Source organism: Embleya sp. NBC_00896 (assembly GCF_045207785.1).
Classification (GTDB): Bacteria; Actinomycetota; Actinomycetes; order Streptomycetales; family Streptomycetaceae; genus Embleya.
Window position 1 is genome coordinate 6,701,129 of sequence record NZ_CP108776.1, and the last position, 56,871, is coordinate 6,757,999.

At 69.3% G+C, this 56,871-nt stretch carries 53 protein-coding genes and 8 pseudogenes (2 of these 61 only partly in view); 30 read left to right on the forward strand and 31 right to left on the reverse strand.

Annotated elements, in window-relative coordinates:
• Positions 1-521, reverse strand: the 5' portion of a protein-coding gene (locus tag OG928_RS29870; protein ID WP_406289462.1) for a hydrogenase maturation protease. It extends 121 nt beyond the left edge of the window; the window shows 521 of its 642 coding nt (coding positions 1-521); it begins with the start codon at positions 519-521; its stop codon lies off the left edge, out of view.
• 1,007 nt (positions 522-1,528) lie between these two features.
• Here OG928_RS29870 and OG928_RS29875 point away from each other — a divergent pair.
• From OG928_RS29875 to OG928_RS29885, 3 genes are all read left to right on the forward strand, one after another.
• A complete protein-coding gene (locus OG928_RS29875) occupies positions 1,529-2,950 on the forward strand; it encodes a PQQ-binding-like beta-propeller repeat protein (RefSeq protein ID WP_406289464.1) in 1,422 nt (473 codons plus the stop codon).
• A 139-nt stretch (positions 2,951-3,089) separates the two neighbouring features.
• Positions 3,090-3,281, forward strand: coding sequence for a hypothetical protein (locus OG928_RS29880; protein WP_406289466.1), 192 nt, complete (start codon positions 3,090-3,092; stop codon positions 3,279-3,281).
• Positions 3,282-3,445: 164 nt separating this feature from the next.
• Entirely contained in the window at positions 3,446-4,114 is a 669-nt protein-coding gene (locus OG928_RS29885) for a serine/threonine-protein kinase (RefSeq protein WP_406289469.1), read from the forward strand.
• Positions 4,115-4,325: 211 nt separating this feature from the next.
• Here the strand turns inward: OG928_RS29885 and OG928_RS29890 are convergent.
• The 13 genes and pseudogenes from OG928_RS29890 to OG928_RS29950 all read right to left on the reverse strand — a co-directional run.
• Positions 4,326-4,858 (reverse strand): annotated as a pseudogene (locus tag OG928_RS29890) (MerR family transcriptional regulator); the annotation flags it as partial.
• Between the two features lie 315 nt (positions 4,859-5,173).
• Positions 5,174-6,550, reverse strand: a complete 1,377-nt coding sequence (locus tag OG928_RS29895) for a carotenoid oxygenase family protein (protein ID WP_406289471.1) — start codon at positions 6,548-6,550, stop codon at positions 5,174-5,176.
• A gap of 71 nt (positions 6,551-6,621) precedes the next feature.
• A complete protein-coding gene (locus OG928_RS29900; protein WP_406289473.1) occupies positions 6,622-7,125 on the reverse strand; it encodes an SRPBCC family protein in 504 nt (167 codons plus the stop codon).
• A 61-nt stretch (positions 7,126-7,186) separates the two neighbouring features.
• Positions 7,187-8,638, reverse strand: coding sequence for an MFS transporter (locus tag OG928_RS29905; RefSeq protein ID WP_406289476.1), 1,452 nt, complete (start codon positions 8,636-8,638; stop codon positions 7,187-7,189).
• A 107-nt stretch (positions 8,639-8,745) separates the two neighbouring features.
• Positions 8,746-9,261 carry an SRPBCC family protein gene (locus tag OG928_RS29910; protein WP_406289478.1) on the reverse strand — a complete coding sequence of 172 codons (516 nt, stop codon included), beginning with the start codon at positions 9,259-9,261 and terminating at the stop codon, positions 8,746-8,748.
• A gap of 139 nt (positions 9,262-9,400) precedes the next feature.
• Positions 9,401-9,967 (reverse strand): TetR/AcrR family transcriptional regulator, encoded by a 567-nt coding sequence (locus tag OG928_RS29915; protein ID WP_406289480.1) that lies wholly within the window; start codon positions 9,965-9,967, stop codon positions 9,401-9,403.
• Positions 9,968-10,018: 51 nt separating this feature from the next.
• Positions 10,019-10,243 (reverse strand): annotated as a pseudogene (locus OG928_RS29920) (RidA family protein); the annotation flags it as partial.
• A 7-nt stretch (positions 10,244-10,250) separates the two neighbouring features.
• The gene (locus OG928_RS29925; protein WP_406289483.1) at positions 10,251-10,970 is read right to left on the reverse strand and encodes a hypothetical protein; all 720 of its coding nucleotides are present in this window, start codon (positions 10,968-10,970) and stop codon (positions 10,251-10,253) included.
• Between the two features lie 254 nt (positions 10,971-11,224).
• Positions 11,225-11,404, reverse strand: a pseudogene (locus tag OG928_RS29930) (hypothetical protein); the annotation flags it as partial.
• A gap of 447 nt (positions 11,405-11,851) precedes the next feature.
• Positions 11,852-13,135 (reverse strand): replication-associated recombination protein A, encoded by a 1,284-nt coding sequence (locus tag OG928_RS29935; protein WP_406291290.1) that lies wholly within the window; start codon positions 13,133-13,135, stop codon positions 11,852-11,854.
• A 143-nt stretch (positions 13,136-13,278) separates the two neighbouring features.
• Positions 13,279-13,650, reverse strand: a complete 372-nt coding sequence (locus OG928_RS29940) for a DUF4186 domain-containing protein (protein ID WP_406291291.1) — start codon at positions 13,648-13,650, stop codon at positions 13,279-13,281.
• Positions 13,650-14,126: a DUF488 family protein gene (locus OG928_RS29945; protein WP_406291292.1), complete on the reverse strand. Its 477-nt coding sequence runs from the start codon at positions 14,124-14,126 to the stop codon at positions 13,650-13,652. Before OG928_RS29945 ends, OG928_RS29940 begins: the two co-directional genes overlap by 1 nt.
• Positions 14,127-14,207: 81 nt before the next feature.
• Positions 14,208-14,603 (reverse strand): RidA family protein, encoded by a 396-nt coding sequence (locus tag OG928_RS29950; RefSeq protein WP_406289485.1) that lies wholly within the window; start codon positions 14,601-14,603, stop codon positions 14,208-14,210.
• A 131-nt stretch (positions 14,604-14,734) separates the two neighbouring features.
• On the opposite strand from OG928_RS29950, the gene OG928_RS29955 reads away from it, so the two are divergent.
• Positions 14,735-15,706 (forward strand): helix-turn-helix transcriptional regulator, encoded by a 972-nt coding sequence (locus OG928_RS29955; protein WP_406291293.1) that lies wholly within the window; start codon positions 14,735-14,737, stop codon positions 15,704-15,706.
• 197 nt (positions 15,707-15,903) lie between these two features.
• Here the strand turns inward: OG928_RS29955 and OG928_RS29960 are convergent, their stop codons facing one another.
• The 4 genes from OG928_RS29960 to OG928_RS29975 form a co-directional block, all read right to left on the reverse strand.
• Positions 15,904-16,434 carry an RICIN domain-containing protein gene (locus OG928_RS29960; RefSeq protein ID WP_406289488.1) on the reverse strand — a complete coding sequence of 177 codons (531 nt, stop codon included), beginning with the start codon at positions 16,432-16,434 and terminating at the stop codon, positions 15,904-15,906.
• Between the two features lie 301 nt (positions 16,435-16,735).
• Positions 16,736-16,888: a hypothetical protein gene (locus OG928_RS29965; protein ID WP_406289490.1), complete on the reverse strand. Its 153-nt coding sequence runs from the start codon at positions 16,886-16,888 to the stop codon at positions 16,736-16,738.
• Positions 16,889-17,813: 925 nt separating this feature from the next.
• Positions 17,814-18,476, reverse strand: coding sequence for a response regulator (locus tag OG928_RS29970; RefSeq protein ID WP_406289493.1), 663 nt, complete (start codon positions 18,474-18,476; stop codon positions 17,814-17,816).
• Positions 18,451-19,620, reverse strand: coding sequence for a sensor histidine kinase (locus tag OG928_RS29975; protein ID WP_406291294.1), 1,170 nt, complete (start codon positions 19,618-19,620; stop codon positions 18,451-18,453). Before OG928_RS29975 ends, OG928_RS29970 begins: the two co-directional genes overlap by 26 nt.
• 178 nt (positions 19,621-19,798) lie before the next feature.
• On the opposite strand from OG928_RS29975, the gene OG928_RS29980 reads away from it, so the two are divergent.
• Complete coding sequence (locus OG928_RS29980; protein WP_406289496.1) at positions 19,799-22,069, forward strand: MMPL family transporter; 2,271 nt, start codon at positions 19,799-19,801, stop codon at positions 22,067-22,069.
• Positions 22,070-22,136: 67 nt separating this feature from the next.
• Here OG928_RS29980 and OG928_RS29985 read toward each other — a convergent pair.
• The 7 genes and pseudogenes from OG928_RS29985 to kdpF form a co-directional block, all read right to left on the reverse strand.
• Positions 22,137-22,262 (reverse strand): annotated as a pseudogene (locus tag OG928_RS29985) (IS5/IS1182 family transposase); the annotation flags it as partial.
• Between the two features lie 107 nt (positions 22,263-22,369).
• Positions 22,370-23,546: pseudogene (locus OG928_RS29990) on the reverse strand (reverse transcriptase/maturase family protein).
• A gap of 530 nt (positions 23,547-24,076) precedes the next feature.
• Positions 24,077-24,783: pseudogene (locus OG928_RS29995) on the reverse strand (transposase); the annotation flags it as partial.
• 181 nt (positions 24,784-24,964) lie between these two features.
• Complete coding sequence (locus OG928_RS30000) at positions 24,965-25,714, reverse strand: potassium-transporting ATPase subunit C (protein ID WP_406289499.1); 750 nt, start codon at positions 25,712-25,714, stop codon at positions 24,965-24,967.
• A 4-nt stretch (positions 25,715-25,718) separates the two neighbouring features.
• The gene (gene kdpB, locus OG928_RS30005; RefSeq protein ID WP_406289502.1) at positions 25,719-27,845 is read right to left on the reverse strand and encodes a potassium-transporting ATPase subunit KdpB; all 2,127 of its coding nucleotides are present in this window, start codon (positions 27,843-27,845) and stop codon (positions 25,719-25,721) included.
• A gap of 82 nt (positions 27,846-27,927) precedes the next feature.
• Entirely contained in the window at positions 27,928-29,592 is a 1,665-nt protein-coding gene (gene kdpA / locus OG928_RS30010) for a potassium-transporting ATPase subunit KdpA (RefSeq protein ID WP_406289504.1), read from the reverse strand.
• On the reverse strand, positions 29,592-29,681 hold the full coding sequence (gene kdpF / locus OG928_RS30015) for a K(+)-transporting ATPase subunit F (RefSeq protein WP_406289506.1): 90 nt from the start codon (positions 29,679-29,681) through the stop codon (positions 29,592-29,594). The genes kdpA and kdpF overlap by 1 nt, the downstream gene beginning before the upstream one ends.
• Before the next feature lie 484 nt (positions 29,682-30,165).
• On the opposite strand from kdpF, the gene OG928_RS30020 reads away from it, so the two are divergent.
• Positions 30,166-30,903 (forward strand): DUF4118 domain-containing protein, encoded by a 738-nt coding sequence (locus OG928_RS30020; protein ID WP_406289509.1) that lies wholly within the window; start codon positions 30,166-30,168, stop codon positions 30,901-30,903.
• 87 nt (positions 30,904-30,990) lie between these two features.
• Positions 30,991-31,206, forward strand: coding sequence for a cold shock domain-containing protein (locus OG928_RS30025; protein ID WP_406289511.1), 216 nt, complete (start codon positions 30,991-30,993; stop codon positions 31,204-31,206).
• A gap of 76 nt (positions 31,207-31,282) precedes the next feature.
• Here the strand turns inward: OG928_RS30025 and OG928_RS30030 are convergent, their stop codons facing one another.
• Positions 31,283-33,907 (reverse strand): DUF4118 domain-containing protein, encoded by a 2,625-nt coding sequence (locus OG928_RS30030; protein ID WP_406289513.1) that lies wholly within the window; start codon positions 33,905-33,907, stop codon positions 31,283-31,285.
• 458 nt (positions 33,908-34,365) lie between these two features.
• Here OG928_RS30030 and OG928_RS30035 point away from each other — a divergent pair, with 458 nt between their 5' ends.
• Both OG928_RS30035 and OG928_RS30040 read left to right on the forward strand, forming a co-directional pair.
• Complete coding sequence (locus OG928_RS30035; RefSeq protein WP_406291295.1) at positions 34,366-34,701, forward strand: ArsR/SmtB family transcription factor; 336 nt, start codon at positions 34,366-34,368, stop codon at positions 34,699-34,701.
• 1 nt (position 34,702) lies between these two features.
• On the forward strand, positions 34,703-35,413 hold the full coding sequence (locus OG928_RS30040) for a cation transporter (RefSeq protein ID WP_406289514.1): 711 nt from the start codon (positions 34,703-34,705) through the stop codon (positions 35,411-35,413).
• 115 nt (positions 35,414-35,528) lie between these two features.
• On the opposite strand, the pseudogene OG928_RS30045 reads toward OG928_RS30040, so the two are convergent.
• A pseudogene (locus tag OG928_RS30045) lies at positions 35,529-35,681 on the reverse strand (Scr1 family TA system antitoxin-like transcriptional regulator); the annotation flags it as partial.
• A 145-nt stretch (positions 35,682-35,826) separates the two neighbouring features.
• Here OG928_RS30045 and OG928_RS30050 point away from each other — a divergent pair.
• A complete protein-coding gene (locus tag OG928_RS30050) occupies positions 35,827-36,162 on the forward strand; it encodes a hypothetical protein (RefSeq protein WP_406289516.1) in 336 nt (111 codons plus the stop codon).
• A 78-nt stretch (positions 36,163-36,240) separates the two neighbouring features.
• Here the strand turns inward: OG928_RS30050 and OG928_RS30055 are convergent.
• A pseudogene (locus OG928_RS30055) lies at positions 36,241-37,091 on the reverse strand (amino acid transporter); the annotation flags it as partial.
• A gap of 214 nt (positions 37,092-37,305) precedes the next feature.
• On the opposite strand from OG928_RS30055, the gene OG928_RS30060 reads away from it, so the two are divergent.
• From OG928_RS30060 to OG928_RS30080, 5 genes are all read left to right on the forward strand, one after another.
• Entirely contained in the window at positions 37,306-37,632 is a 327-nt protein-coding gene (locus OG928_RS30060) for a PadR family transcriptional regulator (RefSeq protein ID WP_406289519.1), read from the forward strand.
• Positions 37,629-37,985 carry a DUF1048 domain-containing protein gene (locus OG928_RS30065; RefSeq protein ID WP_406289521.1) on the forward strand — a complete coding sequence of 119 codons (357 nt, stop codon included), beginning with the start codon at positions 37,629-37,631 and terminating at the stop codon, positions 37,983-37,985. Before OG928_RS30060 ends, OG928_RS30065 begins: the two co-directional genes overlap by 4 nt.
• Before the next feature lies 1 nt (position 37,986).
• Positions 37,987-38,313 (forward strand): DUF1048 domain-containing protein, encoded by a 327-nt coding sequence (locus OG928_RS30070; protein WP_406289524.1) that lies wholly within the window; start codon positions 37,987-37,989, stop codon positions 38,311-38,313.
• A 324-nt stretch (positions 38,314-38,637) separates the two neighbouring features.
• Entirely contained in the window at positions 38,638-39,624 is a 987-nt protein-coding gene (locus OG928_RS30075; protein WP_406289527.1) for an ATP-binding cassette domain-containing protein, read from the forward strand.
• On the forward strand, positions 39,621-40,412 hold the full coding sequence (locus OG928_RS30080; RefSeq protein ID WP_397674315.1) for an ABC transporter permease: 792 nt from the start codon (positions 39,621-39,623) through the stop codon (positions 40,410-40,412). The genes OG928_RS30075 and OG928_RS30080 overlap by 4 nt, the downstream gene beginning before the upstream one ends.
• 242 nt (positions 40,413-40,654) lie before the next feature.
• Here OG928_RS30080 and OG928_RS30085 read toward each other — a convergent pair whose 3' ends face one another.
• A complete protein-coding gene (locus tag OG928_RS30085; protein WP_406289529.1) occupies positions 40,655-41,083 on the reverse strand; it encodes a hypothetical protein in 429 nt (142 codons plus the stop codon).
• A gap of 705 nt (positions 41,084-41,788) precedes the next feature.
• Here OG928_RS30085 and OG928_RS30090 point away from each other — a divergent pair.
• Complete coding sequence (locus OG928_RS30090; RefSeq protein ID WP_406289532.1) at positions 41,789-42,091, forward strand: SAV_915 family protein; 303 nt, start codon at positions 41,789-41,791, stop codon at positions 42,089-42,091.
• A 40-nt stretch (positions 42,092-42,131) separates the two neighbouring features.
• A complete protein-coding gene (lysA, locus tag OG928_RS30095) occupies positions 42,132-43,466 on the forward strand; it encodes a diaminopimelate decarboxylase (protein WP_406289534.1) in 1,335 nt (444 codons plus the stop codon).
• A gap of 708 nt (positions 43,467-44,174) precedes the next feature.
• On the opposite strand, the gene OG928_RS30100 is transcribed toward lysA, so the two are convergent.
• On the reverse strand, positions 44,175-45,431 hold the full coding sequence (locus tag OG928_RS30100; protein WP_406289537.1) for a type III PLP-dependent enzyme: 1,257 nt from the start codon (positions 45,429-45,431) through the stop codon (positions 44,175-44,177).
• A 14-nt stretch (positions 45,432-45,445) separates the two neighbouring features.
• Positions 45,446-46,210, reverse strand: a complete 765-nt coding sequence (locus tag OG928_RS30105) for a GntR family transcriptional regulator (RefSeq protein ID WP_406289539.1) — start codon at positions 46,208-46,210, stop codon at positions 45,446-45,448.
• A 441-nt stretch (positions 46,211-46,651) separates the two neighbouring features.
• Here OG928_RS30105 and OG928_RS30110 point away from each other — a divergent pair, with 441 nt between their 5' ends.
• From OG928_RS30110 to OG928_RS30170, 13 genes are all read left to right on the forward strand, one after another.
• Positions 46,652-46,972 carry a hypothetical protein gene (locus OG928_RS30110; protein ID WP_406289542.1) on the forward strand — a complete coding sequence of 107 codons (321 nt, stop codon included), beginning with the start codon at positions 46,652-46,654 and terminating at the stop codon, positions 46,970-46,972.
• A 14-nt stretch (positions 46,973-46,986) separates the two neighbouring features.
• Complete coding sequence (locus OG928_RS30115; RefSeq protein ID WP_406291297.1) at positions 46,987-47,250, forward strand: DUF6303 family protein; 264 nt, start codon at positions 46,987-46,989, stop codon at positions 47,248-47,250.
• Complete coding sequence (locus OG928_RS30120; RefSeq protein ID WP_406289545.1) at positions 47,247-48,296, forward strand: DUF2637 domain-containing protein; 1,050 nt, start codon at positions 47,247-47,249, stop codon at positions 48,294-48,296. Before OG928_RS30115 ends, OG928_RS30120 begins: the two co-directional genes overlap by 4 nt.
• Positions 48,293-48,610 carry a hypothetical protein gene (locus tag OG928_RS30125; protein ID WP_406289548.1) on the forward strand — a complete coding sequence of 106 codons (318 nt, stop codon included), beginning with the start codon at positions 48,293-48,295 and terminating at the stop codon, positions 48,608-48,610. Before OG928_RS30120 ends, OG928_RS30125 begins: the two co-directional genes overlap by 4 nt.
• Before the next feature lie 967 nt (positions 48,611-49,577).
• Positions 49,578-50,687: a hypothetical protein gene (locus OG928_RS30130; RefSeq protein WP_406289551.1), complete on the forward strand. Its 1,110-nt coding sequence runs from the start codon at positions 49,578-49,580 to the stop codon at positions 50,685-50,687.
• Between the two features lie 100 nt (positions 50,688-50,787).
• Entirely contained in the window at positions 50,788-52,968 is a 2,181-nt protein-coding gene (locus OG928_RS30135; RefSeq protein WP_406289554.1) for a hypothetical protein, read from the forward strand.
• 334 nt (positions 52,969-53,302) lie between these two features.
• A complete protein-coding gene (locus tag OG928_RS30140) occupies positions 53,303-53,542 on the forward strand; it encodes a hypothetical protein (RefSeq protein WP_406289556.1) in 240 nt (79 codons plus the stop codon).
• Between the two features lie 109 nt (positions 53,543-53,651).
• Positions 53,652-53,987, forward strand: a complete 336-nt coding sequence (locus OG928_RS30145; protein ID WP_406289558.1) for a hypothetical protein — start codon at positions 53,652-53,654, stop codon at positions 53,985-53,987.
• A gap of 108 nt (positions 53,988-54,095) precedes the next feature.
• Entirely contained in the window at positions 54,096-54,560 is a 465-nt protein-coding gene (gene ssb, locus OG928_RS30150) for a single-stranded DNA-binding protein (protein WP_406289560.1), read from the forward strand.
• A gap of 46 nt (positions 54,561-54,606) precedes the next feature.
• Positions 54,607-55,278, forward strand: coding sequence for a hypothetical protein (locus OG928_RS30155; RefSeq protein WP_406289562.1), 672 nt, complete (start codon positions 54,607-54,609; stop codon positions 55,276-55,278).
• A 23-nt stretch (positions 55,279-55,301) separates the two neighbouring features.
• Positions 55,302-55,523 carry a hypothetical protein gene (locus OG928_RS30160; RefSeq protein ID WP_406289564.1) on the forward strand — a complete coding sequence of 74 codons (222 nt, stop codon included), beginning with the start codon at positions 55,302-55,304 and terminating at the stop codon, positions 55,521-55,523.
• A gap of 89 nt (positions 55,524-55,612) precedes the next feature.
• On the forward strand, positions 55,613-56,044 hold the full coding sequence (locus tag OG928_RS30165) for a hypothetical protein (protein ID WP_406289566.1): 432 nt from the start codon (positions 55,613-55,615) through the stop codon (positions 56,042-56,044).
• Positions 56,041-56,871: the 5' portion of a DNA cytosine methyltransferase gene (locus OG928_RS30170; protein WP_406289568.1), read on the forward strand. Its footprint extends 255 nt past the window's final position; 831 of the gene's 1,086 nt are visible here — the first part of the coding sequence; it begins with the start codon at positions 56,041-56,043; its stop codon lies off the right edge, out of view. Before OG928_RS30165 ends, OG928_RS30170 begins: the two co-directional genes overlap by 4 nt.

Consider the following 56,871-nt stretch of genomic DNA (forward strand, 5'->3'; position numbering starts at 1 on the left):
ATCGCGGTCCCCGTGGATGCCTCCTGGGGGGTGCCTGCCGTGCGCAGCGTGATCTCTTGCGCGATCCGCTCGGCGAGTGGTTCCACCACAGCCGCGACCGGCGCCGACAGTCCCGTGCCCAACCCGGTATCGGCTACCTCGACGGCGTAGACGACCAAGTGGCGTGGCAGGTGGCCCAGCATCCGGGAGAGCGCCACGGCCTCGCCGAGTCCGAGGCCGTGAGTGCTCGTGGCGCCGCCCAGATGGGAGAGTTGCTCATCGGTCGCCTCCAGGCGGCGCACGTGCCCGGGACGCGGCGGGCGGCTCGTGGCGGCATCCACCACCAAGGCGAGATCCGCACCCGTCCACAGCGCGATCAGTCGAGCGGGGTCGCCGTCGCACGCGGCGAGTATCATGCCGTCCGGCGGCGGCCGCATCCCGGCTCGTTCCGCCAGCCGCGCCACGACCGCCCAGCCCACACCATCGTCGCGGCGGAACTCGTTGCCGACCCCGATGACAGCGATCCGGAATGCGACTCCCACGCCGGCTCCTTCGTCGGTGATCGCAGGTTCGATACCGAGCTTGCCCGGATCCTCCGGATTCGAAGCGAGTTCCATCCGAGCCAACGAAGGGTCCACCCGGCCTGGAAATCGAGCATGTCTGCACTTTCCGGTTCAGGGTCCTGTGGTGCGCGAGTCGCCCAGCGGCACCCGGCTCGCCCGAGTGCAGTCGATGAGCACGTATTTCACGTTCCCGGAGCTGCGGCACAAGGTCGAGATCCGATCAGCTGACCGGGCGGGTGGTCGACTGCCCGATCGACGAGGTGAACCGTCCGCGCGGAGCCAAAGACGCCCGGCTGCGGATCCCGCCGAACGGCGTCGAGGTGGCCGGGCTGTTCACGGGATGGGCCGCGGATCCGGCGTCGTGCCGCAAGTTCGCGCCGCCGCGAAACCAACGCTCGCAACTACACCGCCGCGAAACTGACGCTCGCAACTACACCGCCGCGAAACTGATGAGCGACGTGGGTCTGCGGGTGAACGAGGCCCGCTCGATCTCACCGACATCAGGTGGGACCTGGGCCGCTTCGGGAAACCGCACGTCCGCTACGGCAAGGGCAAGCGCGGATCCGGGCCGCGCGAGTGGTGGTACCGCGACCAGGTCAACACAGCGTCGAGTGTGCGGAGGACGTCGGTCTCGGACTCTTTCGGGACCGGCTCGTGACGAGTTGATCATGCGTCGGCTAGGGTGCCGGCCAGTTCTCGCCCGCGTGCGAAGGACTGGAGCGAACACGGACGATGAACTCGGAGCCTTGCGAATGACCGAACCTACCCCCTTTCCGGGGCGGGACATACCTCCCCGTCCGTCAACACCCCCGCCACCGCCGATGCCCGGATACGCGCCATACCCGGGAGGCCCGTTCCCTCAGGAACAGGCGACGAGCGTGATGCCCCCCAACGGGACTCTCGCCTACGGGAGCTTCACCGGCGGGCCCCCGACGAGCGGGCGATCGGGTGGACGGGGACCGCGCACGAAGATCGTGGCCGCGAGCGTGATCGCGGCGCTTGTACTCGCCGGTGGCGGAGTCGCGGCGTGGCTCCTGAGCGATTCGGGTGGCGATTCAGAAAACGCCACGGCGAAGCCGGGGCCCGCCGCGCCCACCGAGCCGGTGAAGGCGCAGATCAAGCCGCCCAGGGCGGCGCCCGCGCTGAAAGAGGCGTGGACGGCGTCGGTCCCTCCCGGCGACACGCTGGAATCCAAGCCGCTGGGCATGTGGCACACCGGTTCGTCGCTCTATGTCGGCCGCGGGACCGGCGTGCAGATCCTCGACATGGCCGACGGTCGCGTTGTCGGTTCCGTCGCCCCGCCGAAGCAGGGCATGGCTGTGTGCGGCATGACCGAGACGCCGAACGGGAGCGGCCTCGGCGCGATCGCCTGGTCGACCAAGGTGGGGGCCTACAACGCCGCGTGCAACCAAGTCTCGCTCGTGGACACCCGCCAGGGCGGCAAGGTCGTGTGGACGACGGAGTTTCACGGCACCAAGAAGGACGGCAGTCCCTTCGACACGGACGAGACCCGCCTCGGCTTCATCGGCGAGGACCTGCTGGCGGTCATGACACCCAACACGGTGGTCGCGTTGCGCACGGCCGACCGCAGTCAAGCATGGACGTGGCAGAACCCGACCACGCAGGCCGGGTTGTGGTCGAACGAGAGCTTCCGCACCACGCCGGACCGCGTCGTCGTCTCGATGAGTTTCGGCGCCTCCGTATTCCGCAAAAATTACTCCGTGGCCGCTATCGATGCCGCCGGCCAACCGCTGTGGGATGTACCCACATCCGTCCCGGCCCCCGAGGACGGAACTGTGCGGTTGGTGTCCGCCCGGCCGCTGACGGCCGTCATCGAGCCGAGCACCCTCAAGGACGAACAGGCCGCTCAACTGGTCGTGTTCGACGACACCGGAAAGATCGCCCGAACCATTCCGTTGCGGGGCGACTTCGGGAAGGTCGAATCCTACGGTGAAAGCATGTACGGAACGCTGCACGCGCCCGCGATGCACGTCAGGGGCAACACCATGTACGCCTTGACCGAGCGGGAGATCGGGCAGGGTCTCTCGCCGAGCCAAGCCATCGCTTTCGACCTCGACACGGGCACCGTGCGGTGGGTGAAGCCGGCGAGTCAAAACAGGGACTCGGTCCTGATCGATGCCGACGAAGAGGGCGCGTACGTGCTCGATGTCGCCTCCCGCACTGCTTCGACCCTTACGCGCTTCGCTCCCGACGGCACGGCCACACAGGTCAGCACGGTCGCGCAGCCCAAGAACCCGATGGGCATGGGCATGCAGGACATCGGGCGGCTGGAGAACGGCCACCTGGTGATGTTCTCCGGCCTCGCGTCGATCGGCGTCACCGTGTACGGCCCGAGCACCTCGACCGGCCCGAGCACTTCGACCGGTCCGACCGCGCCGACCGGTTGACGGAACCTACGGACGCGCGCGCCGACGCAGCCCGGCGATCAAGGCGCGCGCGTCCGTAGTGCTGGGCCGCGGCGGCGTTGCGTCGCGTCGGCTGTTGGAGGGTGCGGCCGGTGGGTTCGACGCGGATCCGAATCAGACGGTGGCCGAGTATCCGACGGAGTGGCTCGAGGCGAGGGCGCTGGATCTCAAGCCGACCACCCTGGTTCGCTATCGGGACTACGTCGTCAACGACTTGGTCCCGCATCCGGGTGGGATCAGGCTCGACGAGCTCGGTCGTCGAGCCTGGTCGGTTTCGCTCGGGCGCAACTCGCGGGCGGGCGCGGCAGGGTGAGCGTGCATCGGTGTCTGGCGACGTTGTCGAGTGCGTTGGGGGAGGCGGTTTGGCAGCATCGTCTGCAGAGGTCTCCGTCAAAGCGGATCCAGCCCAGTCGAGGGCTGCTCCGGCAGGCGAGGCAGGTACGCACAGGGATTCCACGGCGAACGCCCCCGAGAGCGATGCGCAGTACCGAGGAGGGACCGGCGATCGCCATCGATTGCTCGTGCCGCGGGCGATTGGGGGACACGTTGCGTGGTGAACGGATAGCGGGACGCTACCGTCTGGATGTACCGCTGGGTGAGGGTGGCATGGGCGAGGTCTGGCGTGCCGTGGACGAGCGGTTCGACCGGCCGGTGGCCGTCAAACTGGTCCCGGTCACCGGTGATTCGGGCCACGCGGAACGCTTCGAGCGCGAGGCCCGAGCCGTGGGTCGTCTGTCCAGTCCCCATGTGGTGACCGTCCATGACGTGGGTGAGGCAGACGTGGACGGACAGGTGTTGGGATACCTCGTCATGGAGCTGGTCCGCGGCCGTCCGCTCGGGCCGCCGGCAGGGAAGGGCCCGTCCCGCATCTCCGACGTCGTCGACTGGAGTGGGCAAATCTGTGTCGGCCTGCAGGCCGCCCACGACGCAGGAATCACCCACCGCGACCTCAAACCGGCGAACATCCTGCTGTTCGAGTCGGGAACAGTGATCCTGCTCGACTTCGGCATCGCTCGCCTGGCGGAGTTCACCGGCAGCGCCTCGCTGACGGCGACGGGACACTGGTCGGACTCCAAGCGGCGTTCCTCGCGAACTGGTCGACCACCTGGGCAACTACGCTCGGCGCAACCACGGCCCAGGTCCTGATGTCCGTGCTCGGCATCGCAAGTCTCGAGGACCCGCAGACCGGTGACGACGACCACCTGGACATCCTCGTCTATCTCGCCCTCGCCGCCCTGGTCGGCGGCATCCTGTTGTTCTGGCCGTCGATTCCCTGGTGGTGGGCTTGCGTTGCGTCGATAACCACCGGGCCCGTCCTGGTCGGCTGTTCGTATCCCGTCCACAGCGCGATCCGAAGGCGGTAGACCTCTCCGGCGTGCTCTCGCATTTCCTGCAACGCCGCCATCAGCGAAACCCGTCTCTCCTCGGGGGTCGCGGCGTCGAGGAACGCCAGGTGCTCGCGGTCCTTCACGGCCATGGGCGAGACGTCGAAATCGACGTCTCCCAGAGCGGCCGGCAGGCCGGTGAGCTCGGGCGACACCGGCCCCTCGGGAAGCAGGGATCCGTCCTGCGCCTGGACCAGCAGCGCGGCCAGTCGCGACCGCCGCTCCCGGACAAGGGCCTCCTGCCGTGCGAGGTCGGCGTCCAGCTCCTCCAAGACCTCCCTCAGGTCATGGCCTTCGGTGTCCGCGAGGACATCCGTACCTCGTCGAGCCCGACCCCGAGCTCGGTCAGCCGGCGGACCCGGGCGAGCAGGACAGCGTCCCGGACGCCGTAATCGCGGTACCCGTTGCTGCGCCGCACGGGCTCGGGCAACAGCCCCAGATGGTGGTAGTGCCGCACGGCCCGCGGGGTGACCCCGACCAGCGCCGCGACTTCGCCGATTCGCATGAGACCAGTGAAAACCATGACGTCGCGACACGGTCAAGCACGGAGGTCCGCGTGGCGGCCGGCGCCCCCGACCACCACGGAGGCCTCGAACCGTTCGTTTTGACCTTGCCGCGACGTCATGGTCTTCACTGAGCGACATCGGCCCCGAGCGATCACCGCGCCCGGGGCCTCCACCTCCGAAAGGACGCCGAGGCCTCCGAGGCGGTGACGTGGTCGGCGTGCGGGGTGGGGTTCGCGGAGGGATTCGTGGGGTGGGTGGGCGGCGGCCCCGCACGCGGTGTGCGGGGGCCGTGGGGCGGTGGGGAGTTCGTCGGGTCAGCGGGCGTCGGGGATCCAGGAGCCGTGGATCATGGCGGGGACGCGGCGCGGGAGGTGGACGGTGGCGACCGGTGCGGTGGTCAGGTCGCCGGCGTCGAGGACCAGGAGCCGTGAGCTGTCGGTGTTGAGGTCGCTGACGACGGTGAGGAGGTAGCCGTGGTCCTCGGCGGCGGCGTTCGCGGCGGGGACGAAGACGGCCTCGCTGGGGAGTTGGCCGACGCCGATGGGGCGAAGCTGCCGGGCGCCGGTGGCGCGGTCGTACTTGACGAAGGTGTGGTTGCCGACGCCGTCGTCGTCGGGGAAGGCGAGGGCGTACTGGTAGCGGTGTGGGCGGCCGAGCAGGGTCTCGTTGATGGTCGGGAACTCGACGATCAGGTCGTCGGTCTGCTCCTCGCGTGCCATGCCCTCGGTCAGGTCGATCGTCCACCGGCGGCTGCGGGAGCCGGAGTTGGGCTCGGCGCCACGGCCCGGCGCGCCGACCCACCAGTTCCACGAGCGCTGCCAGCCGGTACGGTCGACGGTCGCGCCTTCGATGATGATGCGGCCCAGGGCGTCCTCGTAGGCGTTGGCGAAGTGCATGCCGAACCCGGCCTCGACGTCGAACCAGCGGATGTTCGCCGCCCCGCCGGGACCCATCGGCATGACGCCGATACGGCAGGGCTGCGCGTCGCTCCAGGAGTACGGGATGCCGGAGGCCTCGCTGTGGTCGAAGGTGACCGATCCTTCGAGGAACACGACGTAGTGCTCGGTGATCGCGAAATCGTGCTTGAGCGCGGCGGAGGCGCCGGGGACGTCCTGGCTGAGCGTCAGGTCGCCCTGCGGGGAGACCACGTAGTGGGTGAGGAACGGCGGGAATGGCGACGATGCGAAGAAGTGCAGTTCGCCGGTGGCCGGGTCCTCCTTGGGGTGCGCGGTCATGAAGGACTTCAGCTTGCCGCCGAAGTCGTAGGCGCCGACGGTGTCCAGCTCGGGGGTGAGTTCGTATGGCAGCGCTGACTCGCACAGGGCGAGCAGCCGGCCGCCGTGTTCGATGACGTGGGTTCCTGCGGTGCTGACGGCGAAGTCCGGGCCGTGCTCGGTCATGTACGGCGCGCCGTCGAGGGCCGGCGTGCGGACCCAGCGGTTGCGGTACCACTCGGCGCGGCCGTCGCGGAGCCGGATGCCGTGGACCATGCCGTTGCCCTTGAACCAGTGGCTGGGGGTGACGCCCGGCTTGGGGTTGTGACTGGCGCGCAGCAGGCTGCCGGTGAGTTCGGACGGCAGGTGGCCTTCGACGGTCAGGCCGGTGGCGGTGATCTCGTCGGCGACGGGGGCGTAGTGGCCGGTCAGGTAGGGCTTGCGGGCGGCGGACTGGGCTGCGGCGGTGGTGTTCATGTCGGGTTCCTTCCGGGCTGCGGTTCTCGGGTCTGCGGGGTGGAGCGAGGTGCGGGTATGGGTGCGGCCGGTCAGCTGCGTTCGGCGCGCGCCTTCAGTGCGAGCAGCCAGCCGTGCAGCGACTGGGTGAGCGCGTACCGGAGTTCGTCGGTCTGCGCGTCGACCGACGGGCCGCTCCAGGACTCGTCGGTGCGGACGGTGACGACGCCGTCGGCCTCGTGGAACGTCCAGGCGTGCACGCCGTCGATGCCGTGCGCCGGGCCGCCCCACACGATCCGTCGGCCCGGGATCACCTGGTAGACGGTCGAGGCGATGTCGAGCCCGTGGGTGAACCACCGGAACCGGGCGCCTTCGCGCAGCGGCCCGTCGAGTTCCGCGCGGTCGATGTCCGGGTTCCAGTCGGCCCACGCGTCGATGTCGGTGTGCAGGGCCCAGACGTCGGCGAGCGGGGCGTCGATGGTGACGGCCAGTCGGACGACGACCGGGGCGTCGGCGTCGACGGCCTGGATCGGGGCGCTGTCGGGGACGGTGTTCACGGCGGTGACGCTGTCGGCGGTGTTCGGCTGGGTGTTCATCGGAAGTGCTCCTCTGTGGCATCGGGATGGTGGCGCGATGCGTGCTTCGGTTGAGCGGAGTTCAGGGGGTCGGCGTGGTCCGCCGGGTGAGCAGGGGCGTCAGCAGAGCGCCGACGGCGACGATGCCCGCGGAGACCAGGAAGGCGGTGCGGTAGCCGTCGGTGAGCGCGACCTCGTGGGGGACCGCGAATCCGGCGGATTCGGTGCGCGCGGTGGCGAGGGTGCCGAGTACGGCCAGCCCCAGCGCGCCGCCGATCTGCCGCGTGGTGTTGACCAGCCCGCCGGCCGACCCCGCGTCGGCGGTCGGGACTCCGGCGACGGCCGCGCCGGTGAGCTGGACGAACGCGGCGCCGAGGCCGAGGCCGACGACGACGGTCGGGCCGAGGACGTCGCCGAGGAAGCTGCCGTTCGCCGATATCCGCGAGAGCCACAGGAACCCGCCGGCGAGTGTGGCCATGGCTGCCGCGAGCACGGTGCCCGGTCCGAACCGCCGGGCCAGTCGTGGTGCGATGGCGGCGCCGATCATGTTGGCCACGGCAAGCGGGAGTTGTGTGAGCCCGGCCCGCAAGGGGCTGTATCCGAGGGCTTGTTGCTGGTAGAGCGGCACGAAGAAGAACAGGCCCACCCACACGGCGCCCAGCAGCGCCATCACGAGGTTCGCCGGGGCGACCGCGCCGGAGGTGAGCAGGCGCGGCGGCAACAGCGGTGCGGTGTAGCGTCGTTCCAGCAGCGCGAACAGGGCGAGAAGGGGCGCAGCGACGGTAATCGCGGTCAGTACGCGGGGGTCGGTCCAGCCGTCGCGGCCCGCGGTGGTCAGGCCGTAGACGAGGGCGACCAGTCCGAGCGTCACCGTCGCGGTCCCGCCGACATCGAAGGAGCGGATGCCGTGTCCGGCGGGCGGCGTGGCGGACAGGAGTCGGACGGAGGCGGCCAGCACGATGGCCCCGAGCACCGCGACGGCCACGAACACCGCGCGCCAGCCGAAGGCTTCGGTGAGCGCGCCGCCGAGCAGGACGCCCGCTGCGCCGCCCGCCCCCGACACGGCGCCCCACACACCGAGCGCCTTGCCACGTGCGGGTCCCGGCGGATACGTCCGCATGACCAGCGACAGCGCGGCCGGCGCGATCGCGGCGGCGCCCACTCCCTGGGCGGCACGTGCGGCGATCAGCAGCCACGGCGAGGCGGACAACGCCGCCGCGACCGATGCGGCGGTGAAGACGGCGAGTCCGGTGAGCAGGACGCGGCGCTGTCCCAGCAGATCGGCAAGCCGTCCGCCGGGCAGCAGCAGTGCGCCGAAGGCGAGGCCGTACGCGTTGACCACCCACGCCATCCCGTCGCCCGACAGGCCGATCCCATCGCGGACCTGCGGCAGGGCGACGTTGACGATCGACGTGCTCAGCACCACCGCGAACTGCGCTGCCGCCAGGACGGCCAGTACCCGGGGGCGACCGACGCCCTGATCCGCTGCGGCGGAAGGCGGGTCCGCCGGTTGGGCGAGGGGTGCCGAGGACATGGGGACTCCTGTTCCGAGGGTCGTCTCGGGTACGTCGATGATGTGTGATTGATCAATCATTCTTTGTCGCAAAAAGAACACCCGAAAGGCCGCGCACGAACGCTGCGTCAGCCGCAGCGCTCCGCCCGCCGCTTGAGGTTGTTCAGCCAGTGGTCGAGCGAGCCGTCGAGGGCCTGCTGCAGGAACTCCTTGTTCGCCTCGACGGGTTCGCCGGTCCAGGACTCCTCGGTGTGGACGCGCACGCCCTCCTTGGTCTTGGTGAACGTCCACACGTGGACCGCCGTGATGCCCTGGGCCGGCCCGCCCCAGACGATGCGCCGCTTCGGATCGACCTGCTTGACCGTGGAGGTGATGCCCTCCAGGCCCTCGGTCGACCAGACCCACGACGATCCCGGACGCAGCGGCCCCGGCGTCTGCTTGACCACCGAGTCGACACCGGGCTGCCAGGTCGGCCACGCCTCGACGTCGGTCTGGATGCGCCATACGCGGTCCAGCGGCGCGTGGATGGTGATGTCGTCCCGGGTGATGACCGGGGCGTTCTCGTCGATGCCGACCGGGTGGTGTCCGCCGGGCGAGAAGGCGAGCGGGAGGGCGGTGGCGATGGCGATGGCAACAGCGAGCATGGCGGACTCCTGGGGAAGCCGGGGTGGATTGAGACGCCGCGAGATGGCGTCAAATGATTGATCAACCACTCATCCATGAGGCCAAAAGGACGGCCGCATGGCGGCGGCATGGTGCGAAGCGGGATGCGGCTCGGACGGATCAGTAGTGCCGGATGCCGGCCGCGAGTGTGCGTGTCCACGGTGCGTCCACCTCGTGGGCGCCGATCGCCGACACCAGGTGGCACAACATTCCGATGGCGAAGAACTGCTGTACCTGCGCGTCGTCGCCCCCGGAGGCGCCGCGCACGTACTCGACGAGCCGGGCGTACCCGGTGCGTACCGCATCACGTACCGCGGGCTCGGAAGCCGCTGCGGCCTGGGCGTGGATCTGCACCAGAAGCAGGTCGTTGTCGGTGATCAGGCGGGCGTACGCCTCGCCCATGGCGGACAGCACCGCCTCGGGCGAGCTGCCCTCGGCCGCCGCCGCGCCGCGCTCCAGGCTCTCCCGCACGCGGAGGAGGCAGTACTCGACCACGGCGACAAACAGGCTCTCCTTGTTCGGGAAGAGCCGGAATACGTAGGCCTGCGAGATGCCCGCGGCCTTTCCCACCTCGGTGGTCGTCGTGCCGTAGTACCCCTTCGCCGCGAACGCCCCGATGGCGGTGCGCAGCACCGTCTCGCGGCGTTCGTCGGCGGTGGAGAGTGTTCGGCGCGATTCCGTCTTCATGTGAGTACTTAATCACTCACATCTTTCGGCGTCAATCCCCGCGTGTTGGTTTCAGTCGATGACAGCGATCGCCTCGACCTCGACCAGGTGCTCGGGGACGTCCAGCCCCGCGACGCCCAGCAGTGTGCCCGGCGGTACCGGCGTGACGCCCAGCTTCACGGCCGCCCGCGACAGCCCTTCCAGGAACAGGGACATCTTGTCGGGCGTCCAGTCGACGACGTAGACGGTCAGTTTCGCTACGTCGTCGAAGGACGCGCCGGCCCCGGCCAGGGCGGTGGGAGGGTCACCCTCCGGTGGGGTCGATGTCGAAGACGTTGCGGCCGGAGGTGGCGCGGCCGGCGTTGCCGCGTTTGATCAGGCGGTAGTGGACTTCGGCGCCGGTGCCCGCGCACGCGCGGACACGGTCGAGGGGGATGTTCACCGTGCCCCGGCCGCCGCTGCGGGTGCGGTCGACGGCGAACCGGGTTTCGAAGGGTTCGGCGCCGGGTGTGCGTGGGGTCCAGGTGACGACGACGGTGTCGCCGGTGTCGACGGGGACGTCCGTGTAGGGGACGGTGACCGTGGCTCCGGTCGGTTCCAGGTCCTCGAGGCGGATGCGGCCGTCGAGGGCCTCGGCGACGTCCGCGAAGTCCAACAGCGGCGGGTATTCGGCGACACACTCGACGATCGCGGGACGTGGCGCGTCGACGGTGGTCCCGTCGGGTTTGACGAGTCGGTACGACACCTCGGCGGTGGCCTTCGTGCTCCACAGGACCTTCGCGTGGGGCAACGCGACGTGGACGACCCCCTTGTCGCGGACCTTCTCGCGCACCTCGAATGGGCCGATGAGGGTGGGGGTGCGTGGTGTCCACGTCACAATCAGGGTGTCACCGGGCTCGAACACTGCGGCGGGGGCGACGACGACGGTGATGTCGCGCCGCCCGTGAAGGTCCAGATCGATCCGGCCGTTGACGGCGTCGCGCACACGCGGCGCCGTCAGCGGCTTGCGATTGCGTGCGGACATGACAGGCGTCCTCCAGCGGCGCGGAACCCGCACCATGCCGGCAGCCTATCCCCGCATCCGCCCGGGGTCACCCCGTCAGGCAGTTCCCGTCGGCCATGCGCTCGCGCGGAATGGTCCGGCGTGAAGCGTCGACCAGGAGGCCGCGAAGAAGTGGGCCCGCGCTCGCGGGGACGGTCTTTCGCCCGGCACCGGGCCGGGCACGTTCGGTGCGTCGGCGCTGCGTTCGCGGCGATGGTGTCGCCGCATGCACAGTCCTGCGCGATGTCTCGAACCTGTGTGGTGAGGTTGCCCGCCATGGCGTTCACCGAGTCCGTCAGATCGGCCCACGTACCGGAGACGCCCGGCACCTGCGCCTGACCGCCCTCCGTGCCCACCTCCCGCGCGACCCGGGTCACCTCGGACGTGAACGGGGCCAACTGGTCGACCATCCCGGACCCAAAGACCCGGCAAGCGTGAGGCAGTGCCGCTGTCCGATCGGCGGCAGCGTGGGTTGCATCTCGTGCACGTCGGCTCGTGTGGCCGGTCTATCGTCGTCACCGTGATATGACCCTCTGGTTCGCTCCCGCACAGCGTGTTCGCGGCAAGCAGGATCACGTCACCGAGCCTGACCGGCTTCTGGTCGAACTCACTGAACAGAATCGCCGATCCGTCTCGGACCACGATCACCTTCACACAGTCAAAAGCGACCGGACGGCACCGGTCGGTGCACCGCTCGCGTACGAGCGAGAATCGGAGCGAAGGTGCCCGGAGACTCCGAAGAATCGTCCGGTAGAGCCACACGCATCAAGGTGCCGGCACATCAAGTGCGATCAGACCCATAGGTCATCTGGCGCCCCGTGGAGCTCACGAGACGTGGTTGTGGTGACTCGGGGCCACCGACCTCACGTTCCCCTCGTGATCCTTTGAATCTTGTCGAGGCGTTCGCCTACGGCGCGCTCGTTGGCGCGGTCGGTAGGTCGGTAATAGACGCGGTTCGCAAGTTCATCGGGGAGGTGCTGTTGTTGCAGCACGCCTCGGGGATCGTTGTGTGGAGACTTGTAGCCGCGGCCGTGTCCAAGCAGCTTGGCCCCGCGATTGTGCGAGTGGCGCAAGTGCTTCGGCACAACGCCGAAGCCGCCGCGCCTGATGTCCGCGATGGCCGAGTCGATCGCGGCGATGACAGCGTTGGACTTGGGGGCGGTTGCGATGTAGATGGTGGCCTCCGCCAACGGGATTCTTGCCTCGGGCCACCCGATGAGCTGCGCGGCATCAGCAGCGGCGACCGCAATCTGTAGTGCCTGGGGGTCGGCCATGCCCACGTCTTCCGCGGCGTGTACGACGAGTCTGCGGGCGATGAAGCGAGGGTCCTCGCCCGCTTCAATCATGCGGGCGAGGTAGTGGATCGCTGCGTCGGGATCAGAGCCACGCATTGACTTGATGAACGCACTGATGACGTCGTGGTGCTCGTCGCCGTCGCGGTCGTATCGCAGCAGCGCGCGGTCGACTGAGGTCGACACGGTTTCGGCCGTCACCACGGGCTTGTTCCCACCCGTTTCATCACTGCCGGCACGCGCAGACGCCGCGGCGGCCTCAAGCCCCGTCAGTGCCCGCCGCGCGTCGCCCGACGCGAGCTGCACGAGCCCTTCGAGTGCGTCGTCAGTGAGTTCGACACAGCCGTCGAGCCCGCGCTCATCGGCCACTGCCCGCCGCAGCAGCGTGCGTAGTTCGTCGTCGGCAAGCGGTTCCAGCGTCAGCAGCAGCGAGCGCGACAGCAGGGGACTGACCACCGAGAACGATGGGTTCTCGGTCGTCGCGGCGACGAGTGTCACCCAGCCGTTCTCGACACCAGGCAGCAGTGCATCCTGTTGTGCCTTGGTGAAGCGGTGGATCTCGTCAAGAAATAGGACGGTGGAAACACCGTGGAGGCCGCGGTCGCCCTGCGCCCGGTCCATGGTCGTTCGTACTTCCTTGACGCCCGCGGTTACTGCCGAGAGCTCTACGAACTTGCGGCCGCTGGAGTGTGCGATTGCTTGCGCCAGGGTGGTCTTGCCCGTTCCAGGAGGTCCCCACAGGATCACCGAGACTGCGCCTTTGCCACCTTCTGCGTCTGTGAGCACTCGGAGTGGCGAGCCTTTGCGCAGCAGGTGCTGTTGCCCGACCACCTCGTCAAGCGAGCGCGGGCGCATGCGCACCGCAAGCGGAGTGGTGGTGGTGGGGGCCGGGCTACTCACGAACGGGGCTACCTCTCTGGTGGATGAGTGTGCTTCTCGCATCGCGTTCAGGCGCGATCACGGCTTCTCCGACCGTCATGGCCGACGCCACATTCCGGTCACGGCGGCGGGTGGCGGGGGGCGTACTGCCCCACGATCCATCGGCAGATCGCTTCCACGACACAGGCTTGCTCGGCCTCATCGAGCGGACGCCCGGAGGGGATGCCATGCCAACGCTCCAGGCAGGTGCGGCAGCAGGTCGCGGTGGCGTGCTGCGCGACGAACACGGGATGCCCGCGATAGGGCGTCCGGCGACCGTCGTTGCGCGGTTCAGCCGGGGCGAGCCTGCTTTCGATCGGTTCCTCGGCGTGCCTGCTCACGGTGGTGATGCCACGCAGGTCGACGATCGCCCGATCCCGGCCACGCAGTCGGAACCTGGCGCGGAAGTGATGCTGCCCGATCCGCTGCGGCCTGGCGTCCGGTTCGTCCATCACCACGGGCGCAGGTGCTCGATCGTGAGGCAGTGCTGCTCAGTGAGACGCCGAGCGATCAGCGAGCGGTGGCACGCCTCGGGGTCGCGCTCTACGCAGAGCAATGCGGCGGTTCCGCTGTCCGGCAACATCGACACGATGGACAAGACGTCGGCGTGGTCCAGAATCTCGGCCGTGTAGCGGCGCGTGTACTCGGCAGCGAGTTCACGGCGAGTGCGCTTGCCGACACCTTGGCGGTGGTCCTCGGCGTACTGGAGGTGACGTAGCTCGGTGGTCGGGGCAAGTTCGCGGTGGTGCTCATATGCGATCCGGGCCTGAGCGAGGGCTGCTTGCAGCCGGAGAGAGTTGGCCCAGACATACTCGGGCCCGCGGACACCTCGGCGCCGGCGCACGTCCAACAGCAGGCTGACGTTCGCATCCCCCAGCCGTTGCAAGAAGGAGTCGCCGTCAAAGCCATAGACGCCGATTGTCATCATTTTGCGCACTGGATGTTCCCCCATCTGCCTGCTGCTCGTGCCGGCTGGACCGACACGAGCAGCAGGAGCGGCGAGGTCGCGTTACGCGACAGCGGTTCCTTCGAGTTCGACCATCTGGCCGGGGATCGCGAGCCGGGTCACCCCGAGCATCGTGGTGGTCGGAGCCACCCCGGCGGCACCCAGCCGCGCGGCCAGCACGCCGTAGTGCGGGAACAGCGCATCGACATCGGTGGTGTAGACGTTGAGCCGGACAAGGTTCGCCGGCGACATGCCGGCCTCGGCGAGCACCGCTTCCAGGTTGTCAACGGCGAGCGCCAACTGCCCGGCGATGTCCCCATCGTGCTCGGGCCTGCCGTCGCTGCTCATCGCGGTCTGCCCCGAGATATACAGCGTCCGGGTCTGCCCGGACACAACCTCACCCTGGTTGAACCCCATCTCCAGCGACCACGTCACCGGGTTGACTGCTGTTCGTTCCATTGCCACTCCATTCAGATCATTGCGAGTGCGTGCGTCCGCCGGCTCGATTGCCGCCGTCTTCGACGCCGCATGAACAAGCCTTCCAACAAATCACGACACCTTGTGTCATGTTTTTTGATAAGAATGAATCCATGCGCGCCGATCGGTTGGTCTCGTTGGTACTGCTGCTACGCCAGCGCGGCCGGATGACCGCAGATGAGCTGGCCGGCGAGCTGGAGGTCTCCACCCGTACCGTGCTGCGCGACATCGAGGCATTGTCAACGGCAGGGGTCCCGGTCTACGCCGAACGCGGCCGACACGGCGGCTTCGCACTCCTGCCCGGCTTCCGAACCGAGCTCACCGGACTGAATCACGACGAAGCCCTCGCCCTGCTGACCGCCGGATCGGGCCGCGGCGGACAGGTCTTCGGCCTCAGCTCAGCGCTCGCCTCCGCGATGCGCAAAGTGGTCGACGTGCTACCCGAAGGACACCGAGCCAGCCTGGGCGACGCAGCCCGACGATTCCTTGTCGAACCGGAAACCGACCTGCTCTCGCGCCGACTGGTCACCGAGGACGTGGCGGGCACCGTGATGAGTGAAGTCCGCCGTGCCGTGCTCGCGGGACACAAGCTGCGCGTCCATTACGCGGCACCCGACAAGTCACCTCACTGGCACACGGTGGACCCGATCGGCTTGGTCACCGTGCGTGACCGCACCTACCTGCTGGCCACCAAGTCCGGCGAGAATCGCACCTACCGGCTGTCGCGGATGCTGACCGCTGAGGAACTTCCCGAGCCCGCACAGCGACCGGATCAGGTCGATCTGGACCGAATCTGGCGAGAACGCAGCGCGCAGTTCCTGTCGGAGAACCACATCCCCGTGCTCGTGAGGGTCAACCCCACGCGACGGGAGGAGCTGCTGAACACTGCACGGGCCGTCCGGGCCGAGGAACCCGAGACAGACGGCTGGCTCCGGCTGGAAGTGACCTTCGAGGACCTTCGTCACGCGGTGTGGGCACTGTGGCAGCTCGGCACGGACGCCGACGCCCTGGCCCCACCGTCGTTGCGCACCGCCCTCCGTAACCGCGCCGCCACGCTTGCGGCCCGCTACGAGGACTCATCGTGAGGATCCGTCGCTGTCTCATGTACCGCCCCACACTGTTGGCACCGCGGGCGCTACGGGTTCACGACAATGGCTCCACGCTGCCGTGCGCACGAGAAGTCGACCAGCCCGACCTCTCATGCGGAGCCGGGCGGAACGGCTCGGTCGGCATCCCTCACCACAGCGGCCCGGCAGCCCGGTCGAGCCGGGTCACCCGTCGGTCAGGCGCGCGTCAACCAGTACTGATTGAGATCGCCGAAGCAGTCCTCGATCACCACCGCCGCGCCGTTCCAGGGGTTTCTGTCGGCGATGGCCAGGCACTTGCCGTTCTCGTTGCCGATGTGGAAGGAGTCCTCCGACCCTCCGATTCCGAACGCGTGCCACCGCTGGGCGGGAATGTCCGCACAGGTCCACTGGTTGACCCCGGCGCCATTGGTGGAGTTGTCGTCCTGAAGGTCGAGGCACTTGCCGCTCTGCCCGTTCTGGAACTGAAATGCGTGGTTGCCCAGGGGGATCCCCGTCCAGGCCTGGTTGGCGTAGCCGGAGCAGTCGCGCATGGCCACGGCGCCACCGTTGCCGAGATTGCCGCCCCGGACTTCCAGGCACTTGCCGTTCAGCTCCGAGGCCAGCCGGAAGTAGCCGCCCGACGCGGCCGACGGCGACTGCCTCCCCACAGCGGAGGCCGGTGGAGTGACGAGGGAGCCGGCGAGCCCCAGGACGACCACACCCAACACTGCACTGGACCGGTTCATGACACCTCTCCTCGCAGACGTCGTCGTCGGTGCGTTCATGTACCACCCTGGAACGACCGCCCGAAGTCCGCATGTCGACCTGGCCCGTGCGGACGACCGTCGTTCGGGTGAAGTTCCCGCGCGGCGACCAGCGGCATCGAACACCCAAGGAAGCGGCTCGAGCCTCGTCGCCGGTCCAGCGACATTCGGTCGACGGTCACCCGGCCGACGGTACAGGGCCGCCTTGCGATAGGAGGCGGTTCGCGTAGGGCATGCGCGGGTCGTCCGGAAGGAGGGGTAGGACTTCCGAGGCGAACTTGCCCTACGTACTGAGAACTTGCTGTACGAGGTCGCCCATGGGGGCGAGACGCCCGTCCGGGGTCCCGGGTGTCTCCTGCTCGATGTGGTCGGCGAGGCGCTCGACGAGGACGGTCTGCTCATCTGTGAGAGCGCGCGGTGCGTGGGGATCTGTCATGGAGCCACCTTCCTGTCGCGGACCTGGCAACGACACGGCAGCCGGCCGCATATCCGTCAGGGCGCGATGGTGGAACGTCGGGGGAAGTCGGTAGCATGACGCAACTGAATGAAATTTGCGTTACCCGCCGGTAGAGACCCAGGTCAGGCCTCGTTGGCCCCGCGCTCGCGGGGATGGTCCCACCAGGTCCTCCACGGCCCGCGACCGACTGGCCTGCGCGTCGGGAAGCGGGCCACCGAACCGCTCATCGATTTGGGAACGAGATCTGAATTCACCGCGTGGACGCAGCCGTAGCCGGCATCATCGGGGCGGCCACCGGGGCAGCTGGACACTCGCGTGGCACGCGGTCCTGGGGCAAGCTCACATTCAGTCGCAAACCCAGCTCAACCTTGTCAGGATCCAGATCTCCGCACAACGCGACGACGCACGTGGACGCGACGCCGGGATGGGTACGACCGAGCTGGCGAAGAACCGCAACAAGGCTCGCGACGTGGCCCGTCGAAGGGTGGCCCGGTCGGCTCCGCGCAGAGTGAAGGTCGGTGCGAGGCCGGGGCGCGTTCCGGTTGGGGAGAACGCCTCCATCGATACTGGGTCGCTGTGGTCGGGAAAATTGCCGACGAGGCCCCATGTTCGTACTGGCCGGGCCGACATCCCGTGCAACCTGACGCCACAGTACTAGGGCGCGTATCGAGTCGTGATCATCGGGTGGTCCTGGTGAGGTCTTTGATCCAGATCATCGAGGCGTGCAGGTGGAGACTGGCGAGGTAGCTGTCGGGAGTCTTGTCGTATCGGGTGTCTCACCGTCCCAGTTCCGGCCTCCTGGTACGTCACGCTCTGGGGCGGGTGAGGCACGTGGAGCCGACGTGAGCCGACCGGTGCACTGATGTCCGGGCGGGGACTCATGGGACATGGCCCGGCACCCGGCTCAGGTTCCGGGGAGGATACGGCGCGTTTCGTAGGCCCACATCGCGATCTCGACCCGGTTGCGGGCGCCGAGTTTGGCCATCAGGCTGGCCAGATGCGTCTTCACCGTGCTGAGGCTGATGTGCAGTGCATCGGCGATCTCGGTGTTGGTCAGCCCGCGAGCGACGGCGAGGAGCACCTGCTCCTCGCGGGCGGTGACGGGGGAGACCGGCTGGGCCACGGGCCGGCCGGCGGGCAGGTCCGCGAATGCCTGGAGCAGACGGACGGTGACGCTGGGCGCAATGAGCGCCTCACCGCCGGACGCCGACCGTACGGCCTGGGCCAGAAGGTCTGGTCCCGTGTCCTTGAGGAGGAATCCGCGGGCGCCGGCACGCAGCGCGCCGTAGACGTACTCGTCGAGGTCGAAGGTGGTGATGACGACCACGGCCAGCGGGTCGGCGACGCCCGGGCCGGCGACCAACCGGGTGGCCTTGAGCCCGTCGATCACGGGCATGCGGATGTCGAACAGGCAGACGTCGGGGCGCAGTTCGCGGGCCAGACGTACCGCTTCCTGTCCGTCGGCGGCCTCGCCGACCACCTCGATGTCGGGCTGGGCGTTCAGCATGATCCGCAGCCCGGTGCGGATGATGGTCTGGTCGTCAGCGACGAGGACGCGGATGGGCACCGCTCTCGGTCCTCCCTCTCGGCAGCTCGGCTTCGACATGCCAGCCCTGGTCGGCGCCGGGGCCGGCTTGTAGTTTGCCGCCGAGCAGGGCAGCGCGCTCGCGCAGTCCGGCAAGTCCGTATCCGGCACGGCCTCGGCCGGTGCGGTGGCCGTTGTCGCGCACGCTCACCCGTACCGTGTGCCGTTCCGCGGTGACCCGGACGACGACCTCGGTCGCGTTGACCGCATGGCGCATGGCGTTGGTCACCGACTCCTGCACAATGCGGTAGACGGCCGCGTCCACGGCCGGGGGCAGCGTGTCCAGTTCGCCGTCGAGCCCCAGGTCGACTCTGAGGCGACCACCCGGGGTGCGCACCAGGCGCTCCAGATCCGCGACACCGGCAGGCGGCGCCAGCTCGGCGCCGGCCCCGCGGTTGCGCAGCGTGGCGACCATGGCTCGCATTTCCTCCAGCGTGCGCGCCCCTTCCTCCTCGACCCCCTCCAGCGCCTCGACGGCGGCGGACGGGTCGGTGCCCGCGAGCACCTGGCCCGCCTGGGCGCGGATCACCATGGCGGAAACGTGGTGGGCCACCGTGTCGTGCAGTTCCCGGGCGAGCTGCTCACGCTCGCGGGAGCGTACCTGCTCCAACTGCCGCTCGCGAGCGGTCACCCGGAACCGCACGGCAGCCCCGATCAAGCCGGGCAGCAACAGGAAGACAAAGCCCCCGACCTGTTCGGCGGCCGGGGTTTCGTACGTGACGGTACACAGCGCGAAGGCCGTGAGGATCACCGCGCTGCCCGGCACGATCTCCCGTCCCGATCCCCACCGGGGCAGCGCATACACCAGCACGAGCACGACCGCGCCGGTGTCCAGGCCGACGGGCTCGCGCGGTGCGGCGACCAGCGAGGCCAGCTGGAGCAGGATCACCGAGCCGAACGCCAGCGTGACCATCGCCAGTGGGCGGGTCCGGCGCCACAGGGGCAGCAGGCACAGCCATCCGGCGAACACCACCGCCACCGGCCGCCACACGACGTTCTCGCGCAGGGTGGCCTCCAGCACCACACCGCCCAGGCCCGCGGCGAGCAGCGCCCAGTCCCGCCACACCCGGGCGGGCGCGTCGGGCGGCCGGGGTTCGGTCCACAGGGTTCGCAGGTCGTCTCGCATCACGGTTCTCAGCCTAGGGACCGCGCCGTGCCGCGCATCGGCCGAAAGGACGGGGCGTCACTCCGCCCTGGGGCCGACGGATCCGCAGCCCGCGAGCCGATGCCGCAGAGCGCCGTGGCGACGAACCTCGGCATCGGCGGCCGTACAAGGACGGCCGACGCGGTGGTTGGAGGAACCGATGCTCTCGAAAGCCCTGTTGCGCCTGGGCGCAAGCGCCGCCCGCCATCCCTGGCGGGTGATCGCGGCATGGCTGATTGCCGCCACGCTTGCCGTCCTCGCCGCGATCGCCTTCGGCGGGCGGACCGCGGATTCGATGACCGCTCCCGGACTGGACTCCCAACGGGCCGCGCAACTGATCGAGCGGGCCGGCACCGGCCAGGAGGGGATGACCGCCCAAGTGGTCGTCACCCCCCTCGACGGCGGTGCGACGTTCTTCGACCACGGCAGCGCGCGCACCGCTCTCACGCGGCTGCAGACCGAGGTGCAGCGGCTGCCGCACGTGCTCGGCACGAGCGACCCGGCGGGGGCACTCGACGCAGGCGGGGACACCACCGTGCGCGGCGGCCTTGTCTCGGCCGACGGGCGGATCGCGGTCGTCCGGGTGCAGTACCCCGACCAGAGCCGACTGTCGGCCAAAGACCTCGACGCCCTCGTCGATCTCGGCGAACGGCTGCGCGCCGAACTGCCCCTGCGCATCGAGATGGGCGGGAACCTCTTCTACGCCTTCTCCGACCCCGACGGCGGCGCAAGCGAGCTGATCGGCATCCTCGCCGCGGCCGCGATCCTGTTCCTGGCGTTCGGTTCGCTCGTCGCCGCCGCGCTGCCGATCGGCATGGCGGTCTTCGGGCTGACCGTCGGGGTTGCCATGATGACGGTACTGGCGGGGGTGACGGACGTCCCGACCTTCGCCCCTGTCCTGGGCAGCATGGTAGGGCTCGGAGTGGGCATCGACTACGCGCTGTTCGTGCTCGCCAGGCACCGGGAGTACCTCGCGCGCGGGCTCGATCCCCGCGAGGCGGCGGGGCGAGCGGTGGCCACGGCGGGGAGGCCCGTGGTCTTCGCCGGCGGCACCGTCGTCGTATCGATCCTCGGCATGGCGGTCGCGAACGTACCGTTCATGACGGTGGGCGGGCTCGCCGTCTCGATCGTCGTCCTGATCATGGTGCTCGCGTCGGTGACGCTGCTGCCGGCCTTCCTCGGCGCCGCCGGCCCACGCCTGGCCCGGGCCGGCCGGATCGGCCGGGCTCTGCAGACCAGGAAGCTGGGCCGACTCGCACGGCGGCGGGACCCGGCGGCAGGCGCCGCCCACGCCGCCGGGTGGCGTCGCTGGATCGGGCACGTCAGCCGGCACCCGGTGCCGTACGCGGTCGGCGCGGCGGGGCTGCTGCTGACCGCGACGCTGCCCGTGCTCGGCCTGCGCGTCGGCCTGCCCGACGACGGCTCACTGCCCCACAGCCGCACCGAGCGCCGGGCCTACGACCTCGTCGCCGAGGGGTTCGGCCCGGGCACCAACGGTCCCCTCGTCATCGCCGCGGACCCCACCGGTGATCCGGGAGTGCTGGACCGACTCGTCGCAACGGTCGCGGCGGATCCGGGCATCGCATCCGTCGCGCCGACGCACATCGATCGGGCCACCGGCATCGCGACCCTCGTGGTGTTCCCGACCACCAGCCCTCAGGACAAGGCCACGGCCGACACCATCGCCCGGCTGCGCACCGACGTGCTGCCCACGGCGATCGGGCACGGCCCGGCCAGGGCCCACGTCGGCGGCGCCGCCGCGAGCCTGTTCGATGTGGGCCAACGAACGAGCCAACGCCTGCCGGTGTTCGTCGCCGCCGTGCTGGCGATGTCGTTCCTGCTGCTGATGGTGGTCTTCCGCTCGATACTCGTACCGCTCAAGGCGGTACTGCTGAATCTGCTGAGCATCGGCGCGGCCTACGGCATCATGGTCGCGGTCTTCCAGTGGGGCTGGGGAGGCGCACTCGTCGGGCTGGAAGCGACGGTTCCGATCGTGTCGTTCATCCCGATGTTCCTCTTCGCCATCCTGTTCGGCCTGTCGATGGACTACGAGGTGTTCCTCCTCTCCCGCGTACGCGAGGAGTACCTGCGCACCGGCGACAACGGCACGGCGATCGTTGAGGGCGTCTCGGGCACCGCCCGGATCATCACCTCGGCCGCCCTCATCATGGTGGCGGTCTTCCTGTCCTTCGCCGTCGCCGACGACCCCTCCACCAAAATGTTCGGGCTCGGCCTGGCCACCGCGATCTTCATCGACGCCACGGTCGTACGCATGGTGCTGGTACCGGCGACCATGACACTCCTCGGCCGGACCAACTGGTGGCTGCCGAAGTGGCTGGACCGGATGCTTCCCCGCGGCCCGGTCGGCACCGACGACACCGACGCGGAATCCACGGGTGAGGCCCCGCGTCCACGGCTGGTTGACCGTTGACACAACTCCTGCCCGCCCTTGGCGTCCGGCACCTCAGCGCGTCACCTAGGGGCATATCGAGTCGTGATCATCGGGTGCTCCTGGTGAGGTCCTTGATCCAGATCATCGAGGCGCGCAGGTGGAGACCGGCGAGGTAGCTGTCGGGAGTCTTGTCGTATCGGGTGGCGATGCCTCGCCATGCTTCGAGCTTGTTGGTTGGGTAGGCCGCGCGACGAGGTGCCTGCATGTGCAGGCCCTTTTCCGCACGGCCCCCCTCCGAACCCGCCGTACGAGTTTCCCCGTAACGGGCTCTCCAGTGACCTATTTCGTGACGCTGCTGGTTGGCTTTCCTGAGTGGATGGTGGCATGGCAGTCGGTGCAGACCACCAGAGTCTTGCGCCGTTTCTTAGCCATGGCCTGGCGCCATTCAGTCGGTGGCTCTTCCTTGTCGAGATCGGCGAGTTTTCGAATGTGGTGCACTCGCACATCTTCCGATGTCCCGCATAGCTCGCACTTCCCCTTCAAGAGCCGGGTAATAAGCTCTTTTCTGGGGCGGGGATTGGCCACTTGACGGTCCGCAAGGACCGCCGCCTTCTGTCGCGTCAGCGAGATTCCGCCGAATCGTGCGACCAGTGGCTTCCTACCTTCGCCGCGGGGGACACTGGCTTCGAAGCATGTGCGGAGCCCATATGGCGTCTCGACTTTGGCCTTGTAGCGGGCCGCTATCGTGGACACCGTCGAGCGATGCTTCGCTGCCAGTGTCTTGAGCAACGAGGTTTCCATGGCCCAACGCAGCCGATGTAATCGGCACACATTGCCGGCCAGTAGGTAGTACTGGACGATGCCCCGGTACTCGGCCCCGTAGACGTTGACGATGGTGTAGTCGTCGTCGTTGAGAAGCTGGGACCGATGCGCGGGTTTTCCGCGACTGAAATACGGGGATGTGAAGAAACCGGCCATCGTGAATTCTTTCTGACAGGGTCTCGATGACAACTTGATGGTCGATCGATCCGAAGCAGTCGGAGATATCACCTTCGATGAACCAGGTCGTACCCGTCCAGGTATTGCTCACCTCTGTTAAAGCAGTATGGCATCCCCGTCCGGGCCGGAACCCGTGGGAGCGGTCGGAGAACTGCGGCTCGTAGTACGCTTCCAAAAGGAGGCGCATCACTTCACCGACTAGTTTGTCCGCCCATGTCGGCAGTCCAAGCGGTCGGAGTTTCCCATTCTTCTTGGGAATGCTGACTCGCTTGACGGGACTGAATCGGTATCGCTCGTGGCGCATCGCATCGATAATGCGGCCGATCTTGTCCAACGACATGCCGTCCACGGTTTCTTCAGTGACTCCCGGCGTCATCGCTCCTTTGTTGGAGTAGATGCGACCGTAAGCCACCAGATACAACTGCGGATTGAACATTTGCCGATACAGTTCGTCGCACGGCAGTTCTTGCCTGCCGCGCTCACGAAGGATGCCTAACACCGTGTCGGCACTCTGCATTTCGCATACCTCCCGGTCTCGTTCGCATCCAGTCACCTGTGCCCCTTCGCCCTGCGAACGGATTTCCCGCTCTCCTTGGCAGGTCGTTACTCCTGCGACTACTACGAGCACTCCGTCGCCCTAGGGTTCGCACCCAGTAGGCGATCCCACGTTCGTCCTTGTTGTACTTGGTAGCGTGACGTAGGCGCCCCACTCATCTCCTTGAATGTCCTCACTGGACATCGCCCCATGCCGCAGAGGGTGCGACGGCCCCTGATCAAAACCGTCGCAGGGCATGGCATCGGTTTCAGTAGCCTTTCCGATGGATGCGAACTTTCATCGACTGGAGATTGGGGTTCAGGCAATCCAGCTTTCGCCATATCACGCGGGCCCCTCAGTGCACCGTCCCTGGCAACTAAGCCCGGTCACTGATTGTCTGGCATGCTCTGGTCCCCATCACCTTTCGGATCCAGGTGAGCCATCAGGCCCAGGAATATCCCTCCAATTCCTCCCGGCTGAGCCGGGGATACAACAAGGCGCCTCGTGGCGCACATCAGGCGTTCGACGGTGTTCCGCTCCTTGTAGAGATCGGCGTCGTGGCTGACGGGTCGGCCACCTCTGGAGCCCTTCTTCTTCCGGTTGGCGGCCTGGTCCTTCTTCTCCGGGATGACCGCCTTGATACGGCGTTTGCGCAGGTGGGCGCGGTTTCCGCAGGACGGGTACGCCTTGTCCCCGGCGACCGCGTCCGGCCGGATGCGGGGTCGGCCGACGGGCCCGCGTACCCGTACCTTCTTCAGGACGGGGATGAACTTCGGGCTGTCCGCTGCCGGGCCTGTGGTCAGGATGAACGCCGGCGGGCGGCACTTGCGGTCGGCGGCGAGGTGGACCTTGCTGGTCTGCCCGCCTCTGGAACGTCCGAGGAGGGCGGCCTTCAGCCGGAGTTTCCGCCGACGCCGGATGCGTCGTCGTTCTTCCAGCGCGGGATCACTTTCGGCCTCTTGCCCGTTTTGCTCTTCGAGGTCGCCCCCTTTGACCTGGCCTTCTCCTCCTCGGCCGCGGCTTTCTCCAGGGCGGTGACGACGTCCTCGTCGAGGTGCATCCCGGCCGCGTCGTGGTGGGCTCGGGCGGTGGTGGAGTCGATGCCGACCAGGGACAGGTCCACCTCACCCCGCTTCGCGGCTTCCGTGATCAGGCCCTCCAGCAGGGCCTCGAAGACGCCGGCGTCACGCCACTGCCGGAAGCGGTTGTGGACGGTCGCAACGCGCGCTGGACGAGGTCCTGCGGATCAACCGCACGCACATGGACGCGGCGACGCGAGACGGCGAGTCCGCACTGTCGGGTTGGACGCTCATTCCCGCCTTGACCGCGACATCCGTGGCGGCCCTCACCGTGTGGGGAATGAGGCCGAGGCTGAGGGAGTACCAGGCGCGCACCTGAGTTCACCGTGGCGTCGGGGCGATCCTGGCCAGGGCGCTGTTGAGTTCGAGGACGTTGACCCGCTTCTCGCCGAGGAAGCCGATGACGCGACCGTCGACGTTCTGCTTGACGAGTGCTCGCACTGTGCCCGGATCCAGATTGCGCGCCTCGGCGACGCGGTCGCTTTGGACGAGGGCGTACCGCTCGGAGATGGCCGGATCAAGGCCCGAGCCGCTCGCGGTGACCGCGTCCACGGGCACCCGCGCCTCGGGCACGCCGTTGAACGCGGCGACCTGGGCCTTGCGATCCTTGATCTCCTGAATCAGGGTGGGGTTCTCGGGGCCGTAGTTCGAGGCGCCCGAGGCGAGCGGGTCGTAGTCTCCGGTGGAGGGGCGGGGCTGGAACCACTTCGGATCGGGCGCGGTGCCGACGCCGGCCGCCTGGGCCTCGGTGAGCGGTGCGCCGCCGTCGAGGAAGGTGTGGACGGTGTTCCCGGCCGGGTCCTCGTGTGCGAGGACCTCCCGACCGTCGGCCGCGAACAGCCGAGCCTTGCCCTGTGCGTCGACGAGGTCGAAGCTCTGGCCGATCAGGCTGGAGCCGACGTCCTTGCCCTGGTAGGTGCTCTTGGAGCCGTCCGCCTGGTCGGGGAACAGGACCTGCGCGATGCCGGTCATCGCGAACGGGTAGACCAGGCCGCACAACACGGTGAGTACGAGCACCGCCCGCAGCCCGGCGAGGAGCACGCGCGCGCGGGTGACGACGACCGTGGCCATGGATTCACCCGATTCCGGGGACGAGCGAGACGATCAGATCGATGAGCTTGATCCCGACGAACGGTGCGATCAGGCCGCCGAGGCCGTAGACGCCGAGATTGCGGGAGAGCATCTGGTCGGCCGACATCGGCCGGTAGCGGACGCCGCGCAGCGCGAGCGGGATGAGCGCGACGATCACCAGGGCGTTGAAGACGACTGCCGAGACGATCGCCGACTCGGGGGTGGCGAGGTGCATGACGTTGAGCTTGTCGAGCGGTTCCAACGCTTCGGCGCCCTGAATGCTCGCGAACATCGCGGGGATGATCGCGAAGTACTTCGCGACGTCGTTGGCGATGGAGAACGTGGTGAGCGCGCCGCGGGTGATGAGCAGCTGCTTGCCGATCTCGACGATCTCGATGAGCTTGGTCGGGTTGGAGTCCAGGTCGACCATGTTCCCGGCCTCCTTGGCGGCGGAGGTGCCGGTGTTCATCGCCACGCCCACGTCGGCCTGGGCCAGCGCGGGGGCGTCGTTGGTGCCGTCGCCCGTCATCGCGACCAGCTTGCCGCCCGCCTGCTCGCGCCTGATCAGCGCCATCTTGTCCTCGGGCGTTGCCTCCGCGAGGAAGTCGTCCACCCCGGCCTCGTCCGCGATCGCCCTGGCGGTCAGCGGGTTGTCGCCCGTGATCATGACCGTCTTGATGCCCATGCGCCGCAGTTCGTCGAACCGCTCCCGCATGCCCTCCTTGACCACGTCCTTGAGGTGGACCACGCCGAGGATCCGCGCCCCGCTCGCGTCCTCGACCGCAACCAGCAAAGGAGTGCCGCCCGCAGCCGAGATCCGATCGACCAGCTCCGCCGATCGGGGTGGGACCGGACCGCCGCGTTCGGCAACCCATGCGTTGATCGACGCCGCCGCGCCCTTGCGGACCCGCCGCATCGCACCGTCGTCGGTCAGGTCGATGCCGGACATGCGGGTCTGCGCGCTGAACTCCACGAATGTCGCGTGTCCCAACTCGCCCTCGTGTCGTGCCCGCAGGTCGTAGCGGGCCTTGGCCAGCACGACGATCGAGCGGCCCTCGGGGGTCTCGTCCGCGAGCGAGGACAGCTGCGCGGCATCGGCCAGCTCGGCCTCGTCCACGCCGTCGACGGGTACGAACTCCGACGCCTGCCGGTTCCCGAGGGTGATCGTGCCGGTCTTGTCGAGCAGCAGCGTGGACACGTCGCCCGCCGCCTCGACGGCCCGCCCGGACAGCGCGAGTACGTTGCGTTGCACCAGCCGGTCCATGCCCGCGATGCCGATCGCCGACAGGAGCGCGCCGATCGTCGTCGGGATCAGACACACCAGCAGCGCCACCAGGATGATCAGCGATTGCTCGGCGTGCGCGTACACCGCCATCGGCTGGAGCGTGACGACCGCGAACAGGAAGATGATCGTCAGCGACACCAACAGGATGTTCAGGGCGATCTCGTTCGGTGTCTTCTGCCGGGCCGCGCCCTCGACCAGCGCGATCATCCGGTCGATGAACGTCTTGCCGGGCTCGGTCGTGATCTTCACGACGATCCGGTCCGACAAGACCTTCGTGCCTCCGGTCACCGCGCTGCGGTCGCCGCCGGACTCGCGGATGACGGGCGCGGATTCGCCGGTGATGGCCGACTCGTCCACGCTGGCGACACCCTCGACGACGTCGCCGTCGCCGGGGATGACATCGCCGGCCTCGCACACCACCAGGTCGCCTACGCGCAACTCCGTGCCGGGTACCGACTCCTCGCGGACATCGTCGACGAGGCGGCGCGCGAGGGTGTCGGTCTTGGCCTTGCGCAACGTGTCCGCCTGGGCCTTGCCACGCCCTTCGGCGACGGCCTCGGCCAGGTTGGCGAACACGACGGTCAGCCACAGCCACACGGTGGTGACCCAGGCGAAGACGCTCGGGTCCTTGATCGCCATGATCGTCGTGAGGACCGAGCCGATCTCGACCACGAACATGACGGGCGAGCGGGCCATGAGGCGCGGGTCCAGCTTGCGCAGGGCATCCGGCACGGACTCGAGCAGGGCACGCGGTTCGAACAGTCCGCCGGCCACGCGCGACGGGGTGGCGTGAGGTTCGGGCTCCGCTTTCCGGGGGTCGCGCGGATAGTGTGTCACGGCAGGCATGGGCAACGGCCCTCCCCGGATGTGGAACGCGCGCCGTGAACCGGCCGGAGCGTCGGGTTCGGCCGCGGGAACCGGGCCCGGGTCACGCCAGACCGTCCGCGATCGGGCCCAGCGCCAGTGCGGGGAAGAAGGTCAACCCGGCGACGATGAGGATGACACCGACGAGCGTGCCCACGAACAGCGGACGATGGGTCTTCAGGGTGCCCGCCGTCTCGGGCACGGCGCCCTGCGCGGCAAGCCTTCCGGCGAGCGCCAACACCAGGGTCATGGTGACGAATCGACCGACGAGCATCGCGATGCCGATCCAGACGTTGTAGAACTCGGTGTTCGCGGAGAGTCCGGCGAACGCGCTGCCGTTGTTGTTCGCGCCCGACGTGAACGCGTACAACACCTCCGAAAACCCGTGGGGCGAGTCGGCGTTGAGGATCGACGCACGCTCGCCGGGCAGCGCGATGGCGATGCCGGTGAGCGTGAGGATCGTCGCCGGCACGACCAGGATGTACATCGCGACGAGCTTCATCTCGCCCGAGCTGATCTTCTTGCCCAGGTACTCCGGCGTGCGACCGACCATCAGACCGGCCACGAACACCGCGAGGATCGCCATGACGAGGATCCCGTACAGGCCGGATCCGACGCCGCCGGGCGTGATCTCGCCGAGCATCATGCCGAGCAGCGCGATGCCGCCGCCGAAGCCGGTGAAGGACGAATGGAACGAGTCGACGGCTCCCGTCGACGTCATCGTGGTCGACGCCGCGAACAGGGCCGATCCGGCGATGCCGAAGCGCTGCTCCTTGCCCTCCATCGCACCGCCTGCGAGTTGTGGTGCGATGCCGTGCCCGTGTGCTTCGGTCCACCACATCAGGCACACGGCGGTGAACCAGATGGCGGACATCGCGGCGAGGATCGCGTACCCCTGCCGGGCGCTGCCCACCATGCGACCGAACGTGCGCGGCAGCGAGAACGGGATGACGAGGAGCAGGAAGATCTCGAACAGATTGGTGAACGCGTTCGGATTCTCGAACGGGTGTGCCGAGTTGGCGTTGTAGAAGCCGCCGCCGTTGGTCCCCAGTTCCTTGATCGCCTCCTGCGACGCAACCGGCCCGCCGGTGATCGTCTGAGCCCCGCCCGACAGCGTCCGCACGGTGTGCGGGTCGGCCAGGTTCTGGATGGTGCCCGAGGCGACGAGCACGATCGTGCCGATGATCGCGACGGGCAGCAGGATGCGCACGACACCCCGCACCAGGTCGACCCAGAAATTGCCGATCTCCCCGGAACGCGACCGGACGAATCCGCGGACCACCGCGATCGCGACTGCCATGCCGACCGCCGCGGAGACGAAGTTCTGCACGGTCAGGCCGACCATCTGGGCCAGGTGGCCGAGGGCCGCCTCACCCGAGTACGACTGCCAGTTCGTGTTGGTCGTGAACGACGCGGCCGTGTTGAAAGCCTGGTCGGCGGGCATCGCCTCGAAGCCGAGGTTGTACGGCAGGTGCTCCTGAAGGCGCAACAGCCCGTACAGGCCGAGAACCGAGAACAGCGAGAACGCGAGGATGCTGCGCAGGTATATGCCCCAGGGCTGCTCGGAGTCGGGGTTCACGCCGATGAGCCGGTACATCCAGCGCTCGCCGCGCAGGTGTTTCGAACTGCTGTACACGTGAGCCATGTAGTCGCCGAACGGGCGGTGCACGGCAGCCAGCACGGCGACGAGCAGTGTGATCTGCAGGATTCCCGCGAGCGTGTCGCTCATCAGAACCTCTCGGGAAACAGGAGCGCCACGACGAGGTACACGAGCAGGACGATTGCGACGGACAGGCCGAGCACGCTCTCAAAGCCCACGGTGCGACCTCGATTCGGACCGGGAGTCCGCGGCGAACGGGGGATGCGAGCAGTGACGGCGCGTCACAGCTCTGCCACCCCCTTGGCGATGAGGGCCACCAGCGCGAAGAACGCGATGGACACCGATACGAACACCAGATCGGCCATCACAGGGCTCCTCGTACGGCGGAGACGGGAGTATGGGGACGCTCCGCCGTCGCCGCCGGCGCGCGCCCGTCCGGTCGGGACAGGTCGCCCTACCCGATTCGTCGCCCGGTTTTGCACCGCCAAGGCCGGCAATCACCGCTATTCACCCGCGCGCCCGGCCCCTGACACCTGATTGGCGGCACATTCGACATTTGTCGTTGTCTTGACGCGAACATCTGATTGCCACCGTGACGGGCGACATACCCTGAGGTCTGATCAGGTCACGTCGTGGTTGTTCATCTGCGCTGGTCCTGGCGCAGCCGGTGGAGAGCTTGTGGTCATCCGGAGGTGCCGTGTGATGCCCCGATACCTCGACCGGGACCGCTTGGCCCTGTTGGCTGCGGTGGTGGCTCCGCTGGCCGTCGCGGGTGTCCTGGTTCCGTTCCGAACGCACTTCGCGAACGCGAACGTCGCCTTGGTCATGGTTGTCGTCGTGGTTGCGGTGGCCGCCAACGGTCATCGAGTCGCCGGGGCGCTTGCGGCCCTGTCGGCGACGGTGTGGTTCGACTTCTTCTTCACCAAGCCGTACGAGCACTTCTCCATCACCCGTTCGGCGGACATCCAGATGGCTGTTCTGCTGCTGCTTGTCGGGCTCTCGGTCTCACAGATCGCCGCACGTGCCCGGCGGCTTCAGGTGATCGCCATCACCGACGCGGGCTACCTGGCCCAGATCCACGACACGGCCGAGCTGGCGCGATCCTCGGCCTCGCCCGATCGGGTCGTCGACCGGGTCAAAGCGCAGCTCACCGACCTGCTGGGGTTGCGTGGGTGCCGGTTCGAATTCGGATCGCTGCTGGGTCACCCGCCGCGCCTGGAACGGGACGGGACCGTGTCCGTCGGGGCACGGAGCTGGGACGTCGACCGGCGTGGCCTGCCGACGGAGGAGGTCGAGGTGCGCGTGTATCGGGGAGACCACTTCTACGGCCGGTTCATGCTCGATCCCACGCCCGGGAGCATGCCGTCCCTTCAGGCCCGGCTGGTCGCCGTGACCCTCGCCGACCAGGTCGGCTCCGCCTTCGAACAGGCCGAACGCTGAGATGGGGGCCACGCATCGCTTGGGCGGGTAGGTTCACGGCTCCGTGGCACGGGCACCGGAGCCGGGCAAGCGATACCGTCTTCCGGCATGACGAGGGCGACCGTACACGAGGGGCACGAGGAAGAAGGTTGGGGCGTTCCGGACTCCCCGGAGACGCCCGGTGGTTGCTTCGCCCACTTCAGTGATATCGAAATGCCGGGCTTCCGGACGTTGTCCCCCGGACGGACGGTCCGGCTCGATTGGGAGAATCCCGGCTTCGAGCAGGACGGTTACGCGTTCCGAGCACGTCGCGTCGTGCCGTAGGCGTGCGCGAACGCTGATCGTGGGCGCCGACAAGGCTGTGGCCTGAAGCGAGCGCGGCGCCGGTCACGTGGCGAGCTCAGACGCCGGGATCGGATCGCCGGTCGGAGGCCGGGTCGACGCCTGTCGGGTGGGCGACCGCGTCGTCGGTCGTGTCCGGTGCGGTCGGAGGCGGGCCGGCCGGTGGCGCGACGGCGGGCAGGCCGAGCGTCGCGGTGAGGCCGCCGCCCGGGGTTTCTTCGAGGACAACGGTTCCGCCCATGGCGTCGGCGAGCCCCCGCGCGAGGGTGAGGCCCAGCCCGGCTCCGATGTGGTCCACCTCGGTGGCGAGGCGCTGGGTGGGCCGGGACACCCGATCGCGGACGATGCCCGGGCCGCGGTCGACGATCCGGAGTTCGACGCGGCCGGCGTGGGCGCTCGCGGTGACCAGGACGTGGTGGTCGAGTGGGCTGCGGCGTTGGGCGTTGGAGATCAGGGTGACCAGGATCCGTTCCACGAGCGCCGGGTCGGCGAGGACGTCGGGAATCTCGTCGGGGATGCGGATATCGATGTGATGATCCGAGGGCGCGAGGCCGTCCAGCGCGTTGGAGACGATTTCATCGACGGCAAGGGGCTGTGCGTCGGTGCCGAGGGTGCCGGCTTGCAGTCGGCTCACGTCCAGGAGGTCGGCGACCAGTCGGTCGAGGCGCGCGAGGGAGTCCCCGGCGGCGGTGACGAGTTCGGCGCGTGCATCGTCGGTCGGGGCGCTGTCGGGATCGGCCAGGCTGTCCACGGCGGCGATGGCGGATGTCAGCGGAGTGCGCAGGTCGTGGCTGACGGCGGCGAACAGCGCCGTGCGCGCCCGGTCGGCCTCGGCGATGGGGCGTGACTGTTCGCTCTCCTCCTCCAGGCGCTGCTGGTGCAGTGCGAGAGCGGCCTGGGCCGCGTATGCCTCCAGGACTCTGCGGTCGGCGGCGCGCAGGGGGCGACCGCGCAGAACCAGCGCCAGCTCGTCGCCGACCGGGACGTCGACGTCCCCTTCGTCGGGACTGGCACACGGTCCGGTACCGACCGAGGCGACGATCCGCCAGCTGTGCGGGTCGCGTTGGCGGTCCGGGGTCAACGGCGCGCCGGGTCGGTGTTCGAGCAGGGTGACCGACACCAGGCCGAACGTTTCCCGGAGCCGCTCCAGCAGGGAGTCGAGGGCGCGCTCCCCACGCAGCACGCTCCCGGCCAGGGTGGACAGCCCCTCGGCCTCTGCGCGGGCGCGGGCTGCTTCGCGCGTGCGCCGGGCGGCCAGGTCGACGATCGCGCTGACCGCCACGGCTGCCAACACGAAGGCCACCAGGGCTACGACATTGTCGCTGTCGCCGATGGTGAACTCGTGGGTGGGCGGCGTGAAGTAGTAGTTGAGCAGCAGGAATCCGGCCAGGGCGGCGAAGACGGCCGGGTAGAGACCTCCGACCATGGCGACGCCGATGATCGCGACGAGGAATATCGGAATGTCGCTTGCCAGGGACAACCGGCCACGCAGGGCGGTCAGTACGAGAGTGAGCAGGGGCAGGCCCGCGGCGGCGAGGACGAAGCCGGTCAGCCGCCGACGTCGGGTCAGTCCCTCGCGTCCCGCCGCGGCGCGCCGACCGAGGCCGATGCGCTCGTGGGTGACCAGATGGACGTCGATCGGCCCCGACCGCGCGACCGTGGTCACTCCGACACCGCGAGAGAAGACCTGCCCGAGGCGCCCACGCCGGGACGCGCCGAGCACGAGCTGGGTGGCGTTCACGGCGCGGGCGAAGTCGAGCAATGCCGTGGGGACGTCGTCGCCGACGACATTGTGGTACGTGCCGCCGAGGCTTTCGACGAGCGAACGCTGACGGGCGAGGTCGGCGGGGTCGGCATCGGTGAGGCCGTCGCTGGGCGTGACGTGCACGGCGAGCAGGTCGGCGCCTCTGGCGCGCTCGGCGATGCGCGAGGCCCGGCGGATGAGGGTGTCGCCCTCGGGGCCGCCGGTGAGGGCGACGACAACGCGTTCGCGGGCCTCCCAGGTGCCGGCGATGTGGTGGTCCGCGCGGTAACTCTCCAGTTGGTCGTCGACCTTGTCGGCCAGCCACAGCAAGGCGAGTTCGCGCAACGCGGTCAGGTTGCCGACCCGGAAGTAGTGGGTGAGCGCCGCGTCGACCTTGTCCGGTGCGTAGATGTTGCCGTGCGCCATGCGTCGACGTAGGGCCTCCGGGGTGATGTCGACGAGTTCGACCTGTTCGGCCCGGCGTACGACCTCGTCGGGGACGGTCTCTCGCTGGGGCACGCCGGTGATCTGTTGGACGACGTCGTTGACCGAGTCCAAGTGTTGGATGTTGACCGTGGAGAGCACGACGATGCCGGCGTCGAGGATCCGTTCGACGTCTTCCCAACGCTTGACGGTGGGCGAGCCGGGCACGTTGGTGTGGGCCAACTCGTCGATCAGCGCCACCTGGGGGCGGCGGGCGATCACCGCGTCGGCGTCGAGTTCGGTGAAGGTCGTGCCCCGGTAGGGAACGGTCTTCCGGGGAATGACCTCCAAGCCCTCCAGGAGCGCGGCGGTGCGTGGACGACCGTAGGTCTCCACGTAGCCGACGACCACATCGGTGCCCCGCTCGGCGCGGCGCCGCCCTTCGGCCAACATGGCGTACGTCTTCCCGACCCCGGGCGCGGCGCCCAGGTAGATGCGCAACTGCCCACGATCCACCGGTGTTCTCCCTCCACCGCCGGGCCCGGCCCTGTTCGCCTCGGGAACGCGCGGTCCGGTCCGGAGCCGGATCGAACCGCGGCCCTGCCGACCCACGGGTTCCCGTGAGATCCAGTGTCCGCCCGCGACGACACCGACCAACGTGCGCGGGCCTTCGCCGACGTCGTCCTGGAGATCGCGCCCGCCCTGTCGCCGCCCCGGTCGCCGTCCGGCGCTTCGCGGGCAAGTGCTTCGCCACCCGTCCCGTCGTCGCCAAGGCCCTCCGCCGATGGGGCCACATCCTGGTGCCCCCCTGTTCTCGTCACCGTCGGCTCGCACCTCATCGCCGGGGCCCTCCTCCTGTCCAAGATCCTTCTCAGTGCAACGGCTGTACCGATGCCCCGAGGGCGCTGATCCACTCCGGCGGCGATCAACAATCCACTGCGTCCTCAATTCAGGAACACATGTTCTTTCATGCTGTGCCGACTGTTGCTCCCGACAGCGAGGTGCCGGCCCGCTTCGGCCGCGCGCTCGCCGACCCGATCCGCTGCCGTCTGCTGCTCGCGCTGCGCGAGGCGCCGGCCCACCCTTCCGACCTCGCCGACACCCTCGGCATCTCCCGCACCCGGCTGTCGAACCACCTGGCCTGCCTGCGCGACTGCGGCCTGGTCGTCGCCGTGCCCGTCGGCCGGCGCACCCGCTACGAGCCGGCCGACGAACGCCTCGGGCACGCCTTGGACGACCTACGCAACGCGGTGGTCGCTGTCGAGGCGGACAAGACCTGCCCCGACGCCAAGACGAAGGGCTGCTGCTGAGGTGACCGCGATATCCCTCGGGCCGTCCCCGGCCCGCCGCGATGCGCTCGCGAAGCGAATACGGCTGCTGGTCGCGGCGACCATCACCTACAACGTCATCGAGGCGATCGTCGCCATCACCGCCGGTACGATGGCCTCGTCCACCGCGCTGATCGGCTTTGGCCTGGACTCGGTCATCGAGGTGTCCTCCGCCGCCGCGGTCGCCTGGCAGTTCTCCGCTGCCGACCACGCCGTACGCGAAGCTCGTGAGAAGACCACCCTCCGGATCATCGCGGTGTCCTTCTTCGCCCTCGCCGCATACGTCGGCGTCGACGCCGTACGCGCACTCACCGGCTCCGTCGAGGCCAACCGCTCCATCCCCGGTATCGTCATCGCCGCCCTGTCCCTGGCCGTGATGCCGTTCCTGTCAGCGGCCCAGCGCAAGGTCGGACACGAACTCGGCTCCGCCTCCGCGGTCGCCGACTCGAAACAGACCCTGCTGTGCACCTACCTCTCCGCGGTCCTGCTGGTCGGTCTGGTTCTCAACGCCACCCTCGGCTGGTCCTGGGCCGACCCCATCGCCGCCCTCGTCATCGCCGCCATCGCCGTCAAGGAAGGCCGCGACGCCTGGCAGGGCAAGGGCTGCTGCGCGGCACCCGCAGCCACGGTCCCCGCTCCGCGGCAGGAGACGGACGCGTGCGGCTGCCGGCCCGGATGCGACTGCTGCCACTGACCACGCCGCAGCGCCCACGGGAGCGGTCTGGGCCTTTCTGCCCCTGGTGGCCTGAGAGAATCCGCCTGTTGTACAGGCGGATTTCGCGTCCTGAGCCACCGCCGACGCCTTCCATTCAAGCGGCGTCGGGATCGTCGCTGTCCTCGAACTTGAGGATGGTGAAGCCTGCCGCTTGAGCCGCCATGCGTCCGGCCGAGAACGGGACGATTCGGAAGGTGACGTTCGGCAGGACCATCTCGTCGATCAGGGGCCGCATCTGTCGCCCATGACGTCGGGTCCGCCGACATCGAAGTGCAGGGCGACCTCGGTGGCGATGGCGTGGTACGTCAGCGGTTCATCCTCGCGAACACGCTGCCGCGCGGGCGGAGGCCGCCGGCGCCGATGCGGACGATGTCGCCGAGGTGGTAAGTGAATTGACGACCAATGTGTTCGTACACGAACACCCGACGAGTGCGGTGCTCGTGGCCACGCACACGACAGGCAGCGTGTTCTGGGTGACGGTGTTGAACCGGCAGGACGAGGTGGTGTTGCCGCAGCCGGCCGAGGATCCGGAGGCCGAGGCCGGGTGGGGACTGCTCCTGACCCACGCGTTGACGATCGCGTTCCGATGCGAACGTCCGCAGTGCGGCTACCAGGCGTTCGTGGCCGCGTTCGCGGCGCTCAGGTGGTCGGCCGGTCCGCTCGACGGACGGGCTCGTCGGCTCGCCACGGCGGCGGTGTCGGCGCGCACCGTCCATGCTGATCGATGACGCGTGGTGCCGGTTCTTCCGCGACCACGACATGCGCGTCGGCGTGCTTACGCGGACGGCCCTGGCCGACTCGCCGGATCAACCGACGTGGATGTGCGGGCGCTGCGACCGGTCCGGTTCGGCCTTGCGGAGTACTTCGCGGGTGACGGGGGCGACTTCGCCCTGGCCGAAGAGGAAGAACCGCAGGAAGTTGGCGAGCGGGTTGCCCTCGGTCCATTCGAAGTAGATGTGCGGCCGCTGGCCGGAGACGTCGCGCACGTGCAGCAGCAGCGCCGCGAGCGCGTTGGGGACCGAGGAGCTTTCCAGCGTGAGGACGCGGTAGCGCCCGTGCAGGACTTCGCCCTTGATCCGCAGCCCGGACTCGAATTCCGACGGGTCGCCGACGGTGACCTCGACGAAGACGACGTCGTCGCTCTCGGGGATGTGGTTGTCGGTTCGGATCTGTTCGGTCTTGTCGCGGTATTCGGCTTCGTCGCGGCGGTCGGGCTCGTTCGCGATGAAGCGGATGGTGCGGTGGGCGGTGTCGCGGACGAAGCGCCGGGCCATGTCGTCCAGCTCTATGTCCGTGACGCGCAGTTCGAACGCGCGGACCAGGCGGGACAGCAGCGACAGCGCCATGATGCCGGCGATGAAGCAGGTGCCGATCTTCACACCGTCGGGCCGCTCGACGACGTTGACGGCCGTTGTGTACAGGAAGGCCGCGGAGATCACCGCGAACGCGATGGTCCACCCGCGTTCGCGGGCGCGGCGATGGTGACCGCGATCGCGGCCGAGGTGATCAGCACGAGGACACCGGTGGCGTACGCGCCGCCCTGGGCGTCGACATCGGCGTCGAAGATCCACGTGACCAGGAACGCCAGTGCGTTGATCACTTGAGGGTGCGTTCGTTTACCGACAGCCGCAAGCCGGCCGGCAAGCCACCTTGGGATGTCGAGGTCGGGGCATTGCGGTGATGACGTACGAGCCCCCGCCGACTATGGAGCCAGGCCGATGGGGTAGCCGCAGCCGCGGAGCCTGGTCTCGCAAGATCGGTCCCGGGTCCGTCCGCGCCAACCGGAGGCGCTGGCACCCTCCACTACTCGGTGATACCGTGTAGTGGTACTCGGTACTACGTAGTACCGCTGGGGCCGAGGAGGACTCGCGATGGACGACCTGACGGAGATGCTGAAGGGCACGCTCGAAGGGTGCGTGCTCGAAATCATCGGCAACGAGGAAACCTACGGGTACGCCATCACCCGTCAGCTGAACGAGCTCGGCTTCACCGACGTCGTCGAGGGGACGGTGTACACCATCTTGCTGCGACTGGAGAGGAACGGACTCGTCCAGGTGACGAAACGACCATCCGGGGTTGGTCCACCGCGCAAGTTCTACGCGCTCAACGACGCCGGACGCGAAGAACTCGCGAAGTTCTGGACCAAATGGCAGTACGTCTCATCACGCATCGACAGGCTCAAGGAGGGCGGGAGATGAACTTCTGGGAGACCATCACAGGCAGCGATCTCACCAGGGATTGGAAGGCTTTCGAGGGACGGGCCGAGGCCCTGCCGGACGACTACCGGGCGGCGTGGGATCAGATCAAAGTCCACCTCCTTCCGCATGGGGACTTCACCGGCCGCAACCTGATGCCGATCCTCGACGCCGCCCTGGGGCTGCTCGAAGAAACGGCGGCGGACGGGCAGAGCGTCCACGAGGTGCTCGGCGACGACATCCAAGGCTTTTGCACCGCGCTGGCCGGTGGAGAAGGGGCTCGAACCTATCGCGACCGGTGGCGCGAGCAGTTGAACAGGAACGTCGCGAGGAAACTGAGCCGGCTGGGAGGCTGACGTGAGCATCCAAGACATCATCGAGGGCAAGAAGCAGTGGCGGGCGCACATGGCTCGGGTCAAGGCGCTTCCGCCGGACTACCAGATCGTCTACAAGGAGATGCAGAAGTACTTCTTCAAGGTCGGACCGATCGACCTGCCTGACGGGCCTCTGCTCCCCGGGATCGTCGACTTCTTCGAGGAGGGCGTGGCCGCGGGCAAGGGGGTCTTGGAACTCATCGGCAAGGACGTCGCCGCGTTCTGCGACGACCTGGTCAAGGACTCACGCACCTATGCGGACGCCTATCAGGAGTCCATCAGCGGGGAACCCGGTACGGCCGAGAAGTAACACCCGTCGCTTCATGGCGGTGGGCATTGCCGCACGGGCGGTTCGTCCGCCTCGCCGCAGCGCGAACAGGCGCGGGCCGACAGCCACCAGAAGCCGCCGCAGAACCTGTCCACCGAGGTGGTCGAGCAGGCCGGCGGGACCTGGCTCAACCCTGCCGGCGCCCCCGGCGAGCAGGGCTCCGGCGGCGGGCCGCTCGACACCATTCCTCCAGGACGACGCGACTGACGCGTAGTCACGGACAGTACCCAATCCGAGTTCCGAAACAGCTTCCACTCCCCGTGTGCCTTCAGCCTTCGAAAGGAAGTCACCGTGCCTTCATCTGTCATGCCCACATCCAGGCAGGATGACGGTCACCCGTCGCAGACCGCCGTCTCCGCCGTCGGGCTACGCAAGTCGTACGGCGACAAGACCGTCCTCGACGGCATCGATCTGCGCATCCCGGCCGGGTCCGTGTTCGCGCTGCTCGGCCCGAACGGCGCCGGCAAGACCACCGCCGTCAAGATCCTGTCCACGCTCCTCACCGCCGACGCCGGTGACCTGCACGTCGGCGGGCACAATCTGGCCGCCGACCCGCAGGCAGTCCGCGCCGCGATCGGTGTCACCGGGCAGTTTTCCGCCGTCGACGGCCTGATCACCGGCGAGGAGAACATGCTCCTCATGGCGGATCTGCACCACCTGTCCAAGCGCGAGGGACGGCGGGTCGCCGCCGAACTGCTGGAGCGCTTCGACCTGGCGGAGGCGGCGAAGAAGCCCGCCTCCACCTACTCGGGCGGCATGAAGCGCCGCCTCGACCTCGCGATGACGCTGGTCGGCGACCCGCGGATCATCTTCCTCGACGAGCCGACGACAGGGCTCGACCCGCGCTCCCGCCACAACATGTGGGGCATCATCCGCGGCCTCGTCTCCGACGGCGTGACCGTCTTCCTCACCACCCAATACCTGGATGAGGCCGACGAACTCGCCGACCGCATCGCTGTGTTGAACGACGGCAAGATCGCCGCCGAGGGGAGCGCCGAGGAGCTCAAGCGGCTCATCCCGGGCGGGCACATCCGGCTCCGCTTCACCGACCCGGTCGCGTACCAGTCCGCCGCTGACGCCCTGCGCGAGGTCACCCGCGACGACGAGGCACTGTCGCTGTCCATCCCCTGCGACGGCAGTCAGCGCGAACTGCGTTCCATCCTCGACCAGCTGGACTCGGCCGGCATCGAGGCGGACGAACTGACCGTCCACACCCCCGACCTCGACGACGTGTTCTTCGCCCTGACCGTCCCAGCCAACGTCCCCAACCAGCCCAAGGAGAGCGTCCGATGAGCTCCCTCTCTCTCGCTGTACGCGACTCGAACACGATGCTGCGCCGCAACCTCCTGCACGCATGGCGCTACCCGTCCGGGACCCTGAACCTGCTGCTCACGCCGATCATGATGCTGCTGCTCTTCGTCTACATCTTCGGCGACGTGATGAGCGCCGGCATCGGTGGCGGCGGCGCGGACCGCTCCGACTACATCGCCTATATCGTCCCCGGTCTGCTGCTGATGACCGTCGGCAGCACCGTGATCGGGGCCGCGGTGTCCGTCTGCGTGGACATGACCCAGGGCCTCACCGCCCGCTTCCGCACGATGGCGATCTACCGGGGCTCTCTGCTCGTCGGGCATGTCGTCGGCGGCGTGCTGCAGTGCGTGATGAGCGTGGTCCTCGTCGGCGCCGTCGGGGTGGCGATGGGCTTCCGGTCCACGGACGCCACGGCACTGGAGTGGATCGCGGCGTTCGGGCTGATCACGCTGTTCGCCCTGGCACTCACCTGGATCGCGGTCGGCATGGGCGCGGCCAGCCCGAATCCCGAGGCGGCCGGCAACATGGCCATGCCGCTGATCCTCCTGCCGCTCATCTCCAGCGCCTTCATCCCGGCCGGTACGATGCCGGGCTGGTTCCAGCCGATCGCCGAGTACCAGCCCTTCACCCCCGCCATCGAAACCCTCCGTGGCCTCCTCCTCGGCACCGAAATCGGCAACAACGGCTGGATCGCGGTCGTCTGGTGCGTCGGCCTGATCGCGCTCGGCTACCGCTGGTCGACGGCGCAGTTCAACCGCGACCCGAAGTAATCGAGACGACCGCATTGGCCGCCTCCCGCACCTCATCTCGCCCCGTCCGCGTGCAGATCCGCACCCGTACGCCCGGCCGGTGGCGGGGCCGATCGCCATGGCTCTCGGTGGGCCGGCTCTGAGCCGATCTCGGCACACCGCACTGATCCACATCGGCTGTGACGTGGGGCGGGATCTGGGTCTGGACGGGGTGGTGGAACGATCGAGATTCCGGCAGGTCACGCGGGCTACTGCGGCGCGGTTCAACGAGGTCGGCGGCGGTCCGCTTGATGGCAAACGGCTGCATCATGCCTGATCCGGTGACTCCTCTCGCACAGAGGCGAGTTCTCGCACTCGATGCAATTCACGTCCTTCGGCACCGAATACCGCCTGGATGTCTGCAGCGTCGTAGCCGGCCGGGTAACTGGCTTGGGGCCGGGGCGGTTGTAGTGATCCAGCAGGGCGTCGAAGATCTCCTCGATGCGCACGGTCAGGTAGCGGCTGGTGGTCTGAATGTTGGCGTGCCGCATCACGGCCTGGGGCCGGTGCGCGCGTTGACCGAGCCCGGAGCCGCGGCCCCGTTGGAACGGCGGCGTTGCGGGTTCGGGGCCGTGCGCAGCCAGCCGGTCATCATCGCCCGACCCAACGAGCAGGACCGACCCCTCGGCCGGCGCGGTGACCCGGCGACGCACGGCCAGGGCTTTGTCGGTGATACGCCCTTCGAGTGTCGACTCGGATCCCTGCGGCGCACGGGCCCGAACTGGACGAGCAGGATGGGCGGGCTGCGGCTTCCCTACAACGGGAGCGAGCACGCGTTCGTCGCGGACGCGGCTCCCGTACGCGACCCACGGGCTCAGGGACGGACAGCCCCCGCTCCTCGGTGCCAAGCCGTGACTGCGGTGGGCTCACGCAACGACTGCTGCGGACCCGGGCGCCTCGGCACAACGTTTGAACCCGCAGGCGCACTGCGGATGTGGGCGACCTCGGACTGTGACTACCACGGTGGAGTAAGACATGCCGCAGGAGTACCTCTGCGTGAAGCCCCGGCGCCGGCCCGCCGGACGGGCCGGCGACACTGCCGCACGTGCCCGAGCCGGGGTACCCGCCGACCGCCACGACGGCTTGGACCTGGGCAGCGGCCACCGGCTGGGACGCGCGGGCGGGCGCGGAATTCGTTCGTGTCGGCGAGTCCTCCTCGGGAAGCCGCGGAAGCCGCGGCCCGACGGGTCAGGGAAGCGTCAAGGTCGCCCCCGTGCCGATCAAGGGGACGGTAACGGCGGGGTTGGTGGGCTTTGCGGAGCTTAGCTTCGGAGGTGTGGCCCGTGGAGTAGGGCGGGTCGAGAACTTCGGAGGTTGCTGTGCTCGATGTGCTGACAAGCGACGAGGAACCCGCTTCTGTGACCACCGCCCGGTGCGCCTTGGCCGTACCGGTGCGGGTCGGGGATGTGGCTCGGGTGGTGCGGCTGTGCCGGGATCCGTTGGGGGAGCGGGTGATGGTGGCCTTCACCTCGCCGGCCCGGTTGCGCGCGGTGTTGGGCGCCGAGCAGGAGTGGATTCGGCTCGGGGCCGGTGCCGTACGGTCGCTCGCCGACGAAGTCGGAGTGCGGGTGGTACTGGTCGATCCGGGCCTCGCCGCGCCCGCGTCGACGCCCGTGGACGCGGCGGATCTGCGGATTCCCGTGTTGTCGACGCTCGGCTGACATGTCGTCATCGGTAGGTACTTGTGGTCAGGGAGATGTCATGTCGGTCGTCATATCCGAGCCCGCCGCCGAGTTGTCCGTGTGGCCGCGTTCGACGCGAGTGATCCAAGAGGACCTCACGGTGGGCGGAGTGCCGTTGGGCGAGCTCGCGGAGCGGTTCGGGACGCCGCTGTACGTGCTCGACGAGGGCACGGTACGGGAAACGTGTCGGGCGTATCGGACCGCGCTGCCGGAGGCGGAGATCGCCTACGCGGCCAAGGCGTTTCTGTGCCGGGGGCTGGTGGGCTGGCTGCGCGAGGAGGGCTTCGGTCTGGACGTGTGCTCGGTCGGGGAGTTGGAGCTCGCCGCCGTCGCCGGGATGCCCGCCGAGCGGATCATCCTGCACGGCAACGCCAAGTCGCCGGACGAGCTGCGCTCGGCGCTGCGTCTGGGCGTGGGCCGGATCGTGCTCGACAACGCGGCCGAGCCGGCCCGCCTCGCCGCCCTCGTCGGGCCGGACCGACGGCAGCGGGTGATGGTCCGGGTCGTGCCGGGGATCGAGGCGGGCGCACACCACTCGATCCGTACCGGGGGCGAGGACCAGAAGTTCGGCGTGTCGATCGCGCGTGGGGACGCCGAGGACGCGGTGGTCCGGGTGCTCGGCCAAAAACGTCTCGAACTCACCGGCCTGCACTGCCATTTGGGCTCGCAGATCAACTCGGTACGCCCCTACCTCGCAGCCGTCGCCACGCTCGCGACCTTCCTGGCCGGACTGCGCGACCGGTACGGCGTCGTGCTACCCGAACTCAACCTCGGCGGCGGCCACGGCATCGCCTACCGCAGCGGCGAACACGCCCTGGACATCGCGTCGTTCGCCGACGACGTACGGCGGCAACTCGCGCGCCGGTGCGCGCTCTACGACCTGCCCGTACCGCACCTGATCATCGAGCCGGGCCGCGCCATCACCGGACCCTCGGGCGTCGCCGTGTACCGCGTGCTCGTGGTCAAGCGCACCGCGCACCGGGTGTTCGTCGCCGTGGACGGCGGCATGGCCGATAACCCGCGCCCCGCCCTGTACGGCGCGCGGACCACGGTTCGGCTCGTGGGCCGCACCGGCGGTGGGCGTTCGCGCCGGGTCACCGTGGTGGGACGCTACTGCGAGTCGGGCGACGTGCTGGCGGCGGACGTCGAACTGCCCGAGGACATCCACCCGGGCGACCTGCTCGCGGTGCCGGCGGCCGGCGCGTACCAGCAGTCGATGGCGTCCACCTACAACCTGGTCGGCCGACCGCCGGTGGTGGCCGTCCGGGACGGGCGGGCACGGGTGTTGCTGCGCCGGGAGAGCACGGCCGACCTGCTCGCGCGCGACGTGTACGAGCCGCGCGAGCAGGGCTGAGGACTTCCGTCGCTGGTCCGCCGAGGCCGGGGTTGCGCGGATCACGCTGCACGACCTGCGGCACTTGGCCGCGACGCTGACGATCACGGCGGGCGTGCCGTTGACGGTGGTGTCCAAGACGTGCGGCACTCGACGTTGTCGACGACGGCGAACATCTACGCTCATCTGACTCGGCAGGCCGCTCGCGGCGCCGTGGACGCCATCGCGGAAGCTCTTGCCGGTGCCGAAGGAGCGGGCGTGCCGAGTCGCTCGCCGACACCGAGTCGATTGCGACCACATCGCGACCACCCCGACCGGCTTCGCGGACTGCTCAAACCGTTCTACACCGCTGCGGTCGCGGGCCGTTCGATGATGGGGCTCGGGGCCGAGCGGCGGTCGTGCGACCACACTGCGACCACCACGCTCGAGAATTGGAAAAGGCCGCCCTCCCATTTCTGAGAAGACGGCCCCCGACCTGCGTAAACGCTGGTCGGGACGACAGGATTTGAACCTGCGACCCCTTGACCCCCAGGCAATCCAGGGAGAAGCGGGGAGGCGCCTCGCGACCTCCCGGACCAGCCGGAACAGTCCCGGGAAGTGCGTTGACGTCCGGTGATGTCCGCTGTCGTTGTCACGCAGTTCGTCACGCAGCACCGCCCGCGCCCCCGCGGTCCGGCTGCCAGGGACAACGGCGAACGCCCCGACTGCTTGGCAGTCGGGGCGTTTGTTTTACCTGATTGGTGGCTTGCCCGTCAGCGGAGTCTGCTCATGGCGTGCCCGAAGTCGGCTGACCGCTTCGCCTGGAGTCGGTTCACCGTCCTGCCCGCCGTCGGCCTTCAGGTAGTGGAATTCGGGCTTGGGGTGCATCAGGAAGTCGTGATGCGAGATATTCCAGGCGTAGGCGCCGGCCATGGAGAAGGCCACCATGTCGCCTACACGGATCCGCTCGACCGGTACACGGCTCGCGAATACGTCCTTCGGCGTGCACAGTTGGCCAACCAACGTGACCAGCTCGTTGCGTACTTCAGGCTGATCGTCGGCGCGTGTTTCGTTTTCCAGCACGGTAAACGGCTGATTGTGCTGTCGCGTGACCGGAGTACGGATATGCATGGTTCCGCCGCGCAAGATGGCGTACCACTGCCCGTGTCCGCGCTTCACGTCGATTACGTCGGTGACATACCATCCGGCGTACACGCTCATGGATCGGCCCGGTTCGATCCGTAGGGTTTCTCCGGGGGTGCTGAGCTTTGAGATTCCTCTCCCATATGCAACCCAGTCAAATCGGGTAGTGGGGTTTTCGTAATCAACCGCCATCCCGCCGCCCAGGTTGATTTCCGGCTGAACTACACCAGCCTTGGCGAGCCAGGGGCGGGCCCAGTCAAGAATCTCGGATGCTTGACGCAGCATGTCCGGGGCATCCAGACCTGAAGCGAGGTGCGCGTGGATGCCGCGCAGCCGTACCCATGGGGACGTCCCCAATATGTCACGACAGGCTTCGATGAGGTCAGGATCCATACCGAACGGGCCGCTCATCGACAACGCAGCGCCGTTGCGCTGCCCGGCGAGGTTCAGGCGCAGCAGTACATCGACTTCCTTGCCGACACTCCGGGACAGCGCCGCCAACTTCGCCATTTCATGCGGACTCTCCACATGGATCCGCTCTACGTCCAGCTCCAATGCGCGAGTCAGCTCATGGCTCGTCTTCCCCGGCCCACCGAAGGCGATTCGGGCGGTAGGAAGAACCTCACGGACGTGTTCTAGCTCTCCACCGGATGCCACCTCGATGCCATCCACATGTGGTTCCAGCGTGCGCAGAATCGCAGCCTCGGGATTCGCTTTGGCGGCATAGAAGATCTCCAGGCCGGAGGCTGAGAGAGCTGCCCGTATGGATGCGGCATGCGATGTAAGAGCGTCCAGGTCATGGATGTAGGCGGGTAGACGTTCAATGAGGCCGGACGACTTCTCTTTCGCTGCTTCGGTGATCATGGGTCTCCTGCTTCTCAGGCGAGCGGGAAAACGTGCTCGATAACCAGGTACTGGGCGGGCGCAAGTGTGGTGGTCACCTCGACCACACGACCCTCGGATGTTTCCCCGACGTGAAAGATTTCCGTGACGGTTCGTTCTGGGCTGATGTTGAGAAGGTGGGCTTCCTCCTCGGTCGGCAGTCGGCTGGGAGTGATGCGTTCCCGCGCCACAGTCTGGGGGTACCCAAGCTCAGCCAAGGCGCTCTTGACGCCCCCTCGCATAACCGGTGCAGGTTCCGTTAGAACGGTGTTCTCTGCGATATCCAGAGGGAACCACGATGCATTCATTCGAACGGGAATTTCACCGGCGAAGAGCCTGCGTCGCCTGACCAAGCAGTTCACTTCCCCGGTCGCCAATCCGAGCGCTTCCGCAATCTCCGCCGGTGGCTGAGCGCGCTCCACGCTGATTTCATGCCGGGGTTCCAACCCAAGCGCCTTTACCTCGCCGTCGAACGCGCCTCGCGCACCGTTCCGTTCACGTGCCTCTCGTGAGTAGCGCGCGGCCGAGTGCACCATCGGCGGAAGCCAAGTCACGACAGTGCCGCGTCCCTGCTGCGGGCGAACCGCTCCCTCGGCCGAGAGAAGGGTCATCGCCCGATTGACCAGGCTGCGGGACGCGCCGTACCGCTCGGCCAACTCAGGCTCCGGTGGCAGCAGTGACCCAGTCGGATACCGGCCGTTCACGATGTCTTCTCGGATGGCTGCGGCGATCTCGCGGAAGCCCAACTTCGGCGAAGCCATGGCATCACTCCCATGTCGTGGCGCCCGGATGAGCGCTGACCGATCGTATCAAACGCCAAACGTCTGTCATCTCTTGACAGTCGGTCAGGATGCGGTGCAGGCTGACAACACGTCAAACGTTTGGCGTCTAGCTTCTTCGGGGGCTCAGACTGCCATTCCGCATGACTGCACTACGTCAGATCTGTGCGACCTGCCAGGGAAGGCGGCTTCGGCCGTACGCCCGTAAGCGCCGGGACAGCTCGGTCCTTGAGAACTCAACAGTGTGATGAACGTGATCGAAACGAGTGTTTTTGGTCCTCGGCGCGCGGCTTGACGCGTGCGTCGGGGGCCATGGCCACTCGTCTTTGAAGACGGGGCACACCGATGTGTGCCGGGGCGCCCGACGACTTGGCGGAAGGCGGGCGCCCCGTGGGTCGCAACTCCGACACAGGGAGTACGACCGTGAGAAGCATTGTCGCTGGTCGCCACGCGGCCACGATCGCGGAGTTCGCCGAGTTGGCGCTCGGTATCGACTGGGCCTTGTTCGACGGGGAGCCCGGTGAGTCAGCGGAGGAGGAGGCGGCGCGGCTGGACGCGGCGCGGGACATCCTCGCGGACCTGAGGGCGACGGATCGCGAACTGGCCCGGCACGTGGAGCGGATGTTGGCCGGGTTGTGGGCGGTGGACGCGGGGACGGCGGTGTACGCCGAGCTGCTGGTGATGGGCTCCGCGCCGGCGCCGGTCGCCGCCGTCGAGGTGCGCGAGGGGGCGTGGGCGGCGTGACGTGCAAGGCGGTGATGTCGTTTCGCGACGGGCGGTGGCACCTGTTCGTGCCGGTGCCGGGACTGGTGTCCCGGTGGCCGGTTCACCACTTCCCCCCGGGTGCCGTGGTGCCGACCGCGGCGGAGCGTTCACGGGCGTTGAACACGCTTGGTTTCGTGTTCACGAACGGGACCGGATGGGGCTGGGAGGAGGACGCCGAGGAGCCCGGGGACGACACCTCTCCGGTGCGGCTGCTCGCCTCGACCGCGGTCCGGTGGGCGGACGGGGACGGTCGGTGAACGCCGCTCAAGTGCGTTCAGCGGAGCAGACGTTGAGCGTAGGGACGTGGCTGATCGTGGCCGGGGCGATGCTGTACTCGGTGCTGACCGTCACCCCACTCGCCGCCGCGCACACCCCGGCCCGGTGGGCGTGGACCGCACCGATCCTGCCGCTTGTGGTCGACGCCGCGGTGGTGATCGTGGTCCGCCTGGACGCCACGCTCGCCCGGCTGGGCGGGCACGGCGGCGGGTGGCCGACCGCGCTGCGCTGGATGACCGGCACCATGACCCTCGCCCTGAACGTCGCGGACTCCGCGTTGCGAAAGGACCTGGTGGGGGCCGCGGTGCACTCGGTGGCGCCGCTGCTGTTGATCGTCACGGCCGAGACGAGCCTGGTCTACAGGCGGGCCATCACCGCCGCGCGGGCCGACCTGGACGCCCGTGAACGCGCCGACCGCGAAGCGCGGGAGAGGGCCGCGGCCGAGCGACGCGAGACGGCCGAGCGAGCGCGGCGCGAGGAACGCGAGCACCGGGCCGTGTTGGCGCGTGAACAGCGCGAGCACGAGACCCGATTGGCCCGTGAACAGACTGAACGCGAAGAGCGCGCACGCCGGGAAGAGCGCGAGCGGATACTCGCCCGCGAGCAGGAGACGCGGGCCGAACGCGAGCGCCGTGAACACGAGCGTGAACAGCTTGAACACGAGCGTGAACGTCGTGAACAGCAGTACGCGGCGGACCGCGAGCGGCAGCGGCGCGAGCGTGAGGAAGCCGCGCGGCGTGAACGAGCCGCACTGCTGACCGGTCCACCGGCGCCGCACAAGCTTCCCGAGGAGCGGGCGCGGGCGATCGTGCTGGCCGCGTTCGAGGAGGCCGTTCCCGTGCGGTCCGCAGCCGACCTGTGCGGCTGGTCCATCGGGTGGGTCTCGGCCCGCTACCAGGAACTGCGCGAGCGCAACGGCGGAGTGCCCGCCGCCCCGGCCCTGCACCTGGTCGCCCCCGAGCCCGGCGCCACCGTGATCGCCGATGGGGGGTCTGCGGGGAGCCCAACCGCGGGAGCGTCGGCATGAGCGGGGCGCGCATTCAACCGCCGATCGTGGGCGGCGCGCTGTGGGCCGCCGTGATGACGCGCGAGAACTCCATGTGCGGGTGCACGGGTGAGTGCGGCAAGCGCCACGCCGACACCCAAGGCCGCTGTGACCGACACGACGGCCTGATCGTGGCGCCCCGGGACCTGTCCGTGGCACTGGTCGTCGCTGTCGGACTCGGCCCGGCGGACCTGACGACGTGGTGCGAGCGATGCCACAGGCCCGCCCGGTCCGCCGCCCTGAAGACCACCGGTACCGAGCGCGCCGAGCGGTACGAGAGCGAGTCCCTGTTCTGAACGGCCGGGGGCCGGCCCGCTTCCTACGGCCCGGCTGGCCCCCGCACTCCGCGAGAGGAGCACGAACCAGCATGACGGACACGACGATGAAGCCGAAGAGGAAGAAGCCCCCGAGCCCGCGCGAGAGTTCGCCGGACGACGAGCCGGAAGCCTTCCCCACCCCCAAGCCTGCCGCGGCGGCGGCGCCCGTGGTGCCGATCGAGGTGACCCTCACGCGGGACGGCGACGCTGCCGGGCCGGTTGTTCGGGGGTCGGGGCGGCGGGTGTTGCCGATGGCGACGTTGGCCGCCGAGGCGACCACGACGGGCGGCGCGGGCCTGTATGCGGCGACCGGTGTGGTCGGCGCGGTGGCCGCCGCCGGTGTGGTGGCGCGGCCGGGCTGGCGGTCGGAGCCACCCGGGCCGCGCGTACCGCGCGGGGCCCTCGGGCCGGACGGGTCCCGCGGGCGGGGCGGATCGCCTCGCGGATGGGGATGCCCGGGGTCGCCCCCGGCCGGTCGCCCCGTTCCGCAACCGGCGGCGGGCGCCCCGGCGGCGCCACCTCCGGTGGTGGGCGGCGGGCGGGAGGTACGGGTGCGTTCGGTGGCGGACGCGGGCAGTCCCGGGCCGGTCGCGGTGCCGCTGCCTCGGCCGGTGGCCGGGCGGCCAAGGGTGCCGGGCGGTCCGGCGGCGGGCCGAGTGGGACGGGGTTCCGTGCGGGTCTTGGCGCGGCGAACGCCGCCCACCGACTGGGCGGATCCACCCGGGGCGGCAGTCGCGGGAAGACGAACGCGGGCGGCGACCGGTCGAAGAGCCGTGGCGGTTCGGGCCTGTTCGCGGCCCGCGGCACCTCGGGCCGTGCCGGTGAAGGTCCGCGCGGTGGCGGTCGTTTGGCGGCCGGGCGCACGGCCGCGGGGCGGGCCGCCACGCGTGGTGGTGCGGCCGGGCGGCGCGCGTTGTCGCAGGCCCGTGGCGCGGCCGGTCGGGTGATGTCCTCCCGCGCCGCGCAGGCGGCACGTGCGCGGGCGGGGCGTGCGAAGGCGTCCGCGAAGCGTGCGGCGCCGCACTGGGCGCGGTCGGTGGGCGCGGGGATGGCGGCGGTGGGCGCGGGTGCGCTCGCGGCGGTTCCCGGTCTGGTGGCCGCCGCCGGTGGCGCCGCGCTGGGCGGTCTGGGCCGTGTGCTCCGCGTCGGCCCGGGTGCCCGGTTGGGCCTGGCCGGCCTGATGTGGGGCCCGCGTGCGGGGGCGTGGGTGTGGCGGCGGCTGATCAAGCGCGCCCGGCGCCTGCGCGACACCGCCCGCGGTGAGGGCGTGAGCACGGATTTCACGGAGCCGACCGACGTCGGTTCCACCACCGCGGCGCCGGTGTTGGCCGGCGCCCACGGATCTCGAGGTGAGGCGATGACCAAAAGCGTGTTCGCGGCGCGGGCGGAGCAGGTGCGGGACACCTACTCGCGCTACTCGCCGCCGACGATGTTGTGTGTGGCCGCCGAGTACCGGGGTCTCCCGGACGGCCTGCGGTCGGCGGCGGCAGCGCTGGGCGAGTTGGCCTGCGCCACGGCCGAGCGGTTTCCCGCGCATCCTCAGGTCGGTGCGGCGGTCGTGGCGACGTACCTGCACACGATGCAGGCGGCCGAGGCGGCCGAGGCGGTGGACGTCGCGTTCCGCGAGCTGCACCGGGAGGATCTGGCGCGGCACGAGACGCCGCGCAACGGCGAGCGGATGTGGAACATCGGCGAGCACCGCGCGGACGGGGCGTTGGCCTTCCGGCAGTCGCATTTCGCCGCGTCGTGCGAGGACGTCCGCACGGTGTACGCGCGGTGGGCGCCGGAGAAGATGATGCAGGTGCTGGCCGAGTACGAGGGGCTGCCCGAGGGCCTGGAGAGCCTGGCCCACGCGATCCACCACCTGGCCACGCTGTCCGGCGAGGCGTACCCGGTCCACCAAGACGTGGCCGAGGCGGTCGCGGGCATCGGGAACTTCCTCAAGCGGGCGGTCAGCTCCGCGCAGGAGATCCTGCCGATCGCGCGGCGCCTGCACGCGGTGGACATCTCCCACCACGAGGCGCCCCGCCCCGGCGAGGACATGTGGGACGTCTGACCCCACCCGCTCGAACGATCCACGGCCCGTCACCGCGCTCGCGGTGGCGGGCCGTTCTCGAACCCATCTCGCACCACACGATCCGAGAGGACTGTCCGCGATGAGCGGGAACGCGAGCACGAACACCACGAACACGTGGGACTGGTCGTGGAAGACCACCCCCGGAATGGGCGCGGCCCTGGTGGCGGGCGGCGCCTACAGCGTCGCCGCCATGGGGACGGCGACCGGCCTTCCCCCGATCCACGCCGGGGCCGTCGCCGCGGCGGGCGCCGTCGCACAGGCGACGGTCGACCTGCGGCGCGACCGGCCCGCCGGTCACATCCTCGCCCGAGCCTCCGCGTGGTTGGCGGCGGGCGGCTGGACCGCGACCACGATCGCGCACGGGACCCCGTTCGGGTGGACGCCGTTCGGCGTGTGGGCGGCGGGCGCCACCGCCGGACTCGTCCTCGCCACCGGGCTCGCCCGGGGCGAACAGGCCACCCGCGCCGGGCGCGCCGCCGCACTCCTCCAGCGCTGGGCGGATGGACAGGCCGCCGAATGGCACCAGCGCCTGACGGCGCTGTTCCGTCTGGAGGGGCACAACGTGAGCGGCGTCAAGCCGTGGCCCGAGGACGTCGGGTACACGGTGCGCCTCGAACTGCCGCCGGGTGTGGAGTCGTTGCCGGGGAACGCCGCGCGGGTGATCGCGGGCGCCTTGCGGCTGCCGCGTGGCGGCGGGGTGGAGATCCTTGACGGCGAGGAGCACGGGACGGTGATGATCCGGGTCAACCTCGTGGACGTCCTCGCCACCACGATCGCCTTTCCCGAGGGGGATTTGCCGGTCACCACGATCAACAACCCGATCGAGATCGGCCGCCACCCCGACGGCACGCCGGTGCTGCTGCCGATGGTCGACACCTGCACCGTGATGATCGGCCAGACCGACAGCGGCAAGACCAACGCCGCGAACGTCGTCAACGGCAAGGTCTTGCAGGCCAACGACGTGCTGGTGTGGCACATCGACACCACCGGCGCGGGCCTGTCCCTGCCGTGGCTGCGCGCCTGGGCCCTCGACGGAACCGCCAAGCGCCCCGTCCTGGACTGGGTGGCGCCCACGGAGGAGGAGGCGCACATCATGCTCGACGTCGCCATCGAGGGCATGGCGGCCCGCAAGACCGGCTACCAGGACCTGATGCTGTCCGTGGACGACGACAAGATCCCCGTCTCCCCGGACGTACCCGAGATCCTGATCGTCGCCGACGAGATCGCCCAACTCCCCCAATCGATCCTGGAGAAGCTGAACGCCGTCATCAACGTCGGCAGGGCGACGCGGTTCCGGGAGATGAGCATCGGACTGCGGGCGACCGCCGACGTGAGCACCCCGGCGATGAAGAAGCAGTCCCAGAACCGCATCGGCATGCGCGTGTCCGACCCCGAGGAACTCGGCCACCTCTTCCCCTACGGGCAGGGCCGTTTGGACCCGCGCGCCGCCCGCCACCAGGGCAGCGGCCACGTCTCCTACCCCGGCGCGGACGGCATCACCATGCCCGCCCGGCCGTTCAAGGCCGAGCGGCTGACGCCCTCGCGCATCGGGTCGTTGTCGGTCCAGTTCGCCGACCGCAGGCCCACCATGGACGCCCTCACCGTCGACACCCCCTCCGGCCGCTACTACGCCTCGCGTTGGGCCCGCACCCTCCCCGTGCTGTTCAAGGGCAAGGCGCTGGCCGCGACCACGCGGCCGTGGACGGACGTGCCGATGATGCGCCCGCCGATTTCCGAGCGCGGGATCCCGATGACCGGCACCGACCCCACCAAGCCCACCGCGGCACCGGCGAGCACCACCCCCGCGAGCACACCCGCCGACGCGGGGCCGATCGACGGCGCCCGGATGAGCGAACTCCTCGATCAGGCACGGCAGAGGCTGCGCGACCCCGACCGCGCCGGACGCGACGTCGCGGGGGCGGACGTGGCGGATGCGTTCGCGGAGGTACTCGCGCGGACCGGCCCCACCCAGTGGGGCGAGCCCACCGGAACGGGCAAGGAGGCGAAGAACCCCGTACCTGAGTTGCTCCTGCGCGCCCACCGCGCCCTGGAGGAGGCGGGCGGGCGGTTGTACACCGCCGACCTCGCCGACGCGTTGGACACCGACGCGCAGAGCCTGGGCAACGAACTCAACATGCTCATGCGGGCCGTGGGCGTGTCCCGGCCCGGCGTCGGATCCATCCGCGTCGACGGCGGCCAGCCCCGTTCCGGCTACCTCGCCGAAACCCTCGCCGACGCCATCGACAACTACCGGGCGTAGCGATCCCGCCCCGTGTGGGCCCACACACAGGGGGCCCACACAGGGCCCACACGCCGCGTGTGGGCCCACACAGGCCGTGTGGGCCCCTGACCTGCGCGTGTGGGCCGTGTGGGCCCACACAGACCACCCCACACAACCCCCTCTTAAGAGGGGGTGAGCCCACCCAGGCCCCTTGCGGTGCCACGACCGGCGATCCGTGTGGGCTCACACGCCCCGGCACATTCCGTCACCACAGTCGCCGTCACGACAAACGGCCGAACGGTCGCCACGCGACCGCATCACCGCGCTCGGAGCACCGCCACCGAAACCCCCGTCACCGAAGGAGGAAGCCCCCATGACCGTCACCGATGTTCTCCTGCTGCTCGCCCTCGCGATCGGCTACGCGCTCGTGTGCCGCATCGCCCCGTGGGGCCACTGCCGCCGATGCGCGGGCACCGGCGCCGACCCCCACCACCACCCGCCCAACACCCCGCCGTGCGCGGCGCGCCGCTGCCGCCGGTGCCGGGGAACGGGCCTGCGCCCACGCCTGGGAGCCCGACTCCTCGGCACCGCCCGGCGCCCGGACGACCGATGACCCGGTCCGCCGCCGTGCCTGCACGGTCCGGCCGCTCACGAACAGACGTGAGCGGCCGGGCCGTGGGCGCACGACCGCCCACCAGGAACCGCCCTCGGGAGGCACCGACATGCGCACCTCACCCAAGACCCGCACCCGCAGGATCGCCACCGTCCTCGGCACGGCCCTCGCCCTCGCGCTCACCCCCACCGCCGCGTTCGCGGCGACCACCGACGCCCCCGCGAAGGCCGGGGCGGGAGGCACCGCCGTCAGCATCGGCAGCGGCGTCATTCTCGCGCTCATCGTCGGCGCGTGGGCCCACCGCCGCCGCACCGTCGGGATTGCCCTGGTCGCGTTCGTCGCCGGGGTGATGCTCGCCGGATCCGCCATCGCGCTGACCGCCGCGCAGGCCGGCGATCAGGTCGTAACCGCCGGAGTCGAGGCCGTCAGCGGCATCTTCGCCTGACCGTCCGCCCGTCGTGGCCCCGAGAACGAACCCGCCCGAGCAGTGGGTTCGCCTCGGGGTCGCGACGGCCGAACGGCCTATCCGCACCGACCTTTTGGGAGACCTGCCGTGAGCAACGCGACGCCCATCACCGTCGTCGGGAACGTCACCCGCGACCCCGAGATCAAGTTCACCCCGAGCGGCGTGGCCGTGGCCCGCCTGTCGATCGCGGCCACCCCGCGCAAGTTCGACAAGGCCACGAACAAGTGGATCGACGGCGAGACCACGTTCTGGGCGTGCACCGCGTGGCGCTCCCTCGCCGAGCACGTCACCGAGTCCCTGCGCAAGGGCGACCGCGTCATCGCGAGCGGCACCGTCACCACCCAGCGCTGGACCGACAAGGACAGCAACGAACCCCGCGAGCGCATGGTCCTGGACCTGGACGACGTCGGCCCGTCGCTGCTGTGGGCCGACGCCACCGTCACCCGCACCGGGCGCCGCAACGCCCCCGCGGCCGACGGCCCCTGGGACAACTTCGGCACCCCCGACGCCGCGCGCCCGCAAACCCCGACCGACGACAACCCACCGTTCTGACCCGGCTGCTACGACCGCGCACCACCACCACGCTCGGGAGGAACCCGTGACCACGATCCCCGATCTCCGCGCCCTGCTTCGGGACGTCACCCCGCACATGGGCACCGACGACTCGTTGCCGATGCTCTGCGGGATCAAGGTGGAGGCGGACGACCGCCACCTGTACCTGATCGCCACCGACCGCTACACCCTCGCCGCCACCCGCCGTGCCGCCCCCGGCATCGGCACCTGGAGCGCCTTCCTCGACACCGACGACGTCAAGGCCATCACCGCCCTCGGCCGCATCGCCGGGACCCGCCCGATCGCCCTCTCCCACGACGGCCGGCGCCTGACGGCCCGCGTCGGCGGCCACGCACTGACCCTGGACCCCAACGACACCGAGAACGGCGAGGGCCTCGGCTCCTTCCCCCGGTGGCGTCCGATGGTCCGCGAGGCGCTGGCCGCGGCACCCGACCTCACCACCGAAGTCGCCCTCAACGCCCGGTTCCTCGCCCGGTGGGGCGGCCACCTGCGCGGCACCGACGCCTGCGCGCCGTGCCTGGTGTGGGGCTCCGGAATCCGCCACAAGCCCATCGTCATCACCCGAGGCGAGGACTTCATCGGACTCCAGATGCCCATCCACCTCGGCCACACGACAGGCGAACCGACCGCCCTGGAACGCGTCCGCGACGCCTGGAACACCACCCTGACCGCCGACCGACCGGCGATCGCGGCCTGACGACCACGACGAAGGAGAACCCCATGAAAGCCACCACCTACGCGCCCGGGACCTGGGTCGTCCGCGCGACGTGCACGTGCGTCGGCGGCCCCCGTCTGGAGTTCGTCCAGACCGTGACCACCACCCACGACGCGGACGCCGAGTCCATCACCACCGACGCCCTGTGGGCGCTCTGCGCCCGGGAGAACATCCCGATCCCGACCAACGGCCGGTGGAGCATCACCGCCACCGTCAGCGCCCAGTGACCCACCCCGGGGCGACCGACGACTTGCCGGAAGACAGTCGCCCCGGGGGCCCAACCCAATCCCTCAAGGACCCGGAAGGGACCACCAGCATGACAAACCACCAGCGCGAGCGGACCATCCGCATCGTGTCATTCGGCTACGGACACGGCCCGGCACCCGACGCCGAGATCACCCTCGACCTGCGCCGCCGCTTCCGCAACCCCCACCACGACCCGGCGACGAAGCACCGCACCGGACTGGACGACGACGTGTACGCGCACGCCCTCGACACCCCGGGCATGCGCGACCTGGCCGCCGTGATCGCACTCGCCGCCCACGATCTCGCCCACACCGTCCCCGGGCCGGTCACGATCGCGTGCGGGTGCGTGGGAGGCAGGCACCGCAGCGTCGGCATCGCCCGCCACATCGCCGACATCCTCACCGACGGTTGCGCACGGATCGAGATCGCCCACCGCGACGTCCACCGCCCGCTCGTGGACTCGACCACGCACGGCGTCGCGAACGAGGCGGCACGGCCGTGACGGCGACGACACGGCCGGGACTTCGCATCGGTTCCCTCTGCACCGGCTACGGCGGCCTGGACGACGCCGTGCGCGCCGTGCTCGGCGGCGAAACCGCGTGGCACGCGGACAACGACCCCGGGGCGAGCGCGATCCTCGCCCACCACTGGCCGCACGTGCCCAACCTCGGCGACATCACCAAGACCGACTTCCGCGCGGTCGCGCCGGTGGACGTCATGACCGCGGGGTTCCCGTGCCAACCCGTGAGCGCCGCCGGCAAGCGCGCCGGGACCGCCGACGAGAGGTGGATTTTCGATGCGATCCTCGCCGCTGCTAGCGACCTGGACCCACAACCCCGACTGCTCGTGCTCGAAAACGTCCCTGGGCTGCTCACTGTCAACGACGGCGACGCTATGGCCCGAGTCGTTCACGGACTGGCCGCCCTCGGCTACATGGGGACCTACCGGCTTCTGGCGGCCCGCGACATCGGCGCCGCCCACCTGCGAATCCGTATCTTCATCGTCGCCTGGCCTGCTTCCCACCCCGGCGGCCCGCGACTGGCGCGGCGGGGGACAACGCGGACAACTCCCCACCGCGATCCTGGAGTTGCCGCCGGCCTGACGCTGTTGCCGACGCCGCGCGTGTCCGACGCCAACGGCGCCGGCGCGCACGGCACCGGCGGCGCCGACCTGCGTACGGCGGTGTCGCTGTTGCCGACGCCGCGCGCCACGGACGGCAGCAAGGGCGGGCCGAACCAGCGCGGACGCCGCGCGAACGACGTCGCGCTACCGGCCGCCGTCCAGCCCGAACGATGGGGCAAGTACGCCGCCGCGGTCGCCCGGTGGGAA

Coding starts and splice junctions, on each gene's coding strand:
- OG928_RS29885 (WP_406289469.1), top strand. CDS start 3,446: ATGCGCAGTACCGAGGAGGGACCGGCGATCGCCATCGATTGCTCGTGC.
- OG928_RS29895 (WP_406289471.1), bottom strand. CDS start 6,550: ATGAACACCACCGCCGCAGCCCAGTCCGCCGCCCGCAAGCCCTACCTG.
- OG928_RS29900 (WP_406289473.1), bottom strand. CDS start 7,125: ATGAACACCCAGCCGAACACCGCCGACAGCGTCACCGCCGTGAACACC.
- OG928_RS29905 (WP_406289476.1), bottom strand. CDS start 8,638: ATGTCCTCGGCACCCCTCGCCCAACCGGCGGACCCGCCTTCCGCCGCA.
- OG928_RS29910 (WP_406289478.1), bottom strand. CDS start 9,261: ATGCTCGCTGTTGCCATCGCCATCGCCACCGCCCTCCCGCTCGCCTTC.
- OG928_RS29915 (WP_406289480.1), bottom strand. CDS start 9,967: ATGAAGACGGAATCGCGCCGAACACTCTCCACCGCCGACGAACGCCGC.
- OG928_RS29925 (WP_406289483.1), bottom strand. CDS start 10,970: ATGTCCGCACGCAATCGCAAGCCGCTGACGGCGCCGCGTGTGCGCGAC.
- OG928_RS29935 (WP_406291290.1), bottom strand. CDS start 13,135: ATGCGCCCGCGCTCGCTTGACGAGGTGGTCGGGCAACAGCACCTGCTG.
- OG928_RS29940 (WP_406291291.1), bottom strand. CDS start 13,650: ATGGACGAACCGGACGCCAGGCCGCAGCGGATCGGGCAGCATCACTTC.
- OG928_RS29945 (WP_406291292.1), bottom strand. CDS start 14,126: ATGATGACAATCGGCGTCTATGGCTTTGACGGCGACTCCTTCTTGCAA.
- OG928_RS29950 (WP_406289485.1), bottom strand. CDS start 14,603: ATGGAACGAACAGCAGTCAACCCGGTGACGTGGTCGCTGGAGATGGGG.
- OG928_RS29955 (WP_406291293.1), top strand. CDS start 14,735: ATGCGCGCCGATCGGTTGGTCTCGTTGGTACTGCTGCTACGCCAGCGC.
- OG928_RS29960 (WP_406289488.1), bottom strand. CDS start 16,434: ATGAACCGGTCCAGTGCAGTGTTGGGTGTGGTCGTCCTGGGGCTCGCC.
- OG928_RS29965 (WP_406289490.1), bottom strand. CDS start 16,888: ATGACAGATCCCCACGCACCGCGCGCTCTCACAGATGAGCAGACCGTC.
- OG928_RS29975 (WP_406291294.1), bottom strand. CDS start 19,620: ATGCGAGACGACCTGCGAACCCTGTGGACCGAACCCCGGCCGCCCGAC.
- OG928_RS29980 (WP_406289496.1), top strand. CDS start 19,799: ATGCTCTCGAAAGCCCTGTTGCGCCTGGGCGCAAGCGCCGCCCGCCAT.
- OG928_RS30000 (WP_406289499.1), bottom strand. CDS start 25,714: ATGGCCACGGTCGTCGTCACCCGCGCGCGCGTGCTCCTCGCCGGGCTG.
- kdpB (WP_406289502.1), bottom strand. CDS start 27,845: ATGCCTGCCGTGACACACTATCCGCGCGACCCCCGGAAAGCGGAGCCC.
- kdpA (WP_406289504.1), bottom strand. CDS start 29,592: ATGAGCGACACGCTCGCGGGAATCCTGCAGATCACACTGCTCGTCGCC.
- OG928_RS30020 (WP_406289509.1), top strand. CDS start 30,166: ATGCCCCGATACCTCGACCGGGACCGCTTGGCCCTGTTGGCTGCGGTG.
- OG928_RS30025 (WP_406289511.1), top strand. CDS start 30,991: ATGACGAGGGCGACCGTACACGAGGGGCACGAGGAAGAAGGTTGGGGC.
- OG928_RS30060 (WP_406289519.1), top strand. CDS start 37,306: ATGGACGACCTGACGGAGATGCTGAAGGGCACGCTCGAAGGGTGCGTG.
- OG928_RS30065 (WP_406289521.1), top strand. CDS start 37,629: ATGAACTTCTGGGAGACCATCACAGGCAGCGATCTCACCAGGGATTGG.
- OG928_RS30075 (WP_406289527.1), top strand. CDS start 38,638: ATGCCCACATCCAGGCAGGATGACGGTCACCCGTCGCAGACCGCCGTC.
- OG928_RS30080 (WP_397674315.1), top strand. CDS start 39,621: ATGAGCTCCCTCTCTCTCGCTGTACGCGACTCGAACACGATGCTGCGC.
- lysA (WP_406289534.1), top strand. CDS start 42,132: ATGTCGGTCGTCATATCCGAGCCCGCCGCCGAGTTGTCCGTGTGGCCG.
- OG928_RS30100 (WP_406289537.1), bottom strand. CDS start 45,431: ATGATCACCGAAGCAGCGAAAGAGAAGTCGTCCGGCCTCATTGAACGT.
- OG928_RS30105 (WP_406289539.1), bottom strand. CDS start 46,210: ATGGCTTCGCCGAAGTTGGGCTTCCGCGAGATCGCCGCAGCCATCCGA.
- OG928_RS30115 (WP_406291297.1), top strand. CDS start 46,987: ATGTCGTTTCGCGACGGGCGGTGGCACCTGTTCGTGCCGGTGCCGGGA.
- OG928_RS30125 (WP_406289548.1), top strand. CDS start 48,293: ATGAGCGGGGCGCGCATTCAACCGCCGATCGTGGGCGGCGCGCTGTGG.
- OG928_RS30130 (WP_406289551.1), top strand. CDS start 49,578: ATGTCCTCCCGCGCCGCGCAGGCGGCACGTGCGCGGGCGGGGCGTGCG.
- OG928_RS30135 (WP_406289554.1), top strand. CDS start 50,788: ATGAGCGGGAACGCGAGCACGAACACCACGAACACGTGGGACTGGTCG.
- OG928_RS30140 (WP_406289556.1), top strand. CDS start 53,303: ATGACCGTCACCGATGTTCTCCTGCTGCTCGCCCTCGCGATCGGCTAC.
- OG928_RS30145 (WP_406289558.1), top strand. CDS start 53,652: ATGCGCACCTCACCCAAGACCCGCACCCGCAGGATCGCCACCGTCCTC.
- OG928_RS30160 (WP_406289564.1), top strand. CDS start 55,302: ATGAAAGCCACCACCTACGCGCCCGGGACCTGGGTCGTCCGCGCGACG.
- OG928_RS30165 (WP_406289566.1), top strand. CDS start 55,613: ATGACAAACCACCAGCGCGAGCGGACCATCCGCATCGTGTCATTCGGC.